The following is a 57,671-nucleotide window of genomic DNA, read 5'->3' as shown; positions in this document are numbered from 1 at the left end:
TGGTGAACCCGTCGGCGAGCAGACCGCGCACCGCCTGCTCGAACTCCACCCGTCCACGGAGGTTGGCATACCAGTAGTGGCCGTCCATCTCCGGCCCGGTGAGCACCTCGCCGCGCAGTGTCGAGTACACCGGCACCTGCCCGGCGCGCGGCCGGACGGACGCCAGATCAGCCTCGATGCGCCGGCGGACCTGCTCGACGTGCGCGGAGTGGGAGGCGTAGTCGACGTCGATCCGCCGCGCCCGCACCCCCGACCCCGTCAGCCCGGCCACCAGGCCGGCGATCTCCTCCGCACCCCCGGACACCACCGTGGAGGATGGCCCGTTCACGGCGGCCACACTCACCGACTCCAGGCCCGCGATGCGCTCCTGAACCTCCGCACACCCCAAGGCCACCGAGGCCATGGCACCCTGCCCGCAGATCTCCACCAACGCTTGGGAACGGGCCACCACCACCCGCACCGCGTCCTCCAGCGACAGCACCCCGGCCACATACGCCGCCGCGATCTCGCCCTGGGAGTGACCGACCACAGCCGAGGGCGTCACCCCCACCGACTCCCACAACCGGGCCAGGCCCACCATCACCGAGAACATCACCGGCTGGACCACATCCACCCGGTCAAAGCCAGGCGCCCCCGGCTCCTGCCGCAGGACCCCCACCACGGACCAGCCGGCCAACTCCTCCACCATCGCCGAGCACTCACCCACCACCCGGGCGAACACCTCACTGCCGGCGAGCAGCTCCACCCCCATCTCCACCCACTGCCACCCCTGCCCCGGAAACACGAAGACCACCTTGGGGCGTGCCTCGGCTAGGCCTCGCACAGCACCGGCGGGCAGTTCGGCGGTGAGGAACTCCTTGAGTGTGGTCGAGAGCTCGTCGACGGACTCACCCACCACGGCCAGGCGATGCCGTAACCCGTCGCGCTCCGCCAGTGCAGTCGCGACCGATCCGGCACCCACCTCGGGCCGCTGCTCCAGGAAGGACACCAACCGCTCGGCCTGGCCCCGCAGCCCGCCCGCACTGGCCCCGGACAGCACCCACGACACCAGCCCCGCACCATCACCCACGGGCTCGGCAGCGGGCTCCTCCGCAGGCGCCTCCTCCACGATGACGTGGGCGTTCGTGCCGCTCACTCCGAAGGACGACACACCCGCCCGGCGCACCCGCTCCCCGCGCGCCCATGCGACCCCGTCAGCCAGCAGCGACACCGACCCGGCTGACCAGTCCACCATCGGCGTCGGCTCACCGGCATACAGCGACGGCGGCAACTCCCCCTGCCGCAACGCCATCACCATCTTGATCACACCCGCCACACCCGCGGCCGCCTGCGCATGACCGATGTTCGACTTCACCGACCCCAACCACAACGCACGCCCCAAAGGACGCTCCCGCCCATACGTCGCGATCAGCGCCTGCGCCTCGATCGGATCACCCAACCGCGTCCCGGTACCGTGCGCCTCCACCACATCCACATCAGCGGGCTTCACACCGGCGTTGTCCAGCGCGGCCCGGATCACCCGCTGCTGCGACGGCCCGTTCGGGGCGGTCAGCCCGTTGCTCGCGCCGTCCTGGTTGACCGCAGAGCCACGCACCACACCCAGCACCCGATGCCCCAGGCGCCGGGCATCCGACAGCCGCTCCACGGCCAGCACACCGACACCTTCCCCGGCGCTGAAACCGTCGGCCGCGGCGGAGAAGGGCTTGCACCGGCCGTCCTCGGCCAGACCTCGCTGGCGGGAGAAGTCGACGAATCCACCCGGGCTGGCGATCACCGTGACACCGCCGGCCATGGCGAGGGAGCACTCGCCCTGGCGCAGCGCCTGCACCGCCAGATGCAGAGCGACCAGCGACGACGAGCACGCCGTGTCCACCGACACCGAAGGCCCCTCGAAACCGAACGTGTACGACACCCGACCGGACAGCACACTGGCGATGTTTCCCGTGAGCGAGTAGCCCTCGACACTCTCCGGCACCCTGCCGGGTTCGGGTATGTAGCCGGAGGTCGAGGCGCCGACGAAGACGCCGGTACGGCTGCCGCGCAGTTCCTCCGCCTTCAGCCCCGCCCGCTCCAATGCCTCCCACGACACCTCCAGCAGCAACCGCTGCTGCGGATCCATCGCCAACGCCTCACGCCGCGAGATCCCGAAGAACTCCGCGTCAAAACCCGCCACGTCATCCAGGAACCCACCACGCCGCACATACGACTTCCCCGACGCATCCGGATCCGGGTCGTACAAGTCCTCCGGCCAGCCCCGGTCCGCCGGAAACTCCGACGTCGCATCCACACCCCCGGCCACCAACCGCCACAAATCCTCCGGCGAACCCACCCCACCCGGATAACGGCACGCCATACCCACGATCGCGATCGGCTCCCGAGCCGTCTCGACCATGCGGTTGTTCTCCTGCTGCAACCGCTCGGTTTCCTTCAACGAGGCACGCAACGCCTCGACCAGCTCGTTGTTCGCAGCATTCATGGTGAGTTACTCGCTCTCCCCAACAGGGTCAGGACGGTCGCCGCGTGCCATGCGGATCATTTCTTCGATGCTCATGGAGTCGATCTGGCTCGCGGCCGGCGGTTCGTGCCGGGCCGCCTGCGAGGCCGTGGCCGCAGCGCTGCTCGCCGTTTCGCGGTCGGGCTCTGTGAAGGGCGCCGGTTCCGCGACGAGTTCGTCGAGGAGATGCCGTGCCAGCGCCTCCGACGTCGGGTGGTCGAAGATCGCGGTGGGGGACACCCGCAGGCCGGTCGCCTTGTTGAGCCGGTTGCGCAGCTCGATCCCCATCACCGAGTCGAAGCCCAGGTCACGGAAGGCCTGGTCGGGTGCGACGCGTTCGGTCCTGGCGTAGCCGAGGACGGTCGACACCTCGGCGCACACCAGGTCCAGCAGCGCGTCCAGCCGTTGCTGCGGCGTGAGCGCGGAGAGCCGGGTCAGCAGGGCGGGCTGCTCGGTCGTGGTGGTGGCCGCCGGTATCGGACCGGTACCGACCAGCTCGGACACCATGGGGTGGGGGCGGATGGCGTTGAGGTGCTTCCCGGCGCGGGCCCAGTCGACGTTCGCGACCATCACGTCCGTGTCGCCGTGATCGAGGGCCTGCTGAAGCGCCGTGGCCGCGAGGTGCGGGGTCATCAGGTCCATTCCGCGGTGGCTGATGAATTTGGCGAATTCCTCCTTGCCGGCCATCCCGCCGCCGGACCATGCCCCCCAGGCCACCGAGAGGGCCGGGATTCCTTCCGCGCGAAGGTTCGCCGCGAGGGCGCTGAGATAGGCGTTGCCCGCCGCGTAGGCGCCCTGTCCGACGTTCGGCAGCAGACTGCCCGCAGAGGAGAACAGCACGAATGCCGAGAGGTCGTGCGCGGCGGCCAGCTCACAGAGATGAGACACGGCTCCGGACTTCGGGCGCAGCACCCGCTCCAGTTGGCCGGCGGCCACCTCGTTCACCGGTGCGTCGTCCACGATGCCGGCCGTGTGCATCACGGCGGTGAGAGGGTGCTCTGCGGGAATGCTGTCGACCGCCCGGGTCAGCGCGTCCCGGTCGGCGGCGTCGCACGCGGCGAGGGTGACCGAGGAGCCCAGTCCCTCGAAATCCGCGACGAGTTCGGCGGCGCCCGGAGCGTTCGCGCCCCGGCGGCTGACGAGGAGCAGGTGGGGGGCGCCGTGGTAGGCGAGCCACCGGGCGACGTGGCTGCCGAGAGCGCCCGTGCCGCCGGTGACCAGTGTGGTGCCCTCCGGACGCCAGGGCGCGGGCTGCGCATCGTCCGGGAGAGGTGCGCGCTTCAGGCGGCGCAGCAGGACTCCGGTGCCGCGGACGGCGACCTGGTCCTCGTCGCCGGGTCGGCGAGCACCCCGCATAGCATGGCGGCGGTGTGGTCCTCGACCGTTGGCGGAAGATCGATCATGCCCGCCCGGAGCGGCGGGTTCTCCAGGCCGGCGGCCCTGCTGAGGCCCCAGACGTGAGCCTGCACGGGGTGGGCCGGGACCTCGTCGGGGGTGACGGAGACGGCGCCGCTGGTCACCGACCACAGCCGGGCCGGGAACGGAGCGGAGTCGAGTGCCCGCACCAGATCGACGGTGGCCAGGAGGCCCGAGGGCACCACAGGGTGCCGTGGGTGCGGAGACTCGTCGAGTGGGAGGAACGACAGTACGCCTCCGACCTCGCCGTCCGCCGAGTTGTCGACGCCACGGCGCAGGAGCTCCGCCAGCGTCTCACGGTCGCCGTCCCGGGTGTCGACCAGCAGCGGCACCGGGTCGGCACCGTGCTGGGTGAGGGCCTTGAGGGAGCCGACGACCAGTTCGTCGTCCGCCAGGTGTCGTGGCACGACCACGAGCCAGGCACCGGACAGTACGGCGGTGCCGTCCGTCCGTGGCGCGGGGTCCCAGGTGGTCCGGTACCGCCAGGACTCGGCGACCGTGCCTTCCCGGTGCTGCTGCCACCAGTGGGACAAGGCGGGCAGCACCTGGTCGAGGGCGTCGGTCGCCCGGTCGTCCCGGAGACCGAGCAGCCCGGCCAGTTCCTCGGCCTGACCGTCCTTCACCAGACGCCAGAAGCGCCGCTCCAACCGGTCGTCCGGGCCGCTGTCCGGAACGGTGCCCGTCGCCGTGGCGAGCGCGTCGAGGGGCAGTTCGACGGGATCGGCTTCCGGCAGCAGTGAGTCCCACGCGACATCCACCCCGGCCGTCCACAGAGTGCTCGCGCTGGTCAGGAACCGGCGCAGTCCGCCGTCATCGCGCCGCAGTGTCCCCGTCACCGTCAAGTGCGCCCCGGGCACGGTATCGACCGTCTCACCGATGCCCGGAGTCAGCACCGGGTGGGCGCTGCACTCGACGAGGGTGGTGAACCCGTCGGCGAGCAGGCTGCGTACGGCCTGTTCGAACTCCACGCGCCCACGGAGGTTGGCATACCAGTAGTGGCCGTCCATCTCCGGCCCGGTGAGTACCTCACCCCGCAGTGTCGAGTACAGCGGCACCTGCCCGGCGCGCGGCTGGACGGACGCCAGATCAGCCTCGATGCGCCGGCGGACCTGCTCGACGTGCGCGGAGTGGGAGGCATAGTCGACGTCGATCCGCCGAGCCCGCACCCCCGACCCCGTCAGCCCGGCCACCAGACCGGCGATCTCCTCCGCACCCCCGGACACCACCGTGGAGGACGGCCCGTTCACGGCGGCCACACTCACCGACTCCAGGCCCGCGATGCGCTCCTGAACCTCCGCACACCCCAAGGCCACCGAGGCCATGGCGCCCTGCCCGCAGATCTCCACCAACGCTTGGGAACGGGCCACCACCACCCGCACCGCATCCTCCAGCGACAGCACCCCGGCCACATGCGCCGCCGCGATCTCGCCCTGGGAGTGACCGACCACGGCCGAGGGCGTCACGCCCACCGACTCCCACAACCGGGCCAGGCCCACCATCACCGAGAACATCACCGGCTGCACCACATCCACCCGGTCAAAGCCAGGCGCCCCCGGCTCCTGCCGCAGGACCCCCACCACGGACCAGCCGGCCAACTCCTCCACCACCGCCGAGCACTCACCCACCACCCGGGCGAACACCTCACTGGCGGCAAGCAGTTCCACCCCCATCTCCACCCACTGCCACCCCTGCCCCGGAAACACGAAGACCACCTTCGAAGCGGCCTTCGTGCTGCCTTCGAGTACGCCCTTCGACGGGGCGCCGGACAGGAAGGACTCCAGCCCCTCCACGAGCTCGTCCGCCGACTCACCCACCACCGCGAGCCGATGCGGCAACCCCGCTCGCCCGGCCAGCGCGCCCGCCACCGATCCCACGTCGGTCCCCGGCCGCTCACCCACGAACGACAGCAAACGCTCGGCCAGGTCACGGAGTTCACCGCCCGTGTCTCCGCAGAGCAGCCACGGGACGGGTCGGCTCGGAGTGAACTCCCGGTACCAATAGGGGCGGTGCTCCCAGGGGTAGCCGGGGAGGCTCACCACCCGGCGGCCGGGCGGTGTGGCCTGCGGAGTGGGGCGGTATCCGGCCGCGTACAGTTCGGCGGCGACCAGATCGGGCCGGTCACTGTGGACGCCCGGGTGGGCCGGTGGCGTGTGGCTGAGCAGCACGTCCACGACAACCGTGTCGGCATCCGCGTCGGACGCGAGCAGGATCGGGAGCCGTGCTGCGGATCGGGTGGAGTCCTCCGGCGGCTCGGAGCGGCCGCTCAGCAGCTGTCGCAGGGCCTCCTCCACAGTGAGCTGCCCGGCGGCGCACGCGGCGGCGAGGCGGCCGGTGCCCGTTCCGACGACCGCGACGGGGGTGATGCCCAGCGCGTACCAACCCCTCGTCGCGGCGTACTGATGGGCGAGGAGGAACGCGTCCCGCAACTCGGCGGGCGGCTCCGCGGTCAGGTCGCAGGGGGTGCCGAGCAGGCGCTCCAGCACGGCTGCGCAGCGCGTGAGGGCGGCCTCGTGGCCGGGCGCGGCGAGCGCGAACGCCCGGCGGGCCTCGGCGGGTGGGAGATCCGCGCCGTAGGACAGGGCGACGGACGGTTCCTCGTCCTCGACGGCACGGCCGAGGCGGGCCTGCGGCGGCGTCCGGCCCGCGGCGACCTCGTCCAGCGCCTCGGCCAGGGCGGCGGCGTCCGGGCCGACCACGACGGCACGGTGCTCCAGCAGGGAACGGCGGTGCCGTGCCGTGAAGACCACGTCGGCCACGTCGTGACCGCCGGTGCGCAGCGCGTCGGCCAGCAGCGCGGCGGCGGCACGCAACGCGGCCGGCGTTGCCGCGGTCACCGGCAGTACGTACGGCGGGGTGCCGGGGCCGGCGGTCGGGGCGGGCTCGGGCACGAACTGCTCGACGAGGACGTGTGCGTTGCTGCCCGTGAAGCCGAACGCGCTGACACCGGCCCGCGCCGGGCGGCCCTCGGCGGGCCACTTGCGGGGAGCGTCGACCAGTGCCACCGGCAGCCGGTCCCAGTCGATGTGCGACGTGGGGCGGTCGACGAGGTGCGGCGGGAGCTCGCCCGCGGACAGCGACAGGACGACCTTGAGCAGTCCCACGACGCCCGCCGCGGCGCCGAGGTGACCCACGTTCGCCTTGGCCGACCCGATGAGCAGCGGGCGGTCGGGCGCGCGCCCGGCGCCCAGTGACTCGGCCAGGGCCCGCACCTCGATCGGGTCTCCCAGCGGGGTTCCGGTGCCGTGCGCCTCCACGTAGTCGACGTCGGCGGGGGACCAGCCGGCCCGGTCGAGGGCCTGCCGCACGACGTCGACCTGGGCGGAGGCGTTGGGCACGGTCAGGCCGCCGGTCGCACCGTCCTGGTTGAGAGCACTGCCGCGCAGCACGGCGTACACGCGGTCGCCGTCGGCGACGGCGGTGCGCAGCGGTTTGAGGATCAGGGCGACGGCGCCCTCGCCGCAGGCGAACCCGTCGGCGTCCTGGTCGAAGGCCTTGCACCGGCCATCCTCGGAGAGCGCCCCGCCGCCCGCCATCGACGCCATGAGCGGACTCGGCGCGACGACGGCGCTGACGCCACCGACGACGGCGACCTCGCACTCGCCGGACCGCAGCGCCTGGCAGGCCAGGTGCACCGCGGTCAGCGACGAGGAGCAGGCGGTGTCGACGGCGAAACTCGGGCCGCTGAGGCCGAGGACGTACGACAGCCGGCCGGCCACGGCCGCGTACGAGGTGCCCGTGCCGTGGTGCAGTCCCAGGTCCGTGACCGTGAGGTGCCGGGCGATCAGATGCTGGTAGTCGGCGATGGAGATGCCGGCGTACACGCCCACCGGCCGGGACGCCAGGGAGTGCGCGGGGCACCCGGCGTCCTCCAGTGCCTCCCAGGCGACTTCCAGGAACATGCGCTGCTGCGGATCGAGCAGCTTGGCCTCACGCGGCGAGATACGGAAGAACGGGGCGTCGAAGTCGGCGATGCCGTCGACGTACGAACCGCGGGTGGGGATGGCGGCGCCCAGTTCCTCCCACAGCGGGTCGGCACGCCGCCCCGGCGGCGGCTCCGACGCGGTGTCACGGCGCTCCATGAGCAGCCGCCAGAAGGCATCCGGGGACGCGGCGGCCGGCAGCCGGCAGCCGACGCCGATGACCGCGACGGCGTCCGCCGGTGTTCCGGCGTCGACGGCGGCCGCAGCAACGGGCGTAGCGGCCGGAGCGGCAGGCGTCGCAGCGCTGACGGCATCAGGAGCGGGAGCGGGCGGCACGGGAGCCACCTCAGCGAGGTAGGCCCCGAGTGCCGCCACCGTCGGTCGTTCGAACACGATCGGCGTGGGCAGCTCGACGCCGAAGTCCTCCTCCATGCGCCGCCGCAGCGTGACCGCGGTCAGCGAGTCCAGCCCCTGCTCGAAGAGCCCCCGGCGGCGCCCCAGCCGATGCCCGTCGCGCAACCCGAGCACCTCCCGCACCAGAGCCTCGACGCGGTCGGCGGCGGACCCGGTCGCGGAGCCCGAGGGCACGGGAGCGGCGGGAGCGGCCGCTGTCGGCACGGGGCGGGGGGCCGCCACTTTGGACTCGGCGGCGGGCAACGCGACCGGAACCGCGTCACCGGGTGCCGCGTACAGCTCCCCGGTCACCCGGTCGTCCTCGTCCAGCAGCGTGAGCCGGATGCGCGCCGGTACGCCACCGGAAGCCCGGACTCCGTCGGCCGGGGCGTTCTGCCGGCCGCGCGGCACATCCGGCAGCCAGTGGCGGTCGCCTTCCCAGGAGGGCACCGGCAGTGAGCGGTAGCGGCGCGGCCGGCCGGTGACCCGCTCCCAGCGCACCGGAACACCCGTCACGTGCAGCCGCGCCAGGGCCTTGTGCACGGCGGAAGGGCCCGGCTCGTCGCGGTTGAGCACCGGCAGCGCCGGTGACAGCCGGCCGCGGCGGCGCAGGGCGTCGGCCAGCGGAGGCACCAGCACCGGGTGCGGGCCGATCTCGACCAGCGGACGGTCGTCACCGGCCAGCATCGCGTCCACGGCGGGCCACAGCAGCACCGGGCTGGTGAAGTTCCGTGCCCAGTACGCCGCGTCGAACGTGAGGTCCCGTGCCTCCGGGTCGACCGTCGAGACCAGGGGCACCACCGGGACCTGCGCGGTGATCTCCGCCAAGGCCTTCTCCAGCGGCGGGCCGCAGTGCGCGACCAGCGGGCTGTGCGCGGCGGCGTCCACACGCAGCAGCCGGCAGCGGAGGCCGCGCGCCTCCAGGGCGGCGGCGGTCTCCTGGACCGCTGTCGTCTCCCCGGCGACGATCAGCGACTCGGGGCCGTTGACGGCCACGACGGTCACCGGCAGCCCGATGTCGGCGAGCGCGTCCCGCACCCGGTCCTCGCTCCCACGCACCGCGTACATCAGGCCGGTGCCGGCCGTCTCGCCGAGCAGCCGAGCCCGCCGCACGATCACCTTGACCGCGTCCGGGAGGCTGAGCGCACCCGCCGTGTGGGCCGCGGCCACCTCGCCGAGGCTGTGCCCCACGATGGCGCCAGGGGTGACACCCCGCTCGCGCAGCCACCTGGCGAGCGCGACCTGTACGGAGAAGATCGCGGGCTGCACGATCTCCGTCTCGGCCAGCCGTGAGGTGCCCGTGGGGCGGCGTATCTCGTCCAGCAGCGACCACGCGCCCTCCGCGGCGATCAACTCGGCGCACTCGTCCAGGGTTTCGCGCACGGACGGGTCCGAGTCGTACAGGTCGGCCGCCATGCCCGCCCACTGGCCGCCCTGACCGGAGAACACGAACACCGGCGAGGGCGCGGTCTCCGGGTCCTCCACGACGCCCGCGTAGGCGCCCTCCGGTGGATCCAGCGGGTCCTCCAGCGCCGCGACCAGACCTGCCCGGTCGTCGGCGACGACGGCGTAGCGGTACGCCTCGTGGGTGCGGCGGGTCGCCGCGGACGCCACCAGGTCGCCGAGCGGGGCGTCGTCCTCGGCGACGGCCGCGCGCAGGCGCGACACCTGCTCGGCCAGCGCCGTCTCGCCCGCGGCGGACACCAGCAGGACGTGCGGCGTGCCCTGCGGCACCGACGCGGCCGGGTCGGTGCCCGAACCGGCCACCGCCCGTTCCGGCGCGGGCGGTGCCTCCACGACGACGTGTACGTTCGTGCCGCTGAGCCCGAAGGAGCTGACGCCCGCGCGCGGCGGTCGCTCCCGGCCGGACAGGTCCACCTCGGCCAGTGGCACGGCCACGGCGCCGCCGCGCCAGTCGACGGCGGGGTTCTGGCGCTCGACGCGGGGCTGCGCGGGGACCCGTCCGGAGGAGACCACCCAGATCGTCTTCAGCAGGCCGCCGATACCGGCCGCCGCGTCCATGTGACCGAGCACCGCCTTGTGCGAGCCGACCAGGACGGGGGAGTCCGCCGTACGGCCCGTCCCGTACACCTCGCCCAGCGCCTCCACCTCGATGAGATCGCCGATGGGGGTGAAAAAAGCAGTGCGCCTCCACGTAGTCCACCTCGTGCGGGGCGAGACCGGCCCGGTCCAGGGCACGCCGGAGCAGGTCGCCCTGAGCGGCGGCGTTCGGCACGGTCAGCCCCAGGCTGGCGCCGTCGTTGTTCACGGCCGAGCCGCGGATGAGGGCGTGGATCCGGTCGCCGGCCGCCACGGCGTCGGCGTACCGCTTGAGGACGACGACGCCGCACCCCTCACCGCGCACGATGCCGTCCGCCGAGGCGTCGAACGGCCGGCACACCCCGGACGGGGACAACGCGCCGACGCTGCTGAGGAACACGCTCAGGTCCGGGGTGATGAGCAGGCTGACCCCGCCCGCGAGGGCCGTGTCGCAGTCGCCGGTACGCAGGCTCTGCACCGCTTGGTGCACGGCCAGCAGGGACGAGGAGCAGGCCGAGTTGACCGTCGACACCGGCCCGTGGAGGTCGAAGGTGTAGGCGAGGCGGCCGGCGGCGAAGCTGAACTCCGTGCCGCTGACGTGGTGCGGGCCGATACGGCCCAGGCCGAGGGTCCGGGCGTGCAGCAGTTCGTAGTCCTTGGCGAGCATGCCCAGCACCACGGCGGTACGCGAGCCGCGCCACTCCTCGCGGGGGCGGCCCGAGTCGGCCATCGCCTCCCACGCCACCTCCATCACCAGGCGCTGCTGCGGGTCCAGGGAGTCCGCCTCGCGCGGTGTGATGCCGAAGAAGGCCGCGTCGAAACGGTCGATGTCCTCCAGGAAGGCGCCCACGCCGTTGGAGATGGTGCCCGGCCCGCCCGCCGGGTCGGCGTGCTCCGGCCCCCAGCGGTCCGCCGGCACGTCCGTGAACAGGTCGGGGCCACCGGTCAGCAGACGTCCGAAGGAGTCGAGGGACCGCACCCCGCCCGGGAAGCGGCAGCCGACGCCGACGACGGCTATGGCTCCGGACTCGGTCATCATTTCTGCCCCTCCGAAGAGTCGAAGTACTGCCGAATCACTGCGGCACAGGACAGCCGCGGTGCCGCACAGCTGTCGTCGGGAAGGCAGGCGAAACAACCCCCCGTGCAGATGTCCGCATCACCCCGCGGGAATTCATGACGCGCCGGTCGCGAATTCCGGGTCTTTTTCCTGGGAATGCCGATTGGCGACACGAGATTACTGTCCGGTGACCCCCGGAGTCAGCCCCTATCCGTCCCCTACGGGCAGGCGCCCACCGGGCCGCACCCCTATCGCAGGCCGACCGCTCCGGGCGGGGTGAGCAGGACGCGCCGTGCGTTCAGCTCGCCGCGCTCCATGCGCCGGTGCGCCTCCGCCGCGGCGGCCAGTGGCAGCGTCTCGGTGCGTCGCGGCCGCAACAGGCCCTGCGCGAGCAGGGTGTTGATGACTTCGGCCGCCTCCGCCAGCTCCGGCACCCGCGCCCGGGAGATGACGAACCCGACGACCGAGGCGTCCTTCATGTACATCGCCCCGGCGGGCAGCGCGGGCCGGGACGCGGCCCCCGCGAGCACCACGACCCTGCCGCGCGGAGCCAGCAGCGGTATCGCCTGCTCCAAGTCGTTGCGGTTTCGAGGTGTCGGTGTACAGGTCGATGCCGTCGGGCGCGGCGTCCCGCAGCCGTTCCCACTGGTCCCCGGCCCGGTGGTCCACGACCTCCGCGGCGCCCAGCCGGCGGCAGTACCCGGCGTCGCCGGGCCGGGCGGTGGCCACCACCCGGGCCCCGGCCCACGCCGCCATGGCCACCAGCGCGCTGCCGACGTTCCCGGCCCCGCCGGCCACGACGACCGTCTCGCCCCGCCGCAGCCGGCCGTGGGTGAACAGCGCCAGGTGGGCCGTCGCCGCCGGGTGGACCGTGGCGAGCGCCTCGTAGGGGTCGACACGGTCGGGCAGCCGGTACAGCCGGTCGGCCGGCACCACCGCCTGCTCGGCCGCGGCGCCCTGCCGGCCGCCGTGGCCCAGGCTGTTGCACCACACGCGCTCGCCGACCGTGAAGCCGCGCACGCCGTCACCCGTCGCGGCCACCGTGCCGACGAGGTCGCGGCTGATGACGAACGGAAAGTCCATGGGGGTGCGGAACAGGCCGGAGCGGACGAAGGTGTCCACCGGGTTGACCGTGGTGGCCGCGACGTCGACCAGGACGTCCGACGGCCCGGGGAGCGGGGCGGGCACCTCGCTGTACCGGATGACGTCCGGGGGACCGAGCCGCTCGATGAAGGCTGCCTGCATGCCCCCAGCGTGGCGGATCGGTTCCCGCCGGTCATGAGCCGCCCTGATTTTCTGTCATCTTCCGGTAAGGCGGAGCGCGCGACTTGACGCATTCACCGACCGCTTCTTGAGAGCCGGGGAAATCGCTGCGACGCTCCCGGCCAAAGGAGCCGAGCCGCAGTGTGCGGACGATGCCGAAATACACCCCCGAATCTGATGGTTGGAAGCGTGACAGCATGATTCTGCAACGCATAGCGAACCGTGGTTTCCGGCTGGGGTCGTTGTTCGAGCGGGCGGCGGCCCGTCATCCTGCGAATGTCCTCATCCTCGACCACGACCTCGACGCCGCCCCGCGGCTCGGCCGCCGGGCCACGATCGCCGAGGTCGCCGAGACGGTCGCCGACCTGGCCTCGCGGCTGTGGGCGGCGAAGGTCCGGCCGGGCGAACGGGTGGTGATCTACAAGTCGGACGGCTTCGACATCGTGCTGCTCGCCTGTGCCGTGGCACGGTGCGGAGCGGTGCCCGTCCTGCTGTCGCCGAAGCTCGACGGCGACACCGTCGCCACTCTGGTCCGCCGGGCGAACCGGCCCCACCTCGTCACCGACCAGGCCAAGCTGGAGCGGGAACTGCCGGCCGACATCTTCGAGGCGAGCGAACGCGTCCTCCTCACCTCGGGTGCCTTCGAAGGAACCGTCGACCTGCACTCCCTGGCCGGCTGCGAGCCCTTCGACGGCCTCACCATGCCCCCGGACCATCCCACGCTGATCACCCACACCTCCGGCACCACCGGCACGCCCAAACTGGCCGTCCACACCGGACGCACCCTTCAGGCCCGCTACCGCCCCCAGGTGTCGGCGCTCGCACCGATCGTCCGGGGGCGCGAGACGATCGCGGTGCACGTGTCCTTCGTGCACTCCCGGATCTTCACCGCGCTGGCCATCTCCCTGTTCCGCGGCTTCCCGATCGTGATGATGGCCGACTCCGACCCGCGGCACGCCGCCGACCTGTTCGCGCGGCTGCGGCCCGGCATCCTGGAGGCACACCCCAACTCGTTCATGCAGTGGGAGGAACTGGCCGACGACCCGCGAGGCCCGCTGCGCAACGTGAAGCTGTTCAGCAGCACGTTCGACGCCATCCACCCGCGGACGGTGCACCGGCTGCTGCGGGCGACGCGCCGCCGCGCCCCGATGTTCGCGCAACTGTACGGGCAGAGCGAGGTCGGTCCGGTGGTGGCCCGGTCCTTCTCCCCGCGCCGCGCACCCGACGCCGACGGCCGCTGCGTCGGCATGGCGATCCCCGGCATGACCGAGGTACGGGTGGTGAGCCGCAACGGCATGCCGCCGTCCCCGGAACACCCCGGCTACATCGAAGTGCGCAGCGACGGCAGGATCGTGACCTACCTGGGCGAGCAGGACCGCTACGACCAGCAGGTCACGGACGGCTGGTGGCGGATGGGTGACGTCGGCTACCGCACACGGTGGGGATGCGTGCACCTGCTGGACCGCGAGGTCGACCTCATCGAGGACTTCGGCAGCACCCTGGCCGTGGAGGACCAGCTCTTCGGGAAACTGGACAACCTCCTGGAGGTCGTCATCGTGCCGGGGGAGGGCAACGTGGCCACTCCCATCGTCTGCACCAAGGACGACGTTCCCCTGGACCCCGAGGCGTGGCGCTCGGCGGTCGCGGGACTGCCGAAGATGGCAGCGCCGGTGCAGTGGAGGCACGAGGACCTGCCGCAGACCGCCACGACCAAGATCAAGAGGCTGGAGCTGGCCCGCCTCCTCGCGGAACGGGCCGCCTGACCTACAGAGGGCGGGACGCGGTCAGTCGACGACCCAGCCGTGCTCCGCGGCGAAGCCCGCCAACGTCGAGCGCAGCTCCACGACCTGCCGTGCCGTCAGGTCCGGGCCACTGGTCAGCAGCAACTCGGTGACCAGCTGGGTGAATTCGCCGCGCGAGAAGACGGCGCAGGTGTCGTCCGGCACGGACCCGGCGCCGCGCTCCACGGACGCCGCGGGCGCCGCCGACGTGTCCAGCGCCCCGCTCGGCAGCGGGCCGCCGCCCGGCGGCAACGTGGCCCCGCCGTTCGAGCCGCGCCCGCCGGTCGCCTGCGCCGGGCCGGCGAGCGACACGTCGTAGGCCTTCAGACCACGCCCGCCGTCCAGGACGTCGAACACCACCCGAGTGCCGCTGGTCAGCGTCGTGCCCGGCTCGGCCAGGTCGTTGACGTGGACGAACACGTCCTCACCGCCGTTGTCGGGCGCGATGAAGCCGTACCCCTTGACGTCGTCGAACCGGACGACAACCCCTTGCGCCATGTCCCTCTCCCCACCTGCCCAGCGACTGCGTCCCACCACGGCCTTCGCCCCGCCCACCGGCGAGACCGACGACCAGTATCCGTCCCGGACGTGCCCCACGCGACGGACGGGGCGGGGAACGGCAGGGTCCGCTCCCCGCCCCGGTGAGGGGACCGCGTCAGGCCGCCCCGATGCCGGCGGCCCCCACCGCGTCACGCCACGCCGCCCCACCCGCGACCGCCTGTCGCCGGCCGCGCACCGCCTTGGGCGGCATGCCCACCGCCAGGGCAACGGACAGCCGCTCGCCCGTGCGGTACGCGACGAGGCACCGGCGCGCGGCCAAGTCGCCGTCCACCACGGCCACTTCGTCGTGCCCGCGCAGATGGCCGTACGCCTGGACCCTCATGTCGTACTGGTCGGACCAGAAGTACGGCACGGGCACGAACGGCCTGCGCGCGTCCGGCGGGGCGAGCAGGTTGCGGGCGGCGGCCATGCCCTGCCCGGCGGCGTTCGTACGGTGCCCGATCCGCAATCGACGTCCCGAACAGCGGGTTGTCCCAACGGGCCATGTCCCGGGCCGCGTACGACCTGCCCGTCCCGCGCCGCGTAGCCGAGTTGCCCCTACAGCAGGTCGCGCGGCACCTCCTCGTTCCAGGTACGGGAGAACACCCGGCGGCCGGCCTCGTACGCGTCGAGGGTCGCGTCCACGAAGAAGTCCGTCTCGTCGCACCTCAGCCGGGTGTGCGTCACCACCCGTACGTCCCAGTCGTCCCGCTGGAACGTCATGGTCCAGGTGGACTCACCGCTGACCGAGGTGAAGTCGTCGGCGACCGCCGTGTAGCGCTCGTGGGCGCGGCGGCCGGCCTCGAGGTCGATGTCCTCGAAGCGGACCGTGCCCCGGTCCTTCATGATGTCCAACTCGGCGCGGTAACCGACCAGGTCCCGCTTGACCTCCCAGCGCTCCTCCGGGGGCGTCACCTGGCTCGTGGTGAGCGGGGGCGCGCCCTCGGGCTCGCCGAACGGCGATGCCGGCACCTCGTCCGGTTCCTCGACCGGCCGCACCGGCAGGGTGAGCGTGCTGGAGTGCTCGTGGACGCTCAGCAGGACCGGCTTCGGCGGGGGCCAGGCCAGCGGCCAGTAGGACGTGGAGAGGGAGAGCCGGATGCGGTGGCCCGGCGGGAACGCCTGCGCCACCCCGTTCAGCGGGATGCTGGCGCGGTACCGGCGGCCCGGCTCCAGCGGCTCGGGGGACTCCGTGCTGTCACGCCGGGTCAGGTTCAGAATGCCGTACGAGACGCGGGTCGCGGCGCCGTCGGGGCTCACGTCCGACAGCCGCGCGGCCACCATGGCGACCGGCTCGCTGACCGACAGGTCGAGTTCCACGGTCGGCGAGCCGAGGATCTCCACCTGCTCCGTCAGGGGCTCGGTGTCGAAGACGAGGGAACCGCCGTCCTCCTCGCGCTGGTCGTACGGCAGGTCCGGGGGCGCGTTGTAGGAGGCCCACTTGCCCGCGAACTGGCCTACCGACAGCGGGGACCGCACGGTCAGAGCGTCGCCGTCGGGTGCCTCGTCCCGGTCGGCCGGCTCCCGCGGCGGTTCGATCGTGTGCCGGGTGAGCGGGTGGACGACCTGCCGGACGTGCGGGGAGGGCCAGTCCGGTTCACCGACCCAGCGCCCCGGCCGCTCCTCGTACGCGGTGGAGGGCGGGACGCTCTCCTGCATCCACGTGCGCAGCATCGGGCCGTCCATCACGCCGTTGTCGACGCCCTTGAGCCAGTGGTCCCACCACCGCACGAGCTCCTGGAGGTAGCCGATGGCGGGGCCGGGCTCCCCGAGGTGGGGGAACTTGTGCGACCAGGGACCGATCAGGCCCTTGCGCGGCACGTCCAGGTTGCCGAGCAGCCGGGTCACGGCGTTGGAGTAGCCGTCCGCCCAGCCGCTGGATGCCAGGACCGGGCAGCGCACGGCCGTGTAGTCCTCGCACACCGAGGCGTGCCGCCAGTAGTCGTCGCGGCGCTGGTGGCGCAGCCACTCCAGCACCCAGGGCTCGGTGTTCTCCAGCCGTTCGTGCCACATCTCGCGCCAGCGGTCGCCGACCACGGCCGGGTCGGGCGGGCAGGTGCCGTAGGCGAACATGGTGCCCGCCTCGGCCAGGTTGTCCGACAGCAGGGCGCCGCCCATGTAGTGCATGTCGTCGGCGTGCCGGTCGTCGGTGAAGGACGCGATGGCGATGGCCTTCAGGCTCGGCGGCCGGCGGGCCGCCACCTGGAGCGCCGCGAACGCGCCCCAGGAGATGCCCATCATGCCCGTGCCGCCGTCGCACCAGGGCTGTTCCGCCAGCCAGGCCAGCACCTCCTCGGCGTCCGCCTGCTCCCGCTCCAGGTACTCGTCGCGCAGCACCCCTTCGGAGTCACCGGTGCCGCGCAGGTCGACACGGACGCAGGCGTAGCCGTGCCCGGCGAGATACGGGTGGTGGATCGAGTCGCGTACGGCCGTCAGGTCGCGCTTGCGGTACGGGATGTACTCCAGCACCGCGGGCACCGGCTCCTGGTCCGAGGAGGTCGGGCGCCAGATGTGCGCGGAGAGCCGGACCCCGTCCGACATCGGGATCGTGACGTGCTCTTCTTCCTTCGTCGCGTACGGCAGGTTGGTCACGTAACGCATGGAACCCACGTGCTCCTTACTTCTCGTGGGACTTCACTCCTGCGGGTTTCACTCCTGCCGGTTTCACTCCGGCGGGGCTTCGTCGAAGGCGAGGCCCAGGGCGGCCACGCAGTGGTCGTACTTCTCCCGCAGCTCCTCCTCGTCCGCCCCACCGGTGAAGATGTGCGCCAGCTCGTAGCTGTAGCTGTCCTGTCCGGGGAGCTCCGAGAGCCTGTCACCCTCTTCGGGAATCACCTCGATGCGCACGCCGGGGGTCTCCCGCTCGATGCGGGCGATCTCCTCGGGCCCGGGGACCCGGCGCACCACACCGTCGGTGAACCAGCGGTGGTACCACTTCGCGGCCATCGCGTACGGGCCCTCGCGGTGCGGCATACGCGGGTCCTCGCCGAGGGCGAGGCTCAGCATGCAGTGGTGGTTGGGCACGCCGTCGACGTACTGGAACAGTTCCGCGTGCGACTGGGAGTGCCGAGGGTTGATCTCCAGCAGGTTGATCTCGTCGGTTCGCGGGTCGTAGAAGTACTCGATGCTGAAGGTGGCCGAGTCCATGCCGATCTGCCGCATCACGCGCTCGCTGACGTCGTGGAGCTGGGCGATCACCGGCGGCGGCAGAGTGGAGGGGTACTGGTGCCGCAGGAAGCAGGGGGAGTCCGGGTACTGGATGGAGTCCAGGACCCCGTACACGGTCACCTCGCCCTGGTGGACATAGCCCTCCACGGCGACCTGGACGCCGGACATCGACTCCTCCGCCAGACAGACCTGGCCGCCCACGCCGTCCATCTCCGCCGGCAGGTCGATGCGTTCGAGGATGTGCTCGAAGGGGCGGCCGATACGGGCGATGCCCTCGCGGATCTTGGTGACGGCCGTGCGGAACTCCTCTTCGTCATCGACTCCGAAGGCGAGTTCCGAGGAGTACGAGAGGGCCGGCTTGACCCACATGGGGAAGGTCACGTTCCGCGGCGGGCGGGGCGGCTCGGCCGACAGGTCCACCCTGTCGAAGCCCGGGTGCCGGTCGGTCGCCTTCTGCTGCTCCAGCCGGCTCCAGTACTTGTGCTCGCACTTGACCACCGACTCCAGGCTCGTGCTGCGGGTACCGTACTGCTCGCTCAGCATGGGGACGAGGGTGCTGACCGGGAAGTCCCAGTAGCCGACGATCGCGTCGATGCTTCCGTCGAACGCGTCCAGCACGCCCCTGGCCTTGTCGAACAGCGTGGGCAGGTGCACCTCGCCCAACTGGAGTTCCTCGATGGTCAGCAGCTGGTGAAAGCGCAGCCGATCGGCTCCGGGCACCTGCCGGAGCACCGGCAGGTTGGCCTCGTCGAGCCCGATCACGAAGACGTTCTTCACCGACTCGTCAGGCATAACTCTCCTTGGTCACGGGTCTCCTCACGATGTACGGAAACCGGCCGGCCGGCCGATCCCGCAAGGGCGGCGGAGTACCCCTCCCACGTGCCGTCATTCGGCTGCGGCGCGTCGCCAGGCCATGACCGTCTTCGAGCCCCGGCTCAGAAAGACGTCTCGTCGGGCAGTGACTGCTCGGCCCAGATGGTCTTGCCCGTGGGGGTCTGGCGGCTGCCCCATCGCTCGGACAGCTGGGCGACGAGGAGCAGACCGCGTCCGCCCTCGTCGAAGACGCGGGCCCGGCGCAGGTGCGGCGCGGTGTTGCTGCCGTCCGACACCTCGCAGATGAGGGTCGTGTCGCGGATCAGCCGCAGTTCGATGGGGGCGCCGCCGTACCGCAGCGCGTTGGTGACGAGCTCGCTGACGATCAGTTCCGTGGTGAACGCCGCCTCCGTCAGGCCCCAGGCGGCCAGCTGTTCGCCCGCCGTCTTGCGGGCCCGGGCCACGGCCGCCGGGTCCGGCGGCAGCTGCCAGGTGCGCACCCGCCCGGCGTCGAGCGCGGCGGTCCGGGCCAGCATCAGCACGACGTCGTCGGCGGGCCGGCCGACCAGCACCGTGCGCAGTACGTGGTCGCACGTTTCCTCCAGCGTGCCGGCCGGGCTGCCCAACGCCCGGCGCAGCAAGCCGATCCCGACCTCGATGTCGTGGTCGGCGGCCTCGATCAGCCCGTCGGTGTAGAGGGCGAGCAGGCTGTCCTCCTCCAGCTCCACCTCGACGGCCTCGAACGGCAGGCCGCCCAGACCCAGCGGCGGCCCGGCCGGCAGATCGAGGAACCGGAACTCGCCGTCGGCCGTGACCAGCGCGGGCGACGGATGCCCGGCGCGGGCCACGGTGCAGCGCCGGGACACCGGGTCGTACACCGCGTACAGGCAGGTGGCGCCGACCTGCCCCGACGGCTCGGCCGCCCGCCCGCGCACCTCCGGGCCCTCTTCCCGGTCGAGCCGGATGACGAGGTCGTCCAGCTGGGTGAGCAGCTCGTCGGGGGCGAGATCGACGTCCGCCAGCGTCCGTACCGCGGTCCGCAGACGGCCCATCGTGGCCGAGGCGTGGATGCCGTGGCCCACCACGTCACCCACGACCAGCGCGACCCGGGCGCCGGACAGCGGGATCACGTCGAACCAGTCGCCTCCGATGTCCGCTCCCGAACCGGTCGGCAGGTAGCGGTAGGCGACCTCCATCGCCGCGAGGTCCGGGGGCCGGTCGGGGAGGAGACTGCGCTGGAGCGCCAGCGCCGTCCGGCGTTCACGGGTGTAGCGCCGGGCGTTGTCCACGCTCACCGCCGCCCTCGCGACGATCTCCTCCGCGAGCAGCAGGTCGTCCTCGCTGAAGGACTCCGGCGTGCGGTGCCGCAGGAAGTGCACCAGGCCCAGGGTCACCCCCCGGGCGCGCAGCGGCACCAGCATCACCGAGTGGATCATGTGCCGGGCCACGGTCTCGGCACGGGCCGGCGAGGACCTGATCCACTCCCGCAGCCCCGGGTCGCCCGGCCGGTGCCGGGCGCCCCGCCCGGCGGCCAGCGTCCGCGCGGGCAGCGTGCCCACGGGGTAGAGCGTGGTGTCGCCCGTGGCGATCACCGACTCCGGGCAGCCCGGAAGCACCGACCGCTGCGCGGTGCGGCGCACGGTGACCGGCGCGTCCGTCGGCACCGGTCGCGGCTCGTCGCCCAGGGCGACGGACTCCAGCAGGTCCACGGTGACGAAGTCCGCGAACCCGGCCACGGCCACCTCCGACAGCTCGTCGGCCGTCAGGGCCACGTCCAGCGTGCTCCCGATGCGCAGGGCGGCGTCGTTGAGCACCGCCAGCCGGCGGCGGGCCCAGTACTGCTCCGTGGTGTCGAAGACGGTCGCGGACACGCCCTGCACCGCACCGGTCTCGTCCTTCAACGGCGACATGAACATCGACCAGGCGTGCGGCCGGGTCTCGCCCGGGGCCTTGCTGTGGTCCTCGTGGAAGATCATCTCGCCGGTGCGCAGGACCTGCCGCTGGAGGCGGTCGTACTCGTCGAAGGGCGGGTGGGGCTCGATCTCCCACAGGGTCAGGCCCTTCATCTCCTCCTCGGACCTGCCCATCACCTCGGTCATGATCTCGTTGGCGGCGACCAGCCTCGCGTCCCGGTCGTAGACCGCCACGGGAACCGGGAGCTGGGAGAGCGTGAGGTCCCACAGGGGCACGGTCCGCCGGGCGGGCCGCCCGGCCGTGGGCGCCGGCACGGTGCCGGTCACGAGCCAGAGCCGCCCGCCGGCCGCGTCGAGGAGCGGAGTTCCCTTCAGCCGGACCACCACGCGGTCGCCGTCGCGGTGCCGGAGCGCCACCTCACCGGACCATCGCTGCCCGTCGGCCACGTGCCGCCTCGTGGACTCCGGGAGCGCCGCGGCGAGCAGCCCGGTGACGGACCTGCCGACGATCTCGGCGGGTTCGTAGCCGAGCAGCCGGCGAGCGCCGTCGCTCCACACCGTGATCGCTCCACCGGCGTCGACGACGACCGCCAGGTCCTCCGGTACGCGTCCCTCCACGGTGCCTCCGGATGTGACGCCCTTACGGCCCCCCGGCCATCATGTCAGGGAGAGGCGCCGGGTACCCGTTGCGGGCTTTCCCCAGTGGAAGCGGCCGTGCCGCTGTTCAGGCGGCCAGGCGGTCCACCAGCAGGAACCCGCTGATGACGATCATCATCACGCCGGAGACGCGTGTCACCGCCCAGGCCGTCGAGGGCCTGGTCCTCAGGCCGGTTCAGCAGCAGCGCCTTCGGGTTGAGCCCGCTGGTCCCGGCTCCCTCGAGCGTGATCCGCAACCGGGAGGAGCCAAAAACGCCGCCAATGTCGTCATGCCCCTGGATCTGTCCCTCTCGCGTGCTCTGCTCCGTGAGGAAGGTTTGGCCGGATCCGCCCGTACGTGTCCCCTTCTTTTCTCCTTGATCGCGGAATCTGGGGCAAAATCTTCTCCATGGATGCCCTGGACCGGAAAATTCTTACCGAGCTGCAGTTGGACGGCCGTCTCACGGTCACCGAGCTGGCCGCCCGCGTGAAACTGAGCGTCTCGCCCTGCCACCGCCGGCTGCGCGACCTCGAACGCGAGGGCGCGATCCGCGGGTACCGGGCGGTCGTCGACCCGGCCGCCGTGGGCCTCACCTTCGAAGCACTCGTCTTCGTCACCCTGCGCATGGAGGACGCCGACACCGTCTCCGCGTTCGAGGAGGGTGTGGCCGCCGTTCCGCACGTGCTCCAGGCCCAGCGGCTCTTCGGCGATCCCGACTACCTGCTGCGCGTCGCCACCACCGACCTGACAGCCTTCCAGCAGCTCTACGACCAGCAGCTCGCCCGGCTGCCCGGCGTCCAGCGCCTGAACTCCACCCTGGTCATGAAACACGTCGTCGACGACCGGCCGCTGCCCGAATGACCAGGGCCTCGGACCGGGGGCGGGCCCGTGCGCCCCCGGTCAACTACCGGTGCGCTGCCCGGCAACAGGCGGCACGGCGGCCGTCCTAACGTGTCCGCGTCCCCTCCGCCAGCCATCCGGAAACGAGGAAACAGCGCATGCCGTACATCACCGTGGGCCAGGAGAACTCCACTTCCATCGATCTCTACTACGAGGACCACGGATCCGGGCAGCCGGTCGTCCTCATCCACGGTTTCCCGCTCGACGGGCACTCCTGGGAGCGGCAGACCGCCGCCCTGCTCGCCGCCGGCCACCGCGTGATCACGTACGACCGGCGTGGTTTCGGCCAGTCCTCCCAGCCGACGACCGGCTACGACTACGACACCTTCGCGGCCGACCTGAACACCGTGATGGAGACCCTCGACCTGCGGGACGCCGTGCTCGTCGGGTTCTCGATGGGTACCGGCGAGGTCGCCCGGTACGTGTCCAGGTACGGCTCCGCCCGGGTCGCCAAGGTCGCCTTCCTCGCCTCGCTGGAGCCCTGCCTGCTCAAGTCCGACGACAACCCGGACGGGGTCGCCCCGAAGGAGTTCTTCGACGGGGTCGTCGCGGCCGTCAAGGCGGACCGCTACGCGTACTACACCGCCTTCTACGAGGACTTCTACAACCTCGACGAGAACCTCGGCAGCCGGATCAGCGAGGAGGCCGTCCGCAACAGCTGGAACGTCGCCGCGGGCGGCGGCTTCCACGCGGCGGCCGCCGCCCCGTCGACCTGGTACACCGACTTCCGGGCCGACATCCCGGCGATCGACGTGCCGGCCCTGATCCTGCACGGCACCGGCGACCGCATCCTGCCCGTGGAGGGCACCGCGAGGCCGTTCCACAAGGCTCTGCCCGCCGCGGACTACGTGGAGATCGAGGGCGCCCCGCACGGTCTGCTCTGGACCCACGCGGAAGAGGTCAACTCGGCGCTGCTCGCCTTCCTGGAGAAGTGAATTCTTCCTCCGATTCCTCCTGGACCGGCCAGGTCCGGGATGGTGACATCGACAGGGCCGGCATCTGACCACAATCGCCGGCCCTGAACGATGCCCAGGGGAGAACCAGGTGCCCGTCGTCCTTTCCACCGCGTCACTGCCGGCCGCCGACCGCGGCGAGCGATGGCACCACGCGGTGTCCCGGACCTTCGTACCGCTGGACGTCCAGCTCCTCGAGGACGCCCCGTCACCCGGGCGGATCGTCACCGAGAAGCTGGGGTCCTTACGGGTGGCGCAGGTCCAGGCCGGCCCGCAGGTGGTGACGCGCAGCGGGCGGCTGGTCCGGGACGGGAACCGGTTCCTCATCCTGACCCTCCAGCAGCGGGGCAGCGCCCTGAAGGAACAGGACGGCAGACAGGCGCTGATCGAGCCCGGCGACTTCTCCCTCTCCGACTCCTCCCGGCTGTTCAGGAAGAGAGTGCAGAGCAGGTTCTGCTTCACCTCCTTCCACTTCCCCCGCGAGGATCTCCACGTCCGGGACGAGGACCTGCGGGCGCTGACCGCCACCGCGTTCTCCGGCCGGGACGGCGGTGCCGCGCTGGTGGCGACCTACTTCGCGCGCCTGGCCCGCGAGGCGGGGAGTTTCGACGCCCTCGTCGGCCGGCAGTTCGCCGCCACCGCGCTCGACCTGCTGGCGCTGCTGATCAACGAGAGACGCGGCCGCTTCGCGCCCCAGGCACCGGAGACCGCCGCCGCGACCCTCGTGCGCGTGAAGGACCACATCCTGCGCCATCTCTGCGACCCCGAGCTGTCACCGCCCGGGATCGCCGCCGCGCACTTCATGTCGGTCCGCTACCTCCACAAACTGTTCCAGCTGGAGGGCGCGACGGTGGGGGAGTGGATCCGCGCCCAGCGGCTGGAGCGGTGCCGCCAGGACCTGCTGCGGGCCGCGGCCCTCGGGCAGGGCGTCGCGACCGTCGCCCGGCGCTGGGGCTTCGTGAGCCCCAGCCACTTCAGCCGCGCATTCCGCGCGGCCTACGGTGTGACGCCCCGCGAATGGCAGACACACGGCCTGTCCGGCACCGGGCAGAAGCACAGGTGAGACGGAAGGAACGCCTCCGCGAACCGACCCGTTGCACAGGAGTTCGCCACGTCACCGGCCAGAGGAGCATCGTGCCTGACACGTCCACCGCCCTGCGGCGCCCCGCTCCCCGGCGCCCCGCTCCCCGGCGCCCCGCTCCCCGTGTCACAGCGTGAAGCGGGGCGGTGGCGCCGGCCGTCCCCCGGCCAGAGCGGCGAGGCCGGTCCGGGCGTCCTCCCTGACCTCCGCGGGGACGAGGCCCTCCAGCCAGAGCACGGCGCGGTACTCGGCGGCGGCCTCGGCCCGCTCCCCGAGGCGGGCCAGCGCGTGGGCCAGGTGGAGGTGGACCTTGCTCGCCTGCTTGTGCCAGCCGCGTGCGTCGAACTGCCCGCGAATGCCCCGCAGCGCGTCGGCCGCCTCCCGCCAGTCGCCCCGGTCGAGATGGACGAACGACACCGAGTAGACGGCGGACAGGGTGGTGAAGTCCCGTACGTTGGGCGGGATCCGGTCGCGGTGACGGGGGTCCGCGAGCGTCTCCATGATGCCCCGGTAGGTCTCGACGGCCTCCTGCGGGCGACCCGTCGCGCGCATCAGCCTGACCACCCCGCAGCAGACCTGGAGGTACCCGTTGACGTCGTCCGCCTCCGTGAACAGCTCCATGGCGCGCCGGTAGTGGTCGGCGGCCGGCGGCAGGTCGTCGACGGCGTCCCGCAGCCAGCCGAGATAGGCGTGCGCCCAGGCCTGCTGGAGGGTGTCCCCGGCCCCCTCGGCCAGACACAGCGCGCACAGGGCCGCGTCCACCGCCTCGTGGTGACGGCGGGCGCAGGCCCAGTACGCCCAGGCGAGGTAGTTGCGGTGGGTCGCCTCCAGCCCGGCGTCCCCGAGCGCGGCTCCCGCCGCGGCGGCACGCTCGTAGACCTCGACCCAGTGGCCCCAGGACACCCAGTGGTCGGAGAACCAGTGCATGGCCTCCGCGACTTCGGCGACCCTGGTGTGCTCGCCGGCCGCCGCCGCCTCGCGGAACGCGGCCAGCCAGGAGTCGCCCTCCGTCCTGATCCAGCGCGCCGCCTGCTCCCGGTCGTCGAGGGCGACCAGCCGGCCCGGGTCCGCCGGCGGCATGCCGTAGTCCGGTTCGTACCAGCGGCCCGCGAGGACGGCCGTGTCCAGCAGCCAGTGCCGCAGCCGCGACCGGGCGGCGAGCGACCCCTCCGTACCGTCCTCCGCGCGGTGGCGGGACGCCGCGTACAGCCGCAGCAGATCGTGCAGCCGGTAGCGGTCCTGACGGGCCGTCAACAGCAGCCCCGCCTCCAGCAGTTCCTCCAGGAGGTCCTCCGCCTCGGGCAAGGAGACTCCCGCGAGCACGGCGGCCGGCGGGACACCGAAGTCCCCGCCCGGCACGAGCGACAGCAGCCGGAACATGCGGGCGGCCTCGGGCGCGAGACGCGAGTAGGACAGTGCGAAGGCGGAGTTGACCCGCAGGTCGCCCGCGCTCAGCGCATCCAGCCGGCGGTCCTCGTCGGCCAGCCGGTCGGCGAGCCGGCGCAGGCTCCAACTGGTGCGGGTGGCGGCCCAGTTCGCGGCCACCCGCAGGGCCAGGGGGAGATGACCGCACAGCTCGGTCACGACGTTCGCGGCCGCGGGCTCGGCGTCCACCCGTCCCGTGCCCACGACGGCCCGCAGCAGCGCGGCGGACTCCTGGCGGTTCAGCGCCCCGAGTTCGACGCGCCGTACGCCCTCCAGACCGGCGAGGGTACGGCGGCTCGTCACCACCACGAGCAGGCGGCCCTCGCGCGGGAGCAACGGCCTGATCTGGTCCTCGCTGCCGGCGTTGTCCAGCACCAGGACCGCGCGGAGCCGGGCGGAGAGGTCGCGGTAGCGGGCGAGAAGCTCCTCGGCGCCGAGTCCGGCCAGCTCGGCGTCCGGCACGCCCCAGGAGCCGAGCAGCCCCGACAGCACCTGGTCGGCCGGCAACGGACGTTCGTCCAGGCCTCGCATGTCGACCAGGAACGCTCCGTCGGGGCACGAGGACGTCAGCCCCTCGGCCAGCCGGACCGCCAGTGTGGTCTTGCCGCTTCCGGGCGGGCCGTACACGACGGCGGCCGGGGGAGCGGGGGCGTCCCGCCCCTCCCCGCCCTCGGCGGCCTCCCGCGCGAGGGCGCGCAGCTCCGCCAGTTCCCCCTGCCGGCCGACGAAGTCGCGCACGCCCCTCGGCAGCGTGTGGGGCGAGACCCTGACCGACTCCGCCTGCTGCGGCCCGGGCCGGGCGGCGCGTGCCGCGGCCAGCAGCCGCGCGTGCGCCGGTTCGTCCAGCTCCAGGCCCTGGGCGAGCGCGGTGACCGTGCCGCGGTGCGGACGCCGGCTCCGGCCCCGCTCCATGTCCCCGATGGCCCGCCCCGAGACGCCCGACGCCTCGGCCAGCTCCTCGATCGTCAGCCGCCGGTCCTGCCGCAACTCCCGCAGTAACCGCCCGAACGGCCCCGCGGGCCCCCCACCACTGCCCACCGCGCGATCATACGTCGGCCGGCCGGACGCCCTCCTCCCCGTGGCCCTGAAGGGGGATCAGCCCGCGGCGTGTCCGCCGATGACGGCGTGGGCGTAGAGGATGCCGAGGCCGTAGGCGCCGCCGTATCGGGTCACCACGTCCGTCACCGCGTCGTACGTGTCGGACCGGGCCCAGTCGCGCTGGAGTTCCAGCAGCACCTGCACCCAGGTGACCGGGACCGCCCCGGCCTGGATCATGCGCTGGATCGCGTGCTCGTGTGCCTGTGGGCTGACACCGCCGGACGCGTCGGTGACGACGTACACCTCGTAGCCCTGGGCGAGGGCGGAGAGCGCGGGCAGGACGACGCAGACCTCGGTCCACAGGCCCGCGATGACGAGCTTCTCGCGGCCGGTGGCCTTGACCGCCTCGACGAAGTTCACGTCCTCCCAGGCGTTCATCGAGGTCCGGTCGACGGCCTTGTGCTCCGGGAACACCTCGGCCAGCTGCGGCAGCAGGGGACCGGAGAACGACTCGGCGGCCACGGTGCTCAGCACGACCGGCACGTCGAAGGCCCGGGCGGCTCTGGCCAGACCCACGGTGGAGTTGATGATGGCGGTGCGGTCGCCGCTGCCGGTGCCGAAGAACATCTGCGGCTGGTGGTCCACGAACAGCACCGCGCAGTTGTCCGGGGTGAGCAGGTCCGGGCTGGGGGCGGCGGTGACCTCGGCGATGTCGACCATGCGGGTGAGCCTCTCTTCGGTGAGCGGAGACCGGGGTTCGTCCGGTTCGCTCATCACGCTAGGCAGCCCGCGCGGGCACCGGCGGGCTTCGGCTCCTGCCGTGCGCGGTGGGGACAGCGGAGGTGCGCCGAGGGTCAACGGCTCTGCCGGCGTCACCCGTCGGACAAGCCGGCGGCCGCCTCCGCTTCCGCGTCGGCGGCCGAACCGGTCGTCACTGTCCGGGCGTTCAGAACTTCGGGCGAGGTGCCTGCGCCTCCACGAGTTCCGTCGCCTCCGCCTCCGTCTCGACCGACGGCGGAGAGCCCGCCAGGGGCTTGTTGGCGGTCTCCCGCATGCACAGCACGGCGATGACGCCGATGACCGCGGCGCCCGTGGCGTAGTAGGCGGGCATCAGGGTCGAGTCGAACGCGCTGATCAGGGCGGTGATCACCAGGGGCGTCGTGCCGCCGAACACCGAGGTGGCCAGGTTGTAGGCGACCGAGAGCGACCCGTACCGCACATGGGTGGGGAATATCGCCGGGAGCGCCGCCGACATCGTGCCGAGCATCGTCACCAGCGACAGCCCGAGCAGCAGCAGGCCCAGGGTGATGAGGACGACGCTGCCCTGCCGGATGAGCAGGAAGGACGGCAGCGACAGGACGAGGAACCCGAGCATCCCCGTCATCAGCAGCGGCCTGCGCCCGAAGCGGTCCGAGAGCCGCCCGACCTGGTTGATGACGCACATCTGGAGCACCATCACGAGGAGCAGGATCAGCAGCCCGTGGTTGGTGCCGTAGCCCAGTTCGTCGGACAGGTACGTCGGCATGTACGAGAGCAGCATGTAGTCGGTGATGTTGTACGCCGCGACGAGCGCGAGGCACAGCAGCAGCGGCCGCCAGTAACGGGTGAAGATCCTGCCGAGGTCGCCGGTGGCCGAGGTCTCCACGGCCTCGGCGGCCTCGCTCGCCTTGACCTGGCCGCCCTCCAGCTTCTGAAAGGCGGGCGTCTCGTCCAGCTTGAGCCGCAGGTAGAGGCCGATGAGGCCGAGCGGCGCCGCGACCAGGAACGGGATGCGCCAGCCCCACTGAAGCATCTGGTCCGCGCTGAGGACCCTGTTGAGGACGACGACCAGGCCGGAGGCCCCGACGTAGCCGGCGAGCGTGCCCAGTTCGAGGAAGCTGCCGAAGTAACCGCGCCGCTTGTCGGGCGCGTACTCCGCGATGAACGTCGACGCGCCGCCGTACTCCCCACCGGTCGAGAAGCCCTGCACCAGCCGGAAGAAGATCAGCAGCGCCGGGGCCCAGAGACCGATGACGGCGTGCGAGGGCACGAGGCCGATGGCGAAGGTCCCCACCGCCATCATGATCATAGTGAGGGACAGGATGCGCTTGCGCCCGACCTTGTCGCCGAGCGGACCGAACACCATCCCGCCGAGCGGACGCACCAGGAAGGCCACCGCGAACGTCGCGAACGAGCTGAGCAGTTGGGCGGTGTCGTTCCCCGAGGGGAAGAAGACCTTCCCGATGGTCGACGCCAGATAGCTGTAGATGCCGAAGTCGTACCACTCCATCGCGTTGCCGAGGGCGGCGGCCTTCGTCGCGCGTTTGACCGCCGCCTCGTCGGTCACGGTGATGTCGCTGCGGCGCAGCTTCGGGTGCCGTCGTTTCTCGATCGCCCGGAACAGCATCCGGTGTCGTCTCACGGCTGCGGGATCCACCGACTCTTCATTGTCGGGCGCCGCCATCAGTCGTTCCTTTCGCCGGTCGTCTCTCCCAAGCACAACGCCTGCACAGATCTCGCCCGCTCAAACTGACCCCTTCGCGCGGCGCCCGGACGACCACGGAGGGTGACGGGCGGGCGCTATGGGTGAGAGCCGCCGTCGGCCGCCGGCCGTGGTGTGGCGCGTGTCCCGCCGGGGAACCTGGTTCGCCATGGTGCGCACCTGGTGAGAGGAGCCCATGTGACAGCGTCAGCGGCGGGCGGCCGGGACCAGGGCGCGCAGGAGGCCGGGTACGAGCCGGACCCGCGCCGGTGGCGTGCCCTGTGGGTCACTCTCGTGGCCGGCTTCATGAGCCTGCTGGACGTCTCGATCGTGGTGGTGGCCCTGCCCTCCGTCCAGCGCGGTCTGCACGCCTCTCCCGCGCAGGTGCAGTGGGTGGTCTCCGGATACGCCCTCGCCTTCGCCCTCGCGCTCGTCACGGCCGGCCGCCTCGGGGACGCGCTGGACCGGCGCCGCATCTTCCTGCTGGCCCTCAGCGGCTTCGTGCTCTTCAGCGCGGCCTGCGGAGCCGCCCCGAACATCACGCTGCTGGTGGTGGCCCGCCTCGCCCAGGGACTGGCGGCCGGCTTCATGGCCCCGCAGAACTCCGCCCTCATCCAGCAGATGTTCCGGGGCGCCGAGCGCGGCCGCGCCTTCGGTTTCTTCGGCGCCACCGTCGGTATCTCCTCCGCCGTCGGACCGCTGGCCGGCGGCGTCATCCTCGCCCTGGCCTCCGGTGCCGGAGGCTGGCGGTGGCTCTTCTACGTCAACGTCCCCATCGGCATCCTCGCCGTCCTCCTCGGCCGCCGCCTGCTGCCCCGCACCCGGCCGTCCGGGCGGCAGCACGTGGACCTGCCGGGCGTCCTGCTGCTCGGCCTCGGCGTCCTGGCGCTCATGTACCCGCTGGTCCAGGCGGGCGCGGGCGGCATCGGCCGGCTGTGGTGGCTGTTCCCCGCCGGTGCCGCGATCCTCGGCGCCTTCGCGTGGTGGCAGCGCCGCCTGGTCACCCGGGGCATCCAGCCGCTGCTCGACCCGCGCCTGTTCACGACGGTGCGCGGCTACGCCGTCGGCGCCGGCGTCGGCACGCTCTACTTCGTCGGCTTCAGCGGCGTCTGGCTGGTCTTCGCGCTCTTCTACCAGGAGGGGCTGGGCTTCTCCCCGCTCCGGTCCGGTCTGGCCGTGACGCCCTTCGCGCTCGGCTCGGCCGTCGCGGCCGCGGTCGCCGGCCGGCTGGTGGACCGGCTCGGACGCGTCCTCACCGTGGGCGGCCTCGTGGCCGTGATCGTCGGCCTGGGCGGCACCGCGCTGCTGCTGCGCCTCGCCCCCCTCGACATCGCGCCCTGGGTCGCCGCCCCCGCGATGTTCCTCGGCGGCGTCGGCAGCGGCTGCGTGATCTCCCCCAACATCACCATGACGCTGCGCGACGTACCGGTGCACATGGCGGGCGCGGCGGGCGGCGCCCTGCAGACCGGGCAGCGGCTCGGCGCCGCGGTGGGCACCGCCGCCCTGCCCGGCCTCTTCTACCTCGTGCTCGGCGACGGCGACTACCGGGGCGCCCTCGTCACCGCACTCGGCGCCGGGCTCGTCGGCATGGCCGCGTCCCTCGCCCTCGCGACCTCCGACTGGAAGCACGACCGACGGATGCGCCAGGCACACGCGAAGTGCCCGGACGATGTGGCCAACAGCCCCATACACGCCCGGCAGAACTGATCCCTCGGCGCTCCCGCCGAGCACGGAACGGAGTCAGCCGGCCGCCAGAACGGCCGCCTCCTCCTTGCCGCCGGCCGCCTTGCCGCCGTCTCCCCTTACCGCCTTACCGTCGTCCGCGCTCTCCCTCGCGGTCAGAGGCAGGTAGGCGGTGATCTGCTTCCCCCTCGCGCGGGGTGCGACGGCGACCCGGTCGCTGACGGTGTGCACGAGACGCAGTCCGTGGCCGCCGACGCGGTACCGGTCCTCCCCCCGCACCGTGGGCTGCTTCGCCGAGGTGTCCCACACGGTGATGGCCAGCCTTCCTCGGAACAGCCGCAGGATCAGCTCACAGGGGCCGGGCGCGTGCCGGATGGCATTGGTGACCAGTTCGCTGACGACCAGTTCTGCGTCCACGGCCAAGGAGGCCGGAATCGGTTCGGGGGCGGTGTGCGGACCGTGGGCGAGGAAGGCGTGCAGGGCGAGGCGAGCGTCGAAGGCGCTTGCCGCGCCGTCGTCCCAGGCCGCGCCGAAGCGCAGCATGACGTGCTCGTCCGGGCCCTGCCGATCTGCCGCCTGCTTCCCAAGCGGAGTGACCATGCGGAGGCTCTTTCGTTGTGTTCGCCCCTTCCGGGGCAGCTTTCGACGTGCGTTTACCCGGGTGCGTACCACGCATACCCGGGCAGTCTCCGGACGCCCGCGAAAACCGCTCGGAGTGGCAGCAGTCACAGGGGGCTGGTTTCGGCCTCAGAGGGCACACGGGAATTCATGCCGGAGTGCGTCCCGCGGGGACGCGACGACAGCCGGCCGGGGAGGTCGAGCAGCGAGGAGGCGACGACATGGCAGGGCCGCAACGTACGGAGACCGCCGCGCCGCCATCCCCGGCCGTACCTGATGCCTCGCTGAACCGCGGGCTGGAGGCCATCGGAACCGGGGCCTACGTCGTGGACGAGGAGGGACGCATCCTCGCCGTCAACGCCCGCGCCCGGGACGTGCTGGCCCTGACCGCCGACGACATGCTCGGCCATGACGCGCACGACCTGCTGCACCGGGACTCCCACGGGCAGCCGCTGCCGAGGACCCGGTGCAGAATGCGGCAGGCCTTCCACGCCGGGCGGACCGCCCAGGCCATGGAGGACCACTTCGCCCGCGGAGACGGTTCCCTGCTCCCCATCTCCTGGCTGATCACTCCGTACGACACCGGGGACGACAGACCCGGCACCCTCGTGCTCTTCCACGCCGTCGAGGACACACCGGAGACCGGCCCGCGACCGGGGCCGGCGGCCCGGCCGTTGCCCGAGCTCGAACGGCTGGCCCTGCTGGCCGAGGCCACCGCGCAGCTGACCTCCACGCTCGACGTGGACGAGGCGCTGGAACGCCTGGTGAATCTGGTGGTGCCCCGGCTGGCGGACTGGGTGGTGATCGACCTGATCACCGAGCGGGACGAGGTGTGGCGTACCGCCGTCGTCCACGCCGAGGGCGACGCGCTCATGCACCGGGAGGACCTCCAGGGCCCCATGCCGCCCGTCCCGGAGGAATCCCCCATGCCCCTGTCGAGAGCCCTGCGCGGCGTGGCCTCCACCGTGGCCGGGCCCGGCACCTACCAGCGGACACCGGACTCCGGCATCGCGGTCGAGCAACGCCGTCTGTTCGACGTGACGGGGATGCACTCCGCCGCCATCGCGCCCATCCGCAGCACCCGCGCGGTCCTGGGCGCCCTGACCCTGGGCCGCGCCGACGACCCGGTCGCCTTCACCCCCGCCGACCTCCCCCTGGTCGAGGACATCGCGCGCCGGGCCGGCCTCGCCCTGGACAACGCCCGCCTCTACCAGCGTCAGCGCAAGGTCGCCGAGACCATGCAGAACCATCTGCTGCCCCAGATGCCGGGGGTCCCGGACCTGCAGATGACCGTCCGCTACCTGCCCGCACCCGACGCCTCACAGGTCGGTGGCGACTGGTACGACGCCTTCCCCCTGTCCGACGGGTCCACCGCCCTGGCCGTCGGAGACGTCGTCGGACACGACCTGGAGGCGGCGGCCGGCATGGCGCAGGTGCGCAACATGCTCCGCGCCTACGCCTGGTCCCAGCACGAACCGCCCAGCCGGATCGTCACACGGCTGGACGGAGCGCTCCAGCACATCACGGACGTCGACATGGCCACGATGGTCTTCGCCCGGATCGAGCCGGCGGACGACGGCCACTGGCAGCTGTCCTGGACCAACGCGGGCCATCCCCCGCCCCTGCTGATCAGCCGCGACGGCCTGGCGAGCTATCTCACCGAGGGACACGGCATCGTCCTGGGCGCCGGGGCCGCCGCCCCGCGCCCGGACGCCGTGACCCTGCTGCCGCCCGGATCCACCCTCGTGCTGTACACCGACGGCCTCATCGAAGCGCCCGGTCACTCCCTCGACGAGGGCCTGAACCGGCTGCGCCGGCACGCGGCCGCCCTCGCCCACCGCCCCCTCGCCTCCTTCACCGACCACTTGCTGCGCCGCGTCCGACCCGCCGACAACGACGACGACGTCGCCCTGCTGGCCCTGCGCACCCCCACCGCCGGGGCAGGTGCCGGCCGCCGGTGACCGGTGGCGGCCCCTCAGGGTTCGACATGGATCTTGGGGCCGGGGCCCGCGCCGGCCGGTCGCCCACCGGCGAGGACGGGGCCCACCTCGTCGAGCCCCACCGTGGCCGCGACGAGCGGCCTGGGGTCGACCGAACCGTCGGCGTACGCCTGGATCGTGGCGTCGAGGCCGGGGGAGGCGGACAGGACACCTGTCGCGGTCACGTCCTTCAGGACGAGCGTGCGGGTGTCGATCACGCTGGGCTCGCCGGCCAGCCCGATGTACACGAGACGGCCCCCGGGTTCGATCGACTCCAGGGCCATGCGGGGGAGTCGTGCCGCGTTCGAGGCGTCGACGACCGCGTCGAAGGGCACGTCCGGCAGGTCGTCCTGTGTCCACACGTGCGCGAAACCCAGGGAGCGGGCGAAGGCGAGCGAGCTCTCGGTGGTGCCCATGAGGTGCACCTCCGCACCGGACGCGCGCAGGAACATCGCGACCAGCAGCCCGATCGTCCCCGGGCCCAGGACCAGGGCGCGGTCCCCGGGAGCGGGCGCGGCGGCCCGGGCGGCGCGCAGGGCGTTGCCGCCCGGCTCGACGAGTGCGCCGAGGACCGGGTCGACGGAGTCGGGCAGGGCGTGCAACGAGGAAGCGGGGACGGCGAGTTGCTCCGCCAGCGCACCGGGCCGGTCCCCCCGGATGCCGACCTCCTGGCGCTGCTCGCACACGTGCTGCCGGCCACGCAGACAGCGGCGGCAGCCACCGCAGCCGAGCATCGTGTCGCCCATGACACGACGGCCGAGCCACACGGGGTCGACGCCGTCACCGACCGCCGCCACCCGCCCCGCCCACTCATGGCCGGGCCGCATCGGGTAGGCGGAGTGTCCCCGGTGGAGGTAGGCCATGGCGCCGGTGAAGAACTCCGTGTCGGTGCCGCACACGCCGACCCGCTCGACGTCGACGACGACTTCGCCGGGGCCCGCCACCGGCGCCGGGACGTCCCGGACCTCGTACGCACCGGGAGCGGTGAGGACGAACGCGCGCATCACAGGACCTCAGGAGTGGGGCTCGCCGAGCGGGCCGAGCAGTTCGCGGATCTCGTCGAGCGCGTCGACGAGCAAGGACAGGGGCGTGCGGTAGGCGAGCGCGCTGACGCTCACGGCTCCGGACGGTGTGCTCGGCGACGTGAGGTAGAGCGGCACGGCAAGGCAGTTGACCCCCGTCTCGTTCTCCTGGTCGTCGACGCCGTAGCCCCGTTCACGGGTGAGGGCCAGTTCCCGGAACAGCCCTGCGGTCGTGCACAGCGACCGGGGCGTCCTGCGTTCCAGCGCCGCGTCACTGCCGGGGGCGCCGTCGGCCCCGGGGTCGCCGATCCAGCGCTCGACCTCCGCCGGTGACGTCAGCCGCCGCGCGAGCAGCAGTTTGCCGACGGCGGTGGTGTGGGCCGGATTGCGCCCGCCGATCGTCGAGGTCAGTCTGACGGCACCGGTGGGCGGGTCGACCTTGGCACGGTAGACGACCTCGCGGCCGTCGAGCACCGCGTAGTGCGCCGTCTCACCGAACCGGTGGGCGAGCGCCTCCAGTACCGGACGGACCCGCACGTGGTCGGGGCGCGCCTCGTGGTGGGCGAAGGCCATCCGCAGGAACTCGTCCCCGAGCACATAGCGGCTCCTGTCGTCCTGGTCGGCGAGGCCGGCCCGGCGCAGGGCGCCGAGCGCCCGGTGCACCGTCGGCTTGGGACTGCCGATCACTCGGGTCAGCTCGTCCAGGCCCACCCCGCCGGGATACCGCGCGAGTTCCCTGAGGACGGCGAGCACCCGGTCCGAGCCGACGAGCCGGCCGGGGTCTGTCGGTCCTCCGGAAGTCTCCTTATGCTGCTTCATGGCGTTCCAGAATGTAGACCCCTGTACCGTCTACCGGAAGGGCTCCATGGAGAGGCTCCGCAGTGCTCAGTGGTACGAGGGACAGGACCGCAACGCCTACATACACCGCGCGTGGATGCGCCGCGGACTGCCGGGCGACGCCTTCACCGGCAGGCCGCAGATCGCCATCGCCAACACCGCCTCGGACCTGACCCCGTGCAACGCGCACCTGAACGAGGTCGCGGCCTCGGTGCGAAACGGCGTGTACGAGGCGGGCGGCATCCCGCTGGACCTGCCCGTGGTGTCCCTCGGCGAGACGCAGGTGCGGCCGACGGCCATGCTGTGGCGGAACATGGCCGCCATGGCCACGGAGGAGATGCTGCGGGCCAACCCGATCGACGGCGTGGTCCTGCTCGGAGGCTGCGACAAGACGATCCCGTCGCTGCTCATGGCCGCGGCCTCGGTGGATCTCCCCGCTGTCGTGGTCCCGGGCGGGCCGATGCTCAACGGCACGTTCCGCGGCGGCCTGCTGGGCTGCGGCACCGGGGTGTGGAAGCTGTCGGAGGAGGTCCGCGCGGGCACGCTCTCCCAGGAGCAGTTCACGCGCTCCGAGTCGGCGATGATCCGCAGCCGCGGCCACTGCAACACCATGGGCACCGCCTCGACGATGGCGCTGGTGGCCGAGGCCCTCGGCACGGTCGTCCCCGGGACCGCCGGCACCCCCGCACCCGACAGCCGCCTGCTGGAGGCCGCGCACCACACCGGCCGGCTGGCGGTGGAGATGGTGGGCGCCGACCGGCGACCGGGGACGTTCCTCACCGAGGGGTCCTTCCGGAACGCGATCATCGCGCTGGCCGCGATCGGCGGCTCGACCAACGCCGTGGTCCATCTCCTGGCCGTCGCGGGCCGGTTGGGCATCGACCTGACGCTGGACGACTTCGACCGCATCGGCTCCCGGGTGCCCGTCCTGGTGGACCTCCAGCCGGCCGGCCGCTTCCTCATGGAGGACTTCCACCGCGCCGGCGGACTGCTCGCCGTCCTGCGCGAGGTGCGCGACCTGCTGGACCCCGAGGCGCTGACCGTCACCGGCCGGCCGCTGGCCGACTTCCTCGACGACGCCGGGATCTGGGACGGCGAGGTCATCCGCACCCGCGCCGAACCGCTGGTCGCCGAGGGCGGTATCGCCGTCCTGCGCGGCAACCTCGCGCCCGACGGCGCGCTCGTCAAACCGGCCGCCGCCTCCCCGCACCTGCTGCGGCACCGTGGCCGGGCCGTCGTCTTCGACTCCGTCGAGGACTTCCACGCCCGCATCGACGACCCCGGGCTCGACGTCGACGCCGACTCCGTCCTCGTCCTGCGCGGCTGCGGCCCCAAGGGCTACCCGGGCATGCCCGAGGTGGCGAACATGCCCCTGCCGAGGAAACTCCTCGCCCGGGGCGTCCGCGACATGGTCCGTGTCTGCGACGGCCGCATGAGCGGCACCGCGTACGGCACGGTCGTCCTGCACGTGGCCCCGGAGGCCGCGGCGGGCGGCCCCCTCGCCCTCGTGCGGACCGGGGACTTCATCACCCTCGACGTCGAAGCCCGCCGCATCGATGTCGACGTCCCCGCCGAGGAACTCGCCCGCCGCACCCCCGCGGAGGCCACCGTGGGCGGGTACGCCGCCCCCCGCCGCGGCTGGGAACGCCTCTACGTCGACCACGTCCTCCAGGCTGACACCGGCGCCGACCTCGACTTCCTCGTCGGCTCCAGCGGTTCCGAGGTGGCCCGCGAGTCGCACTGACACCCGGTCACCCCGGCTGGTTCACCAGGTCACGGGCAGCTCCGTGACGCCCCCGGTGAGGGTGGTCCGCACCTCCAGCTCGTCCAGCCCTTTGGCGAGCCGCAGACCGGGCAGACGGCGGGCCAGGGTGGCGAAGACGATGCGCAGCTCGACGCGGGCCAGGCTCGCGCCGATGCAGAAGTGCACACCGTGGCCGAAACCGAGGTGGGTGCGTTCGGAGCGGTCGGGATCGAAGGTCTCGGCGTCGCGGTAGACGGAGGCGTCGCGGTTGGCGGAGTTGATCGACAGGACCACGGCGTCACCGCGCCGGATGGTGACACCGGCGATGTCGACGTCGGTGTGGGCGTACCGCAGCAGACCGAGGTCGCCGGGTGCGCCCAGGCGCATGATCTCCTCGACGGTGGCGTTGACCCGGCCGTCGGGGTCGGCGGTCAGTGCCTCCCACTGGTCGAGGCGAGTGAGCAGGAAGAGCGTGCCCAGGCCGATGCGGTTGACCGTGGTCTCGTGCCCGGCGAACAGCAGGCCGACACAGAGCCGGATCATGTCGGCGTAGTCGTAGTCCGCGTCGGCGCTCTGTGCCTGCACCAGGTCGGAGATGACGTCCTCGCCCGGCCGCGCGCGCTTGGTCTCGGCCAGAGCGGTCATGTACTCGTTGAACTCGTCCCGCGCCTGGTGGGCCGCGTCGCCGATGGCGTAGTCGGCCATCCGCTCCGACAGCGAGGCGAAGCGCTCGCGGTCGCTCTCGGGAACCCCGAGCAGCTTGCAGATGACCGCGACCGGCAGCGGGAAGGCCAGCCCGGACTGCAGGTCGACGACCCGGTCGGGCGAGGCGGCGTGCCCGGCGATCAGCTCGTCGACACAGCGGTCGACCAGGTGCTGGACGTGATCGGAGAGCATCCGCATCCGCTTGGCCGAGAACGCCGGCGTCAGCAGCCGGCGCATCCGCGTGTGGTCGGCCTCCTCGGTCTCGTAGTTGCCCGTGGGCCCGTCCAGGACGGCGGCGCTGGTCAGGCGTGAGGCGCGTTCCGGCTCGGGGTGGGAGCGGCCGAAACGCCTGTCGCCGAGCAGGTCGCGCACCTCCTCGAAGCGGGTGACCAGCCAGGCGGGGTCTCCGGCCGGTGTGGTGACCGGGGTGACGGGCGCCTCCCGGCGCAGCACGTCGTAGAAGGGGGCGAGGTCGAGCACGTTCGGCCTCGGGAAGGGCAGCTGCTGACGCTCGGTGGCAACGCTCATGGCGCTCCTCCTGGGATCTCCGCATGCGATCTTCGAGCCGTCCCGACCGTAGCAGTTTGTTGGCAGTGGCTGTCATTAAAGTTTCGGACAGTCGACCGGCCTCGCCGGCATGATTGGATCGCCTGATGGAGGACTCCGTGGTGGACAGCGGACCCGTGCCCCGCCGGGGGCGGCCGCCGGTGAGTGACGAGCAGCGCCGAAGACAGCGCCTCGACATCTCCCGGCACGCGGTCCGGCTCTTCGCCGAGCAGGGCGTGGCCGCCACCTCCGGCGAGCAGATCGCGCGAGCGGCCGGGGTCTCCGAACGCACACTGTGGCGCTACTTCCCCGGCAAGGAGAGCTGCGTCGAGCCGCTGCTCACGAGGATGATCGACGCCTTCCGCGCGGTGCTGCACGCCTGGCCGGCCGAGCTGAGTCTGGCCGAGCATCTGCGCGCGGCCTACCAGCCGGTCCTCGACTCGTCGTCCGCCGAGGACATCGACGCGGTTCTGGCCGTGGTCCGGATGACCCATGACGAACCCGCGCTGCGCGCCGCTTATCTCATGCTCCGGGAACGCGCGGAAGAGACGTTCGTCGAGGTGCTCGCGGAACGCCTGGGCTCCTCGCCCGACGCGCTGGACGTCCGGGTGCAGGCCGCCGCCATCAGTGCCGTACTCAAGGTCGCGGCCGACGACTTCGCCCGCGAGACGGCCGGCCGGGGCATCACCCCCGACGTGCTGACGGGCCATCGCGAAGAACTCGCCCACGCGCTCGCCCTGGTGACCTCGGGCCTCCCGGACGGCGGCACCAGCGCCTGACCGGCACGCGAGCCGCGAACTGGAGTACGAGGCCGTCGTGCCCGCCAACAGCGGGGCGACACTGCGTCTTCCGGCCGCCTCCGCCGACACCGTCCGCGAGGGACGCACCCCGCTGGGCCGGGTGCCCGGAGTGCGCTTGGCCATGAAGACCTTCGCCGGCATGCTGCGCGAGGCGTCGGGGTGCGTTGTCCTCACCTCCTCGGTGCACGCGGTCATCAGCCTGCCGGGCCACGCCGCCTACGCCGCCGCGAAGGGCGCGCTGTGCGCGCTGGGGCGCCAGCTGGCCGTCGAGTACGGGCCGGACATCCGGGTCAACACGGTGCTGCCCGGACCCATCCTCACTGCCGCCTGGGACGGGATCCCGGAGCCCGACCGGGCGCGCAGTGCGGCGGCCACGGCTGCCAAGCGGTTCGGGCAGCCGGAGGAGGTCGCCTCCGCCGTCGCCTTCCTGGCATCGGCGGACGCTTCCTATGTGACCGGAGCGAGCCTGACGGTTGATGGAGGATGGAGCGTCATGAAGGAGTCCTCGTGAGCGGCGCGCACCCCGCGCTGGGCCGTGCGCGGTCTTCGCGATCAGGACCGACACCGAAACGGAGAACGTGGTGACCCATCCCGGCAGGGGACGGGGCGTTCACCGAATGGTGACCACCCACCGGACCCCCGCACCCCACGCCCAAGGAGAGCCCGCACCCATGAACCTGGTGGAATCGCTCCGAGCCCACCGCCTGCTGGCGATCGTACGCGGCAAGGATCCCGCCGCCGCCCTGCGCACCGTACGCACCCTCGCCGACGAGGGCATCGCGGCCGTCGAGATCTCGCTGACCACCACCGACGCCCTGACCGTGATCACCCGGGCCCGGGCGGAACTCGGCCCCGACGCGCTCCTCGGCGCCGGCACCGTGCGCTCGGCCGCCGACGCCGCCCGCGCCGTGGACGCCGGTGCCTCCTACCTCGTCACTCCCGCACTCGTCGACGGCCTGGAGCACTGCGGCGTTCCCGTGCTGATGGGCGCCCTGACACCGAGCGAGATCGAACTCGCCCTCGCGCGGGGCGCCGACGCGATCAAGCTCTTCCCCGGCTCCCTCGGGGGACCCGGCTATCTGAAGGCCCTGCGCGACCCGTTCCCCGAGGTGCCCTTCGTGCCCGTCGGCGGGGTGGACGCCCAGGCCGCCCGCGACTACCTCGACCGGGGCGCCGTCGCCGTCGGCGTCGGCTCACCCCTGGTCGGGGACGCGGCCGACGGCGGCGACCTGGACGGACTCCGGGCCCGCGCCGCCGAGTTCCGCGCGGTGGCGGCGGGGGAGGCGCCGTGACGGCAGCGGACCGCCCGGCCCCGCCCGACGTGGTGACCTTCGGCGAGACCATGGCGGCGCTCCGGGCGCAGGGCGCGCTGCGGCTGGGCGGCAGCCTCGGCCTGTCCGTGGCCGGAGCCGAGTCCAACGTCGCCATCGGCCTCGCCCGCCTCGGGCACCGGGTGCGCTGGGCGGGCCGGGTCGGCGCGGACGAACTCGGGGCGCTCGTCCTGCGCACGCTGCGCGCCGAGGGCGTCGACACCGGCCACGCGGTCACCGACGACTCCGGCCGGCCCACGGGCCTGCTCCTCACCGAACCCCGCCTGGGCACGCTGACGCGGGTCAGCTACTACCGTGCCGGTTCGGCGGGTTCGGCCGTCTCACCCGCCGACGTACTGCCCGCCCTGGCCGCCGGAACCCGCATCCTGCATCTCACCGGCATCACCCCGGCGCTCGGTCCCTCGGCGGCCGAAGCGGTGCTGGCCGCCGCCACCACCGCCCGCGAGGCCGGCATCACCGTCTGCCTCGACGTCAACCACCGCTCCCGGCTGTGGTCCGCCGACCGGGCCCGCACGGTCCTGATCCCGATGCTGGCCCACGTCGACCTGCTCATCGCGTCCGAGGACGAACTGCCGCTGGTGCAGGAGAGGCCCGACGCGGACGAGCCGGACGCCGTGGCCGGCCTCCTGGCCGCGGGCGTCGGCGAGGTCGTCGTCAAACGCGGCGCACGCGGCGCGACGAGCCACACCGCCGACGGGGCGAACGACCGCGCCGCCCGGCAGGTCGACGCGGTCGATCTGGTCGGCGCCGGTGACGCGTTCGTGGGCCGGCTATCAATTCGCACTCCTCGACGGCGCGGACGTCCCCGGCCCGTCTGCACCGTGCCGTCACCACCGCGGCCTTCGCCGTCGCCACCCGGGGCGACTGGGAGGGCCTTCCGACACGGGACGAACTCGGCCTGTTCGACCAGCCCGACGGCACGACCATCCGCTGAGCCAGGAGACCGGACATGACATCAACGCAAGCACCGGCGGCGATGGTCGTCGTGGACGGCGGCTACGAACTCGCCGAGGGCGGTCGCTGGGCCGACGGCCGTTATGCGTACGTCGACATCCTCAGCGGCCGGCTCTTCGGACTGGGCACTGCCGGGCCGGCTCAACTGGCCTGCCTGGACGGGCCCTTGGGTGACGTCGCGCCGGTGGGGGTCGGCCGGGCACGTGGATCGCCGCGGCGGGCACGGGGATCGCGCTGCTCTCGGCCGACGGCACACTGGAGTGGCTGGACCGCCCGGAGGACCGCACCCCGCTCCCCAGCCGGATGAACGACGGCGTCGCGGACCCCGCAGGCCGCTTCTGGGCCGGCGGCATGGCCTACGACGGCACCCACGGCGCGGGCTCGCTCTACCGGACGGATCACGACGGCACGGTGGTACGGGTCCTCGACGGCCTGACCATCGTCAACGGCCCCGCCTTCAGCGCCGACGGCACGATCATGTACCTCGCCGACACGGCCGCGAGCACGATCCTCCGCTGCCGGGTCGACCCCGGCTCGGGCGACCTCTCCGGCGACCCGGAGACCTTCGCCCGCCCCGGCGAGGGCGAGGGCGGCCCCGACGGCATGACCGTCGACGTGGAGGGCTGCCTGTGGGTGGCGATGTGGGGCGCCGGCACGATCCACCGCCACCACCCCGACGGCCGCCTGCTCGGTATCACCACCGTGCCCGCCCCGCACCCCACCTCGGTGTGCCTGCACCCCACCGAGAACCGCCTCCTCGTCACCACCGCCAGGTACGGGGTGAAGGACCCGACCCGCACCTCCGGCGCGGTGCTCGACATCCCCGTACCGGCCCGGGGAACGGCGGCCTGCTCCTGGCGGGCGCAGAGCGCCATCGCCTACCGGAGTCACCCTGGACATCGCCAGGAGCCCGATCGCTGAGTACGCGGGCGTCACCTCAGTGACGACGGGCACCTCCTCACCGGGTGCGCCGGTCACCGCTCTCCCCGCGGCCACCTCAGCGGCTTCCTCGGCTCGGGTTCGAACCGAGGAAACCTCGCGAAGGCAAGCTCCCGGGAACTCACCGCCGCGTGTGCTCCACGTTACCCGCCACCGCAGCCGCCGACCGGGTCACGGTTCCGCCCCGCCCGAGCCGACTCCGACCTACCGGCCGGTCCCGTCCTCGGCACGGCCCGGCCGGAGCATCTGGCTCGCGGCCAGCTCGCGATAGAGGGCACTGCCGGAGAGCAGCTCCTCGTGGCGTCCGCCGGCGACGGTGCGGCCGTCCTGCAGCACCACGATGTGGTCCGCGTGCTGCACCGTGGACAGCCGGTGGGCGATGACCAGCAGGGCGCACTCCTGGGCGATGTCCTTCATGACGGTGGTGAGCGCCGCCTCGTTGATCGCGTCGAGGTGGGAGGTGGGTTCGTCCAGCAGGAGCAACGAGGGGCGGGCCAGCAGCGCCCGGGCCAGGGCGACGCGCTGTCGTTCGCCGCCGGACAGGGTGCTGCCCCGTTCGCCGATGACGGCGGACAGACCGCCGGGCAGCCGGTCGACGACCTCCGTGAGGCCGGCCAGTTCGATGACGCGCCCGATCTCCGCTTCCGAGGCGTCGGGCACGGCGTACGCGATGTTGTCCCGCAGGGTGCCGTGGACGACATGCGTGTTCTGGTCGACGACGGCCACGCCTCGGCGGCATGCCGCGCGGGTGAGCTCGGCCGCGGGCCGCCCGTCGAAGAAGACGGCGCCCGCGTCCGGCTCGTAGAACCTCGCCACCAGGGCGAACACCGTGCTCTTGCCGGCCCCGGACCGGCCCACCAGCGCCACGAACCGCCGGTGCGGCACAGCGAACGAGACACCGTGGAGGACCGGCTTGCGCGGATCGTAGGAGAAATGGACGTCTTGCAGGGCGAGGGCGGGGTGCTCGCGCGTGGGGGAGGGCGCGGCCGGTCGTGCTGCCGGGGACGTGCGGTCCCCTGGGATCCGGGGTGTCACGGGCTCGACCGGCAGGTGGAGCGCCTCGTCGATGCGCTGGTAGGCGCCCATCCCGCGCTGGACGAGTCCCACGGCACGGAAGACGGAGGACAGGGGCAGGACGAGGTACGAGGCGTACAGCAGGAAGGCGACCAGGTCGCCGAGGGAGCCGGCGTGGCTGCTCACCCGCAGGCCGCCGATGACCAGCACGATGAGGAACGAGCCCTGGACGGCGAGTTCCACGGCGGAGCTCATGACGGAGGCGAGCTTCGCGGTGCGTACCCCCGCGCCGTAGGCGGCGTCGACGCGGGCACCGATGCCGGCCGCCTCGCGTTCCTCGGCGCGGTGCACACGGACCATCGGCAGGGAGACGAGGGCGCGTTCCAGGTCGGCGGCGATGGCACCGACCGAGTTCTGCATGTGCTCGGACGCGCATCTGATACCCGTGAGCAGCGAGGCGACGACGACGGCCGCCGCCGCCACGGTGACGGCGACCAGGAGCAGAAGCAGGGGGTCGAGCCACGCCATGAGGATGATCGCCCCGGCGGCGACGAGGCTTCCCGTCACCAGATCCACCAGGGCCTGCGACACGACCTCCCGGAGCAAGGTGGTGTCGGCCGTCACCCGGGAGATGAGGTCGCCGCCCCGGTGCCGGTCGTACTCCCTCATCTCCAGCCGGAGCAGCCGTCCCACCAGCCCGTGACGCAGCTGCCGCACGACTCCTTCGCCCATCCGCTCCAGCAGGAAGCACCCCACGGCTCCCGCCGCCGCCTCCACGAGGAACAGCGCGCCGAGCAGCACCAGCGGCGGCCAGACGATCTGGCCGCGGCCGGTCGTGTCCACGACGTGCTTGGCGACGAGGGGCTGGGCCAGGCCCAGCGCGGAGCCCACGAGGGTCAGTCCCGTGGCGACGGCGACGGCGCTGCGGTGCCCGGCGGTGAGCCGGTACATCGTGGCCACCGCCGCCCGGGCGGACCTGTCGCGCCCGGCGATCTCGGCCCGGCCGCCCAGCGGGACGGTCGCGCCGGTCATCGGTCCGTCGGCCGGGACAGCGGCCCGACGGTCACCAGGCGGGCGAAGTAACCCTCCGGCACGCCCTCCCCGACGGGGTGGCCTCCCGCCTCGATCCAGGCGTGCGCGGTGAACGGAGGGACGACGCGTACGCCGGTGCACCAGGTCGGCCACGTTCCGCCGAGCCGGCACAGCAGCGCCGCCCCGAGGGATCGCGGCAGACAACCCTTCGGGCCGGCGCAGTACAGGCTGGCGGCGCACATGGCGTCGCGTGCCTTTCGGGCCTGCGCCGGTGTCGCGGGCGCGGCACCGCGCCGCAGAACGCCGAGTACGGCGCGGATGCGGCGGGGCGGCAGCAGGGCGAGGAAGAAGGCGGGCAGCAGGACGAGGCGGGCGGCCAGGCGCCGGGACAGGGGCACGTCACGGGGCCGCTCCAGCGCGCTGGGCGTCGTCATGAGGCGAGCCCCGAGCCGCGCAGCTCCCGCACGAGCGTCTCGACGTCCCGCAGGGCCTGTGCCTGGTCGATGTCGAACTCCCTGACCAGTGCGGCGGCGGCCTCCGCCTCCTCGCCCCCGTCCAGCAGCGTCCGCACCACCAGAGTGGCTGTGGGGTTCAACTCCCAGTAGGCACCGGCCCGTTCGTCCAGCAGGACCGTGCCGTAGTCGGTCTCGGCCGTGGAGACGTTCTCGCCGAACCGCAGGGGCATGTGAGGGCCTTTCTGACGTGTCTGACGTATCTGGCGTGTCTGACGTATCTGGTGTGTCTGAGTGTCCGACGGTGGACGGCGGCGGATGGCGGTCAGGGTCGCGGGACGGCAGGGGTTCGGCCACGGGTGAGTCCCCGCAGCCACACCTCGGTGGCGATCGTGGAGTAGAGGATGGCGTCGGAGAGCCCACGGGATGCGGGGCGCACGGCCAGACGGTGGAGTGCGGCGGCGTCCACCAGGCCCAGCTCCGCCAGCCGGGACCCCTCCCACAGGGCCACCAGGTCGGCGCGGTGTTCGCGCAGTCCGTTGGCGGCGTCCATGGAGGCCGTGGCCTTGTTGCTCCGCCGCAGGCACTCCTCGGGCACGATCCCGCGCATGGCCGTGCTCAGGACGGGCTTGTACCGCCAGGGCGAGACGCGTTCGCTCGGACGCACGGCGAGGCACGCCTCGATGACGCGGTCGTCGAGGAAGGGAGAGGCCATCGGCAGACCGGTCCGGGCCGCCATCCGGTCCCACTGCCGGATGATGCGGGTGCACGAGCGGATCTGCTCCAGGTCCGAGTGCATCCCACGGTCCGGGTGGAGCGGCGAGGCCGTCGCCGCGGCACCGAGCAGCGCCCGGCGGGCCAGCCGTTCCGCTTCCGGGGTCATCCAGTCGAACAGGCGCGGGGCCATGCCCCAGCCGAGGCCCGTCGCGACGGTGGTGGGGGAGGGGTCACGCAGTCGGCGGGCGGCGTCGGCGAGCCACTTCCCGTACGGACGGGAGTCGGCGAGAGCACGCACCGTGCCGCCGAGCGGCCACTGCCACAACGCCCGGAACCCCCGCATCTGACGCAGCGTGAACAGCGGGCGGGTACGCAGCAGCCGGTGGTAGTACGCCTCGGAGCACCACGCCACGTGATCGCCGCCGATGCCGGTCAGGTGCAACCGGCTGCCGCGTGCGGCGAGGCCGGGCAGGTGGTGCAGGACCCGGGAGCGGTCCATGACGCCGATGGTGGGTTCGTCGAGAAGGTCGTCGATGCCGAGCAGGTCCTCGTAGACCAGCGGCGAGGCGTCGGGGTCCCAGACGACGTGCTCGACGTCCGGGAGGTGCCCGATCGCTCGTTCGGCCCAGTGCAGGTCGGTGTCCGCCGGATCGCGTCCCGGCCAGGTACTGGCCACGACGTGGGCGGCGGAACGGTCGGCCAGGAAACAGACGGAGGTCGAGTCCAGGCCGCCGGACAGGTCGCAGCTCACGACCCCGCCCTGACGGGTGCGCGCGCCGACGGCCTCCTCCAGTGCCTCCCGGATGAGCGGCGCCGCTTCGGCGAGCGGCCGGTCCGGCTCCGGCGGCGTCCACCACCGGGTGTGCCGTACGGTGCGCCCGTCCGCCGCTACGACCATGGCGTCGTGCGGAGCAACGGCGGTGATGTCGCGCCACATCGACGTCTCGAACAGCGGATACGGGGCCGGCCACAGCAGCCGCACGGCCAGTTCCGCCACGTCGGGTTCGAGGTTCAGGACGGTGGCGAGTGTGTCGGCCCGGCTCGCCGCCACCCGTACGCCGTCGATCTCCGCGTGGAAGACGAGGCGCAGTCCGGAGGCGGTGCCCTGCACCCTGACACGTCCGTCGAGGGCGCCGACGAGATGGAAGCTGCCGGGCAGGGAGCGAGCCAGTGTGCCGAGTTCGGTGAGATCACGTAGCCGTGCGGTCCGGCGCAGCAGTTCGCCGGCGTCGACCGGGCAGCAGCCGATCAGGGCGACGGAGGCGCCGCCGGCGTGAGCCACGAGGACCTCGTCGTCGTGCCAGTGACCGACCAGCCAGGGGCGGCCCGACGGATGGGAGAGAATCCGGCTTCCGGGGCGGGCGAAGGAGCGGGCCACGGCGGCCGCGTCCGCACGGTCGGTGAAGACCGCGAAGTGCGCGTCGCCGGGGCCCGTCCCCGCACTTTCGTGCAGTTCAGTCATGACGTCAGGTCAAGGACCGTCGTACGTCAGTTCTTGCTCAGGATCAGCCGGTCGTTGCCGTGGCGCCCGAGGAGCCCGGTCTCCTTCCGGAAGGTGCCGAGCCGGACGAGCGTCGGTGCCTCGTAGGCCTTCTTCATGACTACTCCTCACATGCGGGGTTCCGACCGCTCCCCTTGACGGTCCGGGCTCGTCGGGAGCCCGGGCCGGAAAGCGGCCGCAGCACATAGCTAGCTGCGGACAGTGAGGTTGAGGCAAGAGTGTCAGCGAAGGTCAGATCATGTGCTGAATCGGTCTCACCGGGGCCGTGCGCCCTGCGCGCCCCCTGCGGCTTCCGGTGCCGCACCGGTGCGCGGCCCGGGTATGCGCCTGCTCAAATAAACGTTTCGACATGCCGCCCGACAGCTGACCGCCACGCTTTCCGGACGCGACCGCCGCCGGCCGCGGGCGGGCGCCGCCGGGCGCACTCATCGCTCTCGCGTGCTCCCTAGCCGTGCCGGATCACATGTTGATCATGTGGCCGGCGAGGCCGTGCACGGCCTCCTTGACGGCCTCGCCCAGAGTGGGGTGGGCGTGGACGTTGCGGGCGACCTCGTGGACGGTGAGGTCCCACTGCTGAGCCAAAGTCAGCTCCGGCAGGAGCTCGGTCACATCCGGCCCGATCAGATGACCGCCGATCAGCTCGCCGTACCTGGCGTCCGAGATGAGCTTGACGAAGCCGGTGGTGTCGCCGAGGCCGTGGGACTTGCCGTTGGCCGTGAAGGGGAACTTGGCGACCTTGACGTCGTAGCCGAGGTCGCGGGCCTGGGCCTCGGTATAGCCGAAGCTGGCGATCTGCGGCTGGCAGTAGGTGGCGCGCGGGATCATCGCATAGTCCAGCTCCATGGTCTCCGCTTCGGCGAGGGTCTCGGCGGCGATCACGCCCATGGCCTCCGCGGCGTGCGCGAGCATCAGCTTGGCGGTGACGTCACCGATGGCGTAGATGTGCGGGACGGAGGTGCGGCAGCGGCCGTCGACGTCGATCGCCCCGCGCTCGGTGACCCGCACGCCCGTGTTCTCCAAGCCGTAGCCGGTGACGTTCGGGGCGAATCCGATCGCCTGGAGGACCTTGTCGGCCTCCAGGATCTGCTGGGCCCCGTCCTTGCCCGTGACGGTGACGCGGACCTGCGGGCCGGACTCGTCGATGGCGTCGACGCGGGTGGAGGTGAGCACGTCGATGCCGAGCTTGCGGTACTGGCGGGCGAGTTCGGCGGAGACCTCGGCGTCCTCCAGCGGGGCGACGCGGTCCAGGAACTCGACGACCGTGACCTTCACGCCGTAGTTGTGCAGGACGTAGGCGAACTCGATACCGATCGCGCCGGCGCCCGCGATGACGACCGACTGCGGGAGGTCCTCGGCGAGGATCTGCTCCTCGTACGTCACCACGCGGGACGTGCGCTTGGTACCGGGGAGCAGCTTCGGTGTGGCACCGGTGGCGATGATGCAGTGGTCGAAGCCGATCGTGCGGGTCTCGCCGTCGTAGCCGGCCACCTGGAGGGTGTGCGGATCGACGAAGGTGCCGCGGCCGTCGTACTCGGTGATCTTGTTCTTCTTCATCAGGTAGTGGACGCCCTTGACGCGGCCGTCCGCGACCTTGCGGCTGCGGCGGAACGCCTCGCCGTAGTCGAAGGAGACCTGGCCGTCGACCTTGATGCCGAAGGTCTTCGCCTCACGGGTGAAGATGTGGGCGAGTTCGGCGTTGCGCAGGAGGGCCTTGGTGGGAATGCAGCCGACGTTCAGGCAGACACCGCCCCAGTACTTCTCCTCGACGATCGCGACGCGTTTGCCCAGCTGGGCGGCGCGGACGGCGGCGACATAGCCACCAGGGCCAGAGCCGAGTACGACAACATCGAATCGCTCGTCCTGCTCGACCACGGGTTGTTCCTCCCATAGGTTCAACTGCAACGGGCATGCCAAGTCAGACATTACTCGCCGACCCGGCAGGGGATCTTGCCACCGGGCCGTTCGACCTGTCGGACATTGTTCGAAACCTCTTGACGCTGCCCCGGGCATCGGCCGAAACTCTCGCCACACACTTCACCTGCGTGTAACGGCAGGCCCACGGAAAGGACTTGCCGTCGCCTCGTCGGCTTCTCGCCTTCCTTGCGTTTCCTTCCGTCCTGTCCGTCATCAGCCATGCCTCAGCAGGGATTCTCGACATGACGCACGTCGCACGACTTCGCAGCCGCGCGAGACGTTGGGCGGGCCCTCTCGCCCAACTGACCGCCGCGTCGATGCTGCTCACCCTCGCCGGACCCACCGCTCCCGCACAGGCGGCCCCGGCGGCCGAAGCGGCCGACATCACCGACGGCCTGGCCCTCTGGTACAAGCTCGACACGGGCTCCGGCGGCACCGTGGCCGACGCCTCCGGCAACGGCCGGAACGGCACGGTCAACGGCACCGCCGACTGGTCGGCATCCGGTCAGGGACTCGCCTTCAACGGCTCGGACACCTACATCAAGGTCCCGGACGACGTCATGAAGGGCATGGACTCGATCACCGTCTCCATGGACGTGCTGATCGACTCCGCCCAGAGCACGCCCTACTTCCTCTACGGCTTCGGCAACACCAGCGCGGGCAGCGGCAACGGCTACCTCTTCACCACCGGCAGCTCCTTCCGCACCTCGGTCGCGACGGGCAACTGGTCGACCGAGCAGACCACCAAGCCGTCCGACTCGCACAACCTGACCCGCGGCGTGTGGAAGCACCTCACCTACGCCCAGACCGGCTCCACGGGCGTGCTCTACGAGGACGGCGTCGAGGTCGGCCGCAACACCTCGGTCACCACCACGCCCGGCGCCATCGGCTCCGGCACCACCAAGGCCAACTACATCGGCAAGTCCGTCTACGACGGCGACAAGCTCTTCCAGGGCCGGATCCGCGACTTCCGCGTGTACGACCGGGCCCTGGACGGCTCGGAGGTCGAGCAGCTCTCCCTCCCCGTCGCCACCCAGGGCGTCGCCGACGACAAGGACGCCCTCAGCCTCGGTGACACCAGCGGCGTCACCTCCGACCTCGACCTGCCCAGGACCGGCACGGCCGGTGGCTCCTCCATCAGCTGGGACAGCGACAACCCGACCGTGGTGTCCGACACCGGCAAGGTGACCCGCCCCGTGGCCGGTTCACCGGACGGCCGCGCCACGCTCACGGCGACCCTGAAGAAGGGCACCGTGACCGGCACCAAGACCTTCGACATCACGGTCCGGCCCGCGCTCGACGACGCCGCCGCCACCCGGGAGGCCGCCGAGGCGCTCACGGTCCACAACCTCGACGACGCACGCGGCAACCTCACCCTGCCCGAGAGCGGCACGTACGGCACGGCCGTCGCCTGGTCCTCCGCGAAGCCGGACGTCGTATCGGCCGACGGCGAGGTCCGCCGCCCCGCGCACGGCGACGGCGCCACCACCGTCGAGCTGACCGCCACCGTCACCAAGGGCGACGCGAGGGCCACCCGTGTCATGACGGCCGAGGTGCCCGAACTGCCCGCCGAGGCGGCCCTCAAGGGCTACATGTTCAGCTACTTCACCGGCGAGGGCACCTCGGACGGCGAACAGCTCTACGCCGCCCTCAGCAAGGGCAACGACCCGCTGCACTGGCGTGAGCTGAACGACGGCAAGCCGGTCCTCACCTCCACGCTCGGCAAGAGGGGCCTGCGCGACCCGTTCATCATCCGCTCCCCGGAGGGCGACAAGTTCTACCAGATCGCCACCGACCTCAGGATCTACGGCAACGGCGACTGGGACGCCTCCCAGCGCACCGGCAGCAAGTCCGTCATGGTCTGGGAGTCCACCGACCTGGTGCACTGGACGAACCAGCGCCTGGTCAAGGTCTCACCCGACAGCGCGGGCAACACCTGGGCGCCGGAGGCGTTCTACGACGCCGAGCGCGGCGAGTACGTCGTCTTCTGGGCGTCGAAGCTGTACGACAACGCCGACCACTCCGGTGACACGTACAACCGCATGATGTACGCCACCACCCGCGACTTCTACACCTTCAGCGAGCCCAAGGTCTGGATCGACCGCGGCTACTCGGTCATCGACTCCACGATGATCCGCCACGACGGTACGTACTACCGCCTGTCCAAGGACGAGCGGAACAACACCTCCTCCACCCCCAACAGCAAGTTCATCTTCGAGGAGAAGAGCGACTCCATCCTGAACCCGTCCTGGACCCCGGTCGCCGAGGGCATCGGCAAGGGCGCGATGAACGCCGCCGAGGGGCCGCTGGTGTTCAAGTCCAACACCGAGGAGAAGTGGTACGCGTTCCTCGACGAGTTCGGCGGCCGCGGCTACCTCCCGTTCGAGACGACCGACCTCGACTCGGGCACCTGGACTCCCTCCACCGGCTATGACCTGCCCGCCAAGCCCCGGCACGGCACCGTGCTGCCGGTCACCCAGGCCGAGTACGACCGGCTGCTGCGCGCCTACCAGCCGGACCAGGTCGTGAAGAGCGTCGAGGAGGTGTCGGTCAAGACCCGGGTCGGTGACCCCCCGGTCCTGCCGGCCACGGTGATCGCCGAGTACGCCGACGGCGTCAAGCGTCCCGTCGCGGTCAGCTGGGAGGACGTACCGGCGTCGAAGTACGCCCAGGCCGGCACCTTCACCGTGACCGGCAACCTGCCGGACGGCGTCGCGATCCCGGTCCGCGCCGAGGTCACCGTGTCGGAGCAGGGGCCGGACGTCCCGGCCGACCTGCTGCTGCACTACGACTTCGACGAGACGAGCGGCAGCATCGCCCGTGACTCCAGCGGGCACGGCTACCACGGCACCTACGTCCGCACACCCGACTTCGGCACCGGTGTCGACGGCGGCTCGTTCAAGATGTCCGGCGACTCGTCGACCTCGCCGTACGTGAGGATCCCGAACGGTGTGCTGAAGAACGCCGACAGCGTGACGGTGTCGACGTATGCCAAGTGGAGGGGCGGCAGCAGCTTCCAGTGGCTGTTCGGGCTCGGGCCCGACAGCGACAAGTACCTGTTCGCCACCCCGTCCAACGGCGGCTCCAGCCTCTACTCGGCCATCACCAAGGCGAGTTGGTCGGCGGAGTCGAAGCTGACGGCCGGCTCGCAGCTCACGCCCGGCCGGTGGCGGCACGTCACGGTGACGCTGGACGGCGCCACCGGCACGATGGTCCTCTACGCCGACGGCGTCGAGGCGGCCCGCACGACGACGACCGTCAAGCCGTCCGAGCTGTACGACGCGGCCAAGGACCACAGCGGCTACATCGGCCGCTCCCTGTACGCGGCCGACCCCTACTTCGGCGGCGAGGTCGACGACTTCCGCATCTACGACCGTGCCCTCACCGGCAGCGAGGTCATGGAACTCAGCGGCAACACCACGGGTATCGCCAAGGCGACACACCCGGAGCTCAAGGTCGACGCGATCGTCGACAACGCCGGCGGCACGATCACCCTGCCGATGAATGCGGGCACCGATCTCACCACGCTGGCACCGGAGTTCACGCTGGCCGAGGGCGCGACGATCAGCCCCGCCTCCGGCAGCGTGCACGACTTCACCCGGCCGGTGACGTACGAGGTCACCGGGTCGGACGGCAAGAAGCGCACCTGGAAGGTCTCGGCGCTGATCATGAAGACCCCGTTCCTGCCGGGTCTGAACGCCGACCCCAACATCGTGCGCTTCGGCGACACCTTCTACATCTACCCGACGACCGACGGCTTCGAGGGCTGGAGCGGCACGCGGTTCAAGTCCTACTCCTCCACGGACCTGGTCCACTGGAAGGACCACGGCGTCATCCTCGACCTCGGGCCGGACGTCAGCTGGGCGGACAGCCGGGCCTGGGCGCCGACGATGACGGAGAAGGACGGGAAGTACTACTTCTACTTCTGCGCCGACGCCAACATCGGCGTCGCGGTGTCAGACTCGCCCACCGGACCGTTCAAGGACGCCCTGGGCAAGCCGCTGCTGAAGGCCGGTGACTTCCGAGGCCAGATGATCGACCCGGCGGTCTTCACCGACGACGACGGCAAGACGTACCTCTACTGGGGCAACGGCCGCGCCTACGTCGTCCCGCTCGGTGACGACATGACCTCCATCGACACCTCGAAGGTCACGGACATCACCCCCAGCGGCTACAACGAGGGCACCTTCGTCATCAAGCGCAAGGGCACCTACTACTTCATGTGGTCGGAGAACGACACCCGGGACGAGAACTACCGCGTCGCCTACGCGACCGGCCCCTCGCCCACCGGCCCGTGGACCAAGCAGGGCGTCATCCTGGAGAAGGACCTGTCCCTGGGCATCAAGGGCCCGGGCCACCACTCCGTCGTCCACGTCCCGAACACCGACGACTGGTACATCGCCTACCACCGCTTCGCCATCCCCGGCGGTGACGGCACTCACCGCGAAACCACCATCGACAAGCTGGAGTTCGACTCCGACGGCCTGATCAAGAAGGTGGTCCCGACCCTGGGCGGCATCGACCCGGTCACCGTCGTCCACGCGGGGCCGGACGCCACCGGCGCCGAGGGCGAGGCGATCACGCTCGCCGGCACCGTCTCCGGGGCCGGTACTCCCAAGTGGACCGTGCGGGACGGCGCCCCGTGCGCCGTCAAGAACCCCGCCGCGGCCCGCACGACCCTCACCTGCACCGACGACGGCACCTTCGAGGTCACCCTGACCGGCGGACGCGGCACCGACACGGCGACGGTGAAGGTCTCGAACGTCGCCCCGTCGATCACCTCCGCCAAGGGCCCCGGCTCGCCCCTCCCGGTGGGCGAGGCCGCCGTCGTCACGGCGTCCTTCGCCGATCCCGGCTCGTCCGACGGCCACACCTGCGAGGTCGACTGGAGGGACGGCAGCCGGCTGACGACCGGCACGGTCACCGACTCCGGCTGCCGCGCCACACACGTGTACGACGACGCGGGCATCCACCGCCCGGCCGTCACGGTCACCGACGACGACGGGGGCACGGACACCACCACGCTCGCGGAGCTGATCGTCTACGACCGTGCCGCCGGGCCCGCCGCCGGAGCCGGCACGATCACCTCGCCGGCCGGTGCCTACCCGGCCGGGCCGGGGCTGACCGGCAAGGCGGCGTTCACCCTGGGCGCCCAGTACAGGAAGGGAGCCACCGTCCCCACCGGCAAGGCCACGTTCGTCTTCGGCCCCGCCCGGCTCACCTTCCGCTCGACGGGCTCCGACTGGCTCGTGGTCAACGGCTCCCAGGCCGTGTACCAGGGCACCGGCACGGTCGGCGGCAAGAGCGGCTATGCCTTCAGAGTCACCGCCACCGACGGCCCGGACACCTTCCGTATCAGGATCTGGAAGAAGTCCACCGGCGACGTCGTCTACGACAACAGGACCGGCGCGAGAACGAAGGGCGTCGTCACCATCGGAGACCACCGGCGCTAGGCTCGCGCATCGAGACCAGCACGCGAGTTCGCTCCTCAACGCCTGCCCGGCGTTGGGGAGCGTGTCGCTCGCGGGATCAGCTCCTGACCGCGAAGTTGTAGTTGGGGTCGAGGAATTCGGCGCGGAAGCCGACGTGGCCGTCGTGGACGAAGCTCTGGTTGGGCGTGAGCAACCCCCACGGGCCCCAGTTGCCGCCGTGGTCCCGCGTGCAGGTTGAGGCGCCGAGGGACCCCAGCGGTCTGGTGCCCGAGTAGGCGGGCTGGAAGTTCTCGACGATGGGCCCCCAGTTCCCGAAGGTGCTGATCGCCGTCTGCTGGGCCAGCGTCGCCGCGTAGTCGAACCGGTAGACGAGGTCGTGGCGGTTCTGGACGGCGTTCCAGAGGTAGACGATGTTGCTCCAGGTCCCGGGGGACAACTCGACCGTGGTGTTCGTGACACCGATGACCTGTCGCGACAGTCCGTGCGAATTGACAGTCCGGCGGTACTCGACCATGGACGACCAGGGCACGTCCAGCTGCAATTGGTTGGGAGGGGGCTGTGCCCAGTCCCACACACAGAAGCTCGGCGCGTTCTGCGCGAAGTAGGCGACGAACGCTTCCAGCCCCCGGACCGCGCGGTTCGTGGCCGTCACGTACAGGAAGTTGTCGACGTTGCCTCCCGGGGTGTCGGGGCAGATGATGTCCCAGCCCAGCGCCGTGCCCGTCGCGAAGTCCCGCTTGAACGTCTGGTAGTAGAGGAAGCCGTAGCCGAGACGGGTCGGCACCGGCTCCTCCGTGACGCCGAAGTCCTGCTCGAACCGCTCGGCCAGGGCGGACGCCATGCGGTCGCGGTCTTCGAGATCCATGTCCGGGTCGGTCCGCGCCAGGCGGAGCCTGCTCTGCAGAAAGGCCCATCGGAGGGCTTCCGCGTTCTCGTCGGGATACTCCGTGGTGATCCGCGCGAACTTCTCGCGCTCGTCCGCGGGCTCGCCCGGCATGTCCGGACCGACGATGCGGAACGGTGCCGAGACATCGACGTAGGTGGCGGTCATGGGATGTTCACCTGCTCTCAGGACAACACGCAGGACGATGCGGTGCGGGGCGAACCGCCCGGCCGCAGGAGGGGGCGATCCCGTCCCACTCACGCACCGTAGGGGCCGTGCGTCACCCCAGCGTCATCACTGCGCAGCCCGTCCTCCGGCGCCAGCATCCGGGTGAACTGCGGTGAGGGCGCGACTCCCAGCTCCTCGCGCAGCGCCCGGCGAAAGGCCCGGTAGTGCCGCACCGCCTCGTTCGCCTTGCCCTGGGCGAGATACGCGGCGACCACCGCCCGGTGCGCGCTCTCCCGCAGTGGTTCGCCTCGTACGCTCGTCAGCGCGGTCTCCAGTGCGAGCGCGGGCCGCCCCTCCCCGGCCAGGCGGTAGGCCAACGCCTCGAGTGCGTGCAGCCGCAAGTGCCGCAGCCGTTCCCGTTCGAGCGACGCCCAGTCGTCGTCCCAGCCCGGCAGCAGTTCTCCCTCACCGAACAGGACCGTCGGCACCGGCTCGTCGCCCGGCGCCCCGGACGGTCGCACCAGGCGCAGCGCGGTCTCGGCGAGTTCACGGGCGTCGACCGTCACGGGGTCGGCGAGCGAGATCGCGTTCCTGCCGCACGTGACCAACGCCCGGTCGCCGTGCGGCAGCTTGCACAGGGTGCTGCGCAGGCTGCCTCGTGCGTGCGCCTCGGTCGCCTCCGGCCACAGCGTCCCCGCGAGGAGTGTCCGGCTGAGGCTCGAGCGCAGTCCCACGAGGGCCAGCAGACGTTGCGCGTTCCCGGACAGCTCCACCGCTTCGCCGCCGCACACCAATCCGAACCGGCCGAGCAGCCGGAGGCGGGGAGCGGGGCATGCTTCCGAGCGGTCCATCGTCTGCCTCGTCAGCGCAGTTCGGGAGGGATCGTCCGCGTGAACCAGACAGACGGCTCAGCCCCGAGTTCCGTGCGCACCAGGTGCCGGAACGCCTCGTAGTGCCTGAGGGCTTCGATCAAATTGCCCTCGGCGAGATGTGCCGAGACCACCGCCCGATGCGGGTCCTCGCGGAGCGGTTCGACGCGGATGCTCGCCCATGCGGCCTCCAGCGCCAGGGCAGGCATGTTGTGGCGTGCAAGCCGCTCCGACAGGGTGTCGAGTGCTTGCAGGCGTAGTCGGCGCAGCCATTCCCGTTCCAGGACGACCCAGTCGTCGTCCCAGTCGGGCAGCAGATCGCCCCGGTCGAGAAGCCCTGTCAGCAGGGGATCGGCGGAGAGGGAACCGCGGCCCCGGACGATGTCGAGTGCGGTCCGGGCGAGGGTGCCGGCGTCCACTCCCACGCCCTGAGCGAGGGCGAGCGACTCCTTGGTGCAGTGGACGAATTCGCGTTCGTGGCCGTCGCCGCTCAGACGCCACAGCGCTGTCCGAAGGCTCCCGCGGGCGTGTGTCCCGGTCGCGTCCGGCCACAGGGTCTGCGCGACCACGGAGCGGCGGACCCGCCGACGGAGCCCGACGAAGGCCAGAAGGCGCTGCGCGTCGCCGCACAGTGGCACGGGCTCGCCGTGGAGCTCCAAGCGGAACTGGCCGAGGAGTTGCAGGCTGGTGTGCTGTGGAGGTGGGGGAGAGGGGTTCATCGCTGCCCCCGACGAGATCGTTGGTTGACGGGGCACATACCGCCCGGTCAATTGTCTGTTGGCAGGCCCTTGATGGCGATGAAATACTAACAAAAAGGGATGAACTGCCCGGTTGGGTTTCCATAGATCTCACGGGAGCTGGTGCCGATGTGCGCCGCCGCCTCGGGGACGCCCATGGACGGGACCACCGTCACCCTCCTCCGCCGTGAGGACATGCTCGTCCTGGACTTCACCTTCTCCAACATCTCCCGCTCGGGTACGGCGGGCGCCGTCGTGCTCGGCCCCACCACGCCCGGCACCGCGGGAACGATCACCGCCCACTTCCCTCCGCAGTCCGCCCTGGAGGAGGCCACCTCCCTGGCGGCGGCGTCCCCCCGCACCAAACGGGTGCGGTACTCCGGAGAGAGCACCGTGGCCCTGCGCGTACCCCCGGGGACGTCCGTGCCGTTCACCGCGGACGGGCTGCTGTCCTGGGCCGCCCTCCTGGCCGCCCAGGCGGGTACCGTCCTCGAATGCGTC

35 protein-coding genes and 5 pseudogenes (1 of these 40 cut by a window edge) are annotated in these 57,671 nt (G+C 72.0%); 14 read left to right on the top strand and 26 right to left on the bottom strand.

Translation table 11 applies throughout. The features are described 5' to 3' along the window. The 5 genes and pseudogenes from SSQG_RS38090 to SSQG_RS04545 all read right to left on the bottom strand — a co-directional run. Nucleotides 1–2,476, bottom strand: part of the annotated coding region (locus SSQG_RS38090) for a type I polyketide synthase (RefSeq protein ID WP_158681003.1) (this coding region is incomplete at its 3' end). The annotated region extends 431 nt beyond the left edge of the window; 2,476 of its 2,907 annotated nt are in view. 6 nt (nucleotides 2,477–2,482) lie between these two features. Beyond that, the gene (locus tag SSQG_RS38085; RefSeq protein WP_052310233.1) at nucleotides 2,483–3,850 is read right to left on the bottom strand and encodes a beta-ketoacyl reductase; all 1,368 of its coding nucleotides are present in this window, start codon (nucleotides 3,848–3,850) and stop codon (nucleotides 2,483–2,485) included. After that, nucleotides 3,775–10,332: a type I polyketide synthase gene (locus SSQG_RS43380; protein ID WP_003988537.1), complete on the bottom strand. Its 6,558-nt coding sequence runs from the start codon at nucleotides 10,330–10,332 to the stop codon at nucleotides 3,775–3,777. The genes SSQG_RS38085 and SSQG_RS43380 overlap by 76 nt, the downstream gene beginning before the upstream one ends. Nucleotides 10,333–10,426: 94 nt before the next feature. Beyond that, nucleotides 10,427–11,299, bottom strand: a pseudogene (locus SSQG_RS43890) (polyketide synthase); the annotation flags it as partial. A 269-nt stretch (nucleotides 11,300–11,568) separates the two neighbouring features. Continuing rightward, nucleotides 11,569–12,565 (bottom strand): annotated as a pseudogene (locus SSQG_RS04545) (NADPH:quinone reductase). Between the two features lie 215 nt (nucleotides 12,566–12,780). Between SSQG_RS04545 and SSQG_RS04540 the strand changes: the two are divergent. Further along, on the top strand, nucleotides 12,781–14,346 hold the full coding sequence (locus SSQG_RS04540; protein ID WP_003988534.1) for a class I adenylate-forming enzyme family protein: 1,566 nt from the start codon (nucleotides 12,781–12,783) through the stop codon (nucleotides 14,344–14,346). 21 nt (nucleotides 14,347–14,367) lie between these two features. On the opposite strand, the gene SSQG_RS04535 is transcribed toward SSQG_RS04540, so the two are convergent. The 5 genes and pseudogenes from SSQG_RS04535 to SSQG_RS04515 form a co-directional block, all read right to left on the bottom strand. Beyond that, nucleotides 14,368–14,862, bottom strand: coding sequence for a cold-shock protein (locus tag SSQG_RS04535; RefSeq protein ID WP_003988532.1), 495 nt, complete (start codon nucleotides 14,860–14,862; stop codon nucleotides 14,368–14,370). Nucleotides 14,863–15,019: 157 nt separating this feature from the next. Continuing rightward, nucleotides 15,020–15,425: pseudogene (locus SSQG_RS04530) on the bottom strand (oxidoreductase C-terminal domain-containing protein); the annotation flags it as partial. A gap of 37 nt (nucleotides 15,426–15,462) precedes the next feature. Then, a complete protein-coding gene (locus SSQG_RS04525) occupies nucleotides 15,463–17,505 on the bottom strand; it encodes a CocE/NonD family hydrolase (protein ID WP_003988530.1) in 2,043 nt (680 codons plus the stop codon). Nucleotides 17,506–17,568: 63 nt separating this feature from the next. Continuing rightward, nucleotides 17,569–18,864 (bottom strand): ATP-grasp domain-containing protein, encoded by a 1,296-nt coding sequence (locus SSQG_RS04520; protein ID WP_003988529.1) that lies wholly within the window; start codon nucleotides 18,862–18,864, stop codon nucleotides 17,569–17,571. Nucleotides 18,865–19,007: 143 nt separating this feature from the next. After that, nucleotides 19,008–21,416: a SpoIIE family protein phosphatase gene (locus tag SSQG_RS04515; protein ID WP_003988528.1), complete on the bottom strand. Its 2,409-nt coding sequence runs from the start codon at nucleotides 21,414–21,416 to the stop codon at nucleotides 19,008–19,010. A 427-nt stretch (nucleotides 21,417–21,843) separates the two neighbouring features. Here SSQG_RS04515 and SSQG_RS04510 point away from each other — a divergent pair, with 427 nt between their 5' ends. From SSQG_RS04510 to SSQG_RS04500, 3 genes are all read left to right on the top strand, one after another. Beyond that, nucleotides 21,844–22,296: an Lrp/AsnC family transcriptional regulator gene (locus SSQG_RS04510; RefSeq protein WP_003988527.1), complete on the top strand. Its 453-nt coding sequence runs from the start codon at nucleotides 21,844–21,846 to the stop codon at nucleotides 22,294–22,296. A gap of 137 nt (nucleotides 22,297–22,433) precedes the next feature. Beyond that, nucleotides 22,434–23,270: an alpha/beta fold hydrolase gene (locus tag SSQG_RS04505; protein WP_003988526.1), complete on the top strand. Its 837-nt coding sequence runs from the start codon at nucleotides 22,434–22,436 to the stop codon at nucleotides 23,268–23,270. 109 nt (nucleotides 23,271–23,379) lie between these two features. After that, on the top strand, nucleotides 23,380–24,351 hold the full coding sequence (locus tag SSQG_RS04500) for a helix-turn-helix domain-containing protein (protein ID WP_003988525.1): 972 nt from the start codon (nucleotides 23,380–23,382) through the stop codon (nucleotides 24,349–24,351). A 144-nt stretch (nucleotides 24,352–24,495) separates the two neighbouring features. On the opposite strand, the gene SSQG_RS04495 is transcribed toward SSQG_RS04500, so the two are convergent. From SSQG_RS04495 to proP, 3 genes are all read right to left on the bottom strand, one after another. Next, nucleotides 24,496–26,832 (bottom strand): helix-turn-helix domain-containing protein, encoded by a 2,337-nt coding sequence (locus tag SSQG_RS04495; protein WP_003988523.1) that lies wholly within the window; start codon nucleotides 26,830–26,832, stop codon nucleotides 24,496–24,498. A gap of 57 nt (nucleotides 26,833–26,889) precedes the next feature. Then, nucleotides 26,890–27,552 (bottom strand): hydrolase, encoded by a 663-nt coding sequence (locus tag SSQG_RS04490; protein ID WP_003988522.1) that lies wholly within the window; start codon nucleotides 27,550–27,552, stop codon nucleotides 26,890–26,892. 226 nt (nucleotides 27,553–27,778) lie between these two features. Next, nucleotides 27,779–29,275: a glycine betaine/L-proline transporter ProP gene (gene proP, locus SSQG_RS04485; protein ID WP_003988521.1), complete on the bottom strand. Its 1,497-nt coding sequence runs from the start codon at nucleotides 29,273–29,275 to the stop codon at nucleotides 27,779–27,781. Nucleotides 29,276–29,491: 216 nt separating this feature from the next. Here proP and SSQG_RS04480 point away from each other — a divergent pair, with 216 nt between their 5' ends. After that, nucleotides 29,492–31,000: an MFS transporter gene (locus SSQG_RS04480; protein WP_039931931.1), complete on the top strand. Its 1,509-nt coding sequence runs from the start codon at nucleotides 29,492–29,494 to the stop codon at nucleotides 30,998–31,000. Between the two features lie 33 nt (nucleotides 31,001–31,033). Here the strand turns inward: SSQG_RS04480 and SSQG_RS04475 are convergent, their stop codons facing one another. Then, complete coding sequence (locus SSQG_RS04475) at nucleotides 31,034–31,576, bottom strand: ATP-binding protein (protein WP_003988519.1); 543 nt, start codon at nucleotides 31,574–31,576, stop codon at nucleotides 31,034–31,036. A 239-nt stretch (nucleotides 31,577–31,815) separates the two neighbouring features. Here SSQG_RS04475 and SSQG_RS04470 point away from each other — a divergent pair, with 239 nt between their 5' ends. Then, entirely contained in the window at nucleotides 31,816–33,555 is a 1,740-nt protein-coding gene (locus SSQG_RS04470) for a SpoIIE family protein phosphatase (protein WP_003988518.1), read from the top strand. Between the two features lie 14 nt (nucleotides 33,556–33,569). Here the strand turns inward: SSQG_RS04470 and SSQG_RS04465 are convergent, their stop codons facing one another. After that, a complete protein-coding gene (locus SSQG_RS04465) occupies nucleotides 33,570–34,577 on the bottom strand; it encodes a zinc-dependent alcohol dehydrogenase (RefSeq protein ID WP_039931930.1) in 1,008 nt (335 codons plus the stop codon). Between the two features lie 9 nt (nucleotides 34,578–34,586). Next, the gene (locus SSQG_RS04460; protein ID WP_003988516.1) at nucleotides 34,587–35,414 is read right to left on the bottom strand and encodes an IclR family transcriptional regulator; all 828 of its coding nucleotides are present in this window, start codon (nucleotides 35,412–35,414) and stop codon (nucleotides 34,587–34,589) included. A 46-nt stretch (nucleotides 35,415–35,460) separates the two neighbouring features. Between SSQG_RS04460 and SSQG_RS04455 the strand changes: the two genes are divergently transcribed. Further along, on the top strand, nucleotides 35,461–37,176 hold the full coding sequence (locus tag SSQG_RS04455) for an IlvD/Edd family dehydratase (RefSeq protein ID WP_003988515.1): 1,716 nt from the start codon (nucleotides 35,461–35,463) through the stop codon (nucleotides 37,174–37,176). Between the two features lie 21 nt (nucleotides 37,177–37,197). Here the strand turns inward: SSQG_RS04455 and SSQG_RS04450 are convergent, their stop codons facing one another. Then, nucleotides 37,198–38,409: a cytochrome P450 gene (locus SSQG_RS04450; RefSeq protein WP_003988514.1), complete on the bottom strand. Its 1,212-nt coding sequence runs from the start codon at nucleotides 38,407–38,409 to the stop codon at nucleotides 37,198–37,200. Between the two features lie 125 nt (nucleotides 38,410–38,534). Between SSQG_RS04450 and SSQG_RS04445 the strand changes: the two genes are divergently transcribed. From SSQG_RS04445 to SSQG_RS04425, 5 genes and pseudogenes are all read left to right on the top strand, one after another. Then, nucleotides 38,535–39,206 (top strand): TetR/AcrR family transcriptional regulator, encoded by a 672-nt coding sequence (locus SSQG_RS04445; RefSeq protein ID WP_244299053.1) that lies wholly within the window; start codon nucleotides 38,535–38,537, stop codon nucleotides 39,204–39,206. Nucleotides 39,207–39,345: 139 nt separating this feature from the next. Then, nucleotides 39,346–39,738, top strand: a pseudogene (locus SSQG_RS04440) (SDR family NAD(P)-dependent oxidoreductase); the annotation flags it as partial. Between the two features lie 160 nt (nucleotides 39,739–39,898). After that, on the top strand, nucleotides 39,899–40,519 hold the full coding sequence (locus SSQG_RS04435) for a bifunctional 4-hydroxy-2-oxoglutarate aldolase/2-dehydro-3-deoxy-phosphogluconate aldolase (RefSeq protein ID WP_003988511.1): 621 nt from the start codon (nucleotides 39,899–39,901) through the stop codon (nucleotides 40,517–40,519). Nucleotides 40,520–40,569: 50 nt separating this feature from the next. Further along, a pseudogene (locus SSQG_RS04430) lies at nucleotides 40,570–41,492 on the top strand (sugar kinase). A 227-nt stretch (nucleotides 41,493–41,719) separates the two neighbouring features. Then, the gene (locus tag SSQG_RS04425) at nucleotides 41,720–42,433 is read left to right on the top strand and encodes an SMP-30/gluconolactonase/LRE family protein (protein ID WP_338117305.1); all 714 of its coding nucleotides are present in this window, start codon (nucleotides 41,720–41,722) and stop codon (nucleotides 42,431–42,433) included. Nucleotides 42,434–42,655: 222 nt separating this feature from the next. On the opposite strand, the gene SSQG_RS04420 is transcribed toward SSQG_RS04425, so the two are convergent. From SSQG_RS04420 to lpdA, 6 genes are all read right to left on the bottom strand, one after another. Next, nucleotides 42,656–44,497 (bottom strand): ABC transporter ATP-binding protein, encoded by a 1,842-nt coding sequence (locus SSQG_RS04420; protein WP_003988508.1) that lies wholly within the window; start codon nucleotides 44,495–44,497, stop codon nucleotides 42,656–42,658. Continuing rightward, on the bottom strand, nucleotides 44,494–44,931 hold the full coding sequence (locus SSQG_RS04415; protein ID WP_003988507.1) for a lasso peptide biosynthesis B2 protein: 438 nt from the start codon (nucleotides 44,929–44,931) through the stop codon (nucleotides 44,494–44,496). Before SSQG_RS04415 ends, SSQG_RS04420 begins: the two co-directional genes overlap by 4 nt. Next, on the bottom strand, nucleotides 44,928–45,182 hold the full coding sequence (locus SSQG_RS04410; RefSeq protein ID WP_003988506.1) for a lasso peptide biosynthesis PqqD family chaperone: 255 nt from the start codon (nucleotides 45,180–45,182) through the stop codon (nucleotides 44,928–44,930). The genes SSQG_RS04415 and SSQG_RS04410 overlap by 4 nt, the downstream gene beginning before the upstream one ends. Before the next feature lie 92 nt (nucleotides 45,183–45,274). Further along, nucleotides 45,275–47,128 carry a lasso peptide isopeptide bond-forming cyclase gene (locus SSQG_RS04405; protein ID WP_003988505.1) on the bottom strand — a complete coding sequence of 618 codons (1,854 nt, stop codon included), beginning with the start codon at nucleotides 47,126–47,128 and terminating at the stop codon, nucleotides 45,275–45,277. A 26-nt stretch (nucleotides 47,129–47,154) separates the two neighbouring features. Next, complete coding sequence (locus tag SSQG_RS40855) at nucleotides 47,155–47,265, bottom strand: keywimysin-related RiPP (protein WP_106434143.1); 111 nt, start codon at nucleotides 47,263–47,265, stop codon at nucleotides 47,155–47,157. Nucleotides 47,266–47,626: 361 nt separating this feature from the next. Further along, nucleotides 47,627–49,039, bottom strand: a complete 1,413-nt coding sequence (gene lpdA, locus SSQG_RS04400) for a dihydrolipoyl dehydrogenase (protein ID WP_003988504.1) — start codon at nucleotides 49,037–49,039, stop codon at nucleotides 47,627–47,629. A 284-nt stretch (nucleotides 49,040–49,323) separates the two neighbouring features. Between lpdA and SSQG_RS04395 the strand changes: the two genes are divergently transcribed. Then, nucleotides 49,324–54,534 carry a family 43 glycosylhydrolase gene (locus SSQG_RS04395; protein WP_039931929.1) on the top strand — a complete coding sequence of 1,737 codons (5,211 nt, stop codon included), beginning with the start codon at nucleotides 49,324–49,326 and terminating at the stop codon, nucleotides 54,532–54,534. A 76-nt stretch (nucleotides 54,535–54,610) separates the two neighbouring features. Here the strand turns inward: SSQG_RS04395 and SSQG_RS04390 are convergent, their stop codons facing one another. The 3 genes from SSQG_RS04390 to SSQG_RS04380 form a co-directional block, all read right to left on the bottom strand. After that, nucleotides 54,611–55,564: a hypothetical protein gene (locus SSQG_RS04390; RefSeq protein WP_003988501.1), complete on the bottom strand. Its 954-nt coding sequence runs from the start codon at nucleotides 55,562–55,564 to the stop codon at nucleotides 54,611–54,613. Between the two features lie 89 nt (nucleotides 55,565–55,653). Then, nucleotides 55,654–56,415 (bottom strand): AfsR/SARP family transcriptional regulator, encoded by a 762-nt coding sequence (locus tag SSQG_RS04385; RefSeq protein WP_003988500.1) that lies wholly within the window; start codon nucleotides 56,413–56,415, stop codon nucleotides 55,654–55,656. Nucleotides 56,416–56,426: 11 nt separating this feature from the next. Continuing rightward, nucleotides 56,427–57,152, bottom strand: a complete 726-nt coding sequence (locus SSQG_RS04380) for an AfsR/SARP family transcriptional regulator (RefSeq protein ID WP_052310230.1) — start codon at nucleotides 57,150–57,152, stop codon at nucleotides 56,427–56,429. A 174-nt stretch (nucleotides 57,153–57,326) separates the two neighbouring features. Between SSQG_RS04380 and SSQG_RS04375 the strand changes: the two genes are divergently transcribed. Next, on the top strand, nucleotides 57,327–57,671 hold a 345-nt coding region (locus SSQG_RS04375; protein ID WP_158680999.1), incomplete at its 3' end, for a hypothetical protein.

Source organism: Streptomyces viridochromogenes DSM 40736 (assembly GCF_000158955.1).
GTDB classification, from domain to species: Bacteria; Actinomycetota; Actinomycetes; order Streptomycetales; family Streptomycetaceae; genus Streptomyces; species Streptomyces venetus.
This window is presented reverse-complemented; position numbering and strand designations above follow the sequence as displayed.

Coding starts and splice junctions, on each gene's coding strand:
- proP (WP_003988521.1), bottom strand. CDS start 29,275: ATGGCGGCGCCCGACAATGAAGAGTCGGTGGATCCCGCAGCCGTGAGA.
- SSQG_RS04505 (WP_003988526.1), top strand. CDS start 22,434: ATGCCGTACATCACCGTGGGCCAGGAGAACTCCACTTCCATCGATCTC.
- SSQG_RS04390 (WP_003988501.1), bottom strand. CDS start 55,564: ATGACCGCCACCTACGTCGATGTCTCGGCACCGTTCCGCATCGTCGGT.
- SSQG_RS04525 (WP_003988530.1), bottom strand. CDS start 17,505: ATGCGTTACGTGACCAACCTGCCGTACGCGACGAAGGAAGAAGAGCAC.
- SSQG_RS04415 (WP_003988507.1), bottom strand. CDS start 44,931: ATGACGACGCCCAGCGCGCTGGAGCGGCCCCGTGACGTGCCCCTGTCC.
- SSQG_RS04460 (WP_003988516.1), bottom strand. CDS start 35,414: ATGAAGCAGCATAAGGAGACTTCCGGAGGACCGACAGACCCCGGCCGG.
- SSQG_RS04435 (WP_003988511.1), top strand. CDS start 39,899: ATGAACCTGGTGGAATCGCTCCGAGCCCACCGCCTGCTGGCGATCGTA.
- SSQG_RS04450 (WP_003988514.1), bottom strand. CDS start 38,409: ATGAGCGTTGCCACCGAGCGTCAGCAGCTGCCCTTCCCGAGGCCGAAC.
- SSQG_RS40855 (WP_106434143.1), bottom strand. CDS start 47,265: ATGAAGAAGGCCTACGAGGCACCGACGCTCGTCCGGCTCGGCACCTTC.
- SSQG_RS04455 (WP_003988515.1), top strand. CDS start 35,461: ATGGAGAGGCTCCGCAGTGCTCAGTGGTACGAGGGACAGGACCGCAAC.
- SSQG_RS04405 (WP_003988505.1), bottom strand. CDS start 47,128: ATGACTGAACTGCACGAAAGTGCGGGGACGGGCCCCGGCGACGCGCAC.
- SSQG_RS04520 (WP_003988529.1), bottom strand. CDS start 18,864: ATGCCTGACGAGTCGGTGAAGAACGTCTTCGTGATCGGGCTCGACGAG.
- SSQG_RS04490 (WP_003988522.1), bottom strand. CDS start 27,552: ATGGTCGACATCGCCGAGGTCACCGCCGCCCCCAGCCCGGACCTGCTC.
- SSQG_RS04385 (WP_003988500.1), bottom strand. CDS start 56,415: ATGGACCGCTCGGAAGCATGCCCCGCTCCCCGCCTCCGGCTGCTCGGC.
- SSQG_RS04540 (WP_003988534.1), top strand. CDS start 12,781: ATGATTCTGCAACGCATAGCGAACCGTGGTTTCCGGCTGGGGTCGTTG.
- SSQG_RS04445 (WP_244299053.1), top strand. CDS start 38,535: ATGGAGGACTCCGTGGTGGACAGCGGACCCGTGCCCCGCCGGGGGCGG.
- SSQG_RS04475 (WP_003988519.1), bottom strand. CDS start 31,576: ATGGTCACTCCGCTTGGGAAGCAGGCGGCAGATCGGCAGGGCCCGGAC.
- SSQG_RS04380 (WP_052310230.1), bottom strand. CDS start 57,152: ATGAACCCCTCTCCCCCACCTCCACAGCACACCAGCCTGCAACTCCTC.
- SSQG_RS04470 (WP_003988518.1), top strand. CDS start 31,816: ATGGCAGGGCCGCAACGTACGGAGACCGCCGCGCCGCCATCCCCGGCC.
- SSQG_RS04535 (WP_003988532.1), bottom strand. CDS start 14,862: ATGGCGCAAGGGGTTGTCGTCCGGTTCGACGACGTCAAGGGGTACGGC.
- SSQG_RS38085 (WP_052310233.1), bottom strand. CDS start 3,850: ATGCGGGGTGCTCGCCGACCCGGCGACGAGGACCAGGTCGCCGTCCGC.
- SSQG_RS04465 (WP_039931930.1), bottom strand. CDS start 34,577: ATGCGCGCGTTCGTCCTCACCGCTCCCGGTGCGTACGAGGTCCGGGAC.
- SSQG_RS04410 (WP_003988506.1), bottom strand. CDS start 45,182: ATGCCCCTGCGGTTCGGCGAGAACGTCTCCACGGCCGAGACCGACTAC.
- SSQG_RS04510 (WP_003988527.1), top strand. CDS start 21,844: ATGGATGCCCTGGACCGGAAAATTCTTACCGAGCTGCAGTTGGACGGC.
- SSQG_RS04420 (WP_003988508.1), bottom strand. CDS start 44,497: ATGACCGGCGCGACCGTCCCGCTGGGCGGCCGGGCCGAGATCGCCGGG.
- SSQG_RS04395 (WP_039931929.1), top strand. CDS start 49,324: ATGACGCACGTCGCACGACTTCGCAGCCGCGCGAGACGTTGGGCGGGC.